Source organism: Cupriavidus taiwanensis (genome assembly GCF_900249755.1).
Taxonomy (GTDB): Bacteria; Pseudomonadota; Gammaproteobacteria; order Burkholderiales; family Burkholderiaceae; genus Cupriavidus; species Cupriavidus taiwanensis_D.
Genome location: NZ_LT976854.1, coordinates 1,971,080 through 2,026,780, shown reverse-complemented (window position 1 = coordinate 2,026,780; position 55,701 = coordinate 1,971,080). Strand labels below are relative to the sequence as shown.

51 protein-coding genes (2 of these 51 only partly in view) are annotated in these 55,701 nt (G+C 70.4%); 36 read left to right on the top strand and 15 right to left on the bottom strand.

The genetic code is table 11. The features are described 5' to 3' along the window. From tssC to CBM2594_RS24590, 22 genes are all read left to right on the top strand, one after another. Window positions 1–1,300, top strand: the 3' portion of a protein-coding gene (tssC, locus tag CBM2594_RS24695) for a type VI secretion system contractile sheath large subunit (protein WP_116359770.1). Its footprint begins 212 nt before the window's first position; 1,300 of the gene's 1,512 nt are visible here — the last part of the coding sequence; its start codon lies off the left edge, out of view; the stop codon is at window positions 1,298–1,300. A gap of 47 nt (window positions 1,301–1,347) precedes the next feature. Beyond that, complete coding sequence (locus CBM2594_RS24690; RefSeq protein ID WP_116359396.1) at window positions 1,348–1,872, top strand: Hcp family type VI secretion system effector; 525 nt, start codon at window positions 1,348–1,350, stop codon at window positions 1,870–1,872. 27 nt (window positions 1,873–1,899) lie between these two features. Next, a complete protein-coding gene (tssE, locus tag CBM2594_RS24685) occupies window positions 1,900–2,355 on the top strand; it encodes a type VI secretion system baseplate subunit TssE (RefSeq protein ID WP_116359395.1) in 456 nt (151 codons plus the stop codon). After that, window positions 2,348–4,147, top strand: coding sequence for a type VI secretion system baseplate subunit TssF (gene tssF / locus CBM2594_RS24680; protein ID WP_116359394.1), 1,800 nt, complete (start codon window positions 2,348–2,350; stop codon window positions 4,145–4,147). Before tssE ends, tssF begins: the two co-directional genes overlap by 8 nt. After that, the gene (tssG, locus tag CBM2594_RS24675; RefSeq protein WP_116359393.1) at window positions 4,102–5,220 is read left to right on the top strand and encodes a type VI secretion system baseplate subunit TssG; all 1,119 of its coding nucleotides are present in this window, start codon (window positions 4,102–4,104) and stop codon (window positions 5,218–5,220) included. The genes tssF and tssG overlap by 46 nt, the downstream gene beginning before the upstream one ends. A gap of 11 nt (window positions 5,221–5,231) precedes the next feature. Further along, entirely contained in the window at window positions 5,232–7,931 is a 2,700-nt protein-coding gene (gene tssH, locus CBM2594_RS24670; protein WP_116359392.1) for a type VI secretion system ATPase TssH, read from the top strand. Window positions 7,932–7,934: 3 nt separating this feature from the next. Next, window positions 7,935–9,836: a type VI secretion system tip protein TssI/VgrG gene (gene tssI, locus CBM2594_RS24665; protein ID WP_116359391.1), complete on the top strand. Its 1,902-nt coding sequence runs from the start codon at window positions 7,935–7,937 to the stop codon at window positions 9,834–9,836. A 12-nt stretch (window positions 9,837–9,848) separates the two neighbouring features. Then, a complete protein-coding gene (locus CBM2594_RS24660) occupies window positions 9,849–10,562 on the top strand; it encodes a toxin-antitoxin system YwqK family antitoxin (RefSeq protein ID WP_232346740.1) in 714 nt (237 codons plus the stop codon). 2 nt (window positions 10,563–10,564) lie between these two features. Then, on the top strand, window positions 10,565–10,951 hold the full coding sequence (locus tag CBM2594_RS24655) for a DUF4280 domain-containing protein (RefSeq protein ID WP_116359390.1): 387 nt from the start codon (window positions 10,565–10,567) through the stop codon (window positions 10,949–10,951). Window positions 10,952–10,970: 19 nt separating this feature from the next. Then, window positions 10,971–11,201, top strand: a complete 231-nt coding sequence (locus tag CBM2594_RS24650; RefSeq protein WP_116359389.1) for a hypothetical protein — start codon at window positions 10,971–10,973, stop codon at window positions 11,199–11,201. A gap of 20 nt (window positions 11,202–11,221) precedes the next feature. Beyond that, complete coding sequence (locus CBM2594_RS24645) at window positions 11,222–12,169, top strand: substrate-binding periplasmic protein (protein WP_232346739.1); 948 nt, start codon at window positions 11,222–11,224, stop codon at window positions 12,167–12,169. Then, window positions 12,166–13,536, top strand: coding sequence for a dicarboxylate/amino acid:cation symporter (locus tag CBM2594_RS24640; RefSeq protein WP_373457609.1), 1,371 nt, complete (start codon window positions 12,166–12,168; stop codon window positions 13,534–13,536). The genes CBM2594_RS24645 and CBM2594_RS24640 overlap by 4 nt, the downstream gene beginning before the upstream one ends. A gap of 30 nt (window positions 13,537–13,566) precedes the next feature. Further along, window positions 13,567–14,268, top strand: a complete 702-nt coding sequence (locus CBM2594_RS24635) for an aspartate/glutamate racemase family protein (RefSeq protein ID WP_116359766.1) — start codon at window positions 13,567–13,569, stop codon at window positions 14,266–14,268. Beyond that, the gene (locus tag CBM2594_RS24630; protein ID WP_116359388.1) at window positions 14,265–15,713 is read left to right on the top strand and encodes a dicarboxylate/amino acid:cation symporter; all 1,449 of its coding nucleotides are present in this window, start codon (window positions 14,265–14,267) and stop codon (window positions 15,711–15,713) included. The genes CBM2594_RS24635 and CBM2594_RS24630 overlap by 4 nt, the downstream gene beginning before the upstream one ends. Next, on the top strand, window positions 15,710–16,207 hold the full coding sequence (locus CBM2594_RS24625) for a hypothetical protein (RefSeq protein ID WP_116359387.1): 498 nt from the start codon (window positions 15,710–15,712) through the stop codon (window positions 16,205–16,207). Before CBM2594_RS24630 ends, CBM2594_RS24625 begins: the two co-directional genes overlap by 4 nt. 45 nt (window positions 16,208–16,252) lie before the next feature. Next, a complete protein-coding gene (gene tssK / locus CBM2594_RS24620; protein WP_116359386.1) occupies window positions 16,253–17,581 on the top strand; it encodes a type VI secretion system baseplate subunit TssK in 1,329 nt (442 codons plus the stop codon). A 29-nt stretch (window positions 17,582–17,610) separates the two neighbouring features. After that, entirely contained in the window at window positions 17,611–18,363 is a 753-nt protein-coding gene (locus CBM2594_RS24615; RefSeq protein ID WP_116359385.1) for a DotU family type IV/VI secretion system protein, read from the top strand. A 37-nt stretch (window positions 18,364–18,400) separates the two neighbouring features. Beyond that, window positions 18,401–22,564: a type VI secretion system protein gene (locus CBM2594_RS24610; RefSeq protein WP_116359384.1), complete on the top strand. Its 4,164-nt coding sequence runs from the start codon at window positions 18,401–18,403 to the stop codon at window positions 22,562–22,564. Next, window positions 22,561–23,658, top strand: a complete 1,098-nt coding sequence (gene tssA, locus CBM2594_RS24605) for a type VI secretion system protein TssA (RefSeq protein WP_232346738.1) — start codon at window positions 22,561–22,563, stop codon at window positions 23,656–23,658. Before CBM2594_RS24610 ends, tssA begins: the two co-directional genes overlap by 4 nt. Before the next feature lie 50 nt (window positions 23,659–23,708). Next, window positions 23,709–25,439, top strand: a complete 1,731-nt coding sequence (locus CBM2594_RS24600; RefSeq protein WP_116359382.1) for a hypothetical protein — start codon at window positions 23,709–23,711, stop codon at window positions 25,437–25,439. 136 nt (window positions 25,440–25,575) lie between these two features. Then, the gene (locus CBM2594_RS24595) at window positions 25,576–26,169 is read left to right on the top strand and encodes a sigma-70 family RNA polymerase sigma factor (RefSeq protein WP_116359381.1); all 594 of its coding nucleotides are present in this window, start codon (window positions 25,576–25,578) and stop codon (window positions 26,167–26,169) included. A gap of 40 nt (window positions 26,170–26,209) precedes the next feature. Then, window positions 26,210–26,425 (top strand): zf-HC2 domain-containing protein, encoded by a 216-nt coding sequence (locus CBM2594_RS24590; RefSeq protein WP_116359380.1) that lies wholly within the window; start codon window positions 26,210–26,212, stop codon window positions 26,423–26,425. A gap of 53 nt (window positions 26,426–26,478) precedes the next feature. Here CBM2594_RS24590 and CBM2594_RS24585 read toward each other — a convergent pair whose 3' ends face one another. Next, window positions 26,479–26,823 (bottom strand): hypothetical protein, encoded by a 345-nt coding sequence (locus CBM2594_RS24585; RefSeq protein WP_116359379.1) that lies wholly within the window; start codon window positions 26,821–26,823, stop codon window positions 26,479–26,481. A 276-nt stretch (window positions 26,824–27,099) separates the two neighbouring features. Here CBM2594_RS24585 and czcI point away from each other — a divergent pair, with 276 nt between their 5' ends. From czcI to CBM2594_RS24565, 4 genes are all read left to right on the top strand, one after another. Continuing rightward, on the top strand, window positions 27,100–27,474 hold the full coding sequence (czcI, locus tag CBM2594_RS24580; RefSeq protein WP_116359378.1) for a cation efflux protein, CzcI family: 375 nt from the start codon (window positions 27,100–27,102) through the stop codon (window positions 27,472–27,474). Between the two features lie 113 nt (window positions 27,475–27,587). Next, on the top strand, window positions 27,588–28,859 hold the full coding sequence (locus CBM2594_RS24575; RefSeq protein WP_116359377.1) for a TolC family protein: 1,272 nt from the start codon (window positions 27,588–27,590) through the stop codon (window positions 28,857–28,859). A gap of 16 nt (window positions 28,860–28,875) precedes the next feature. Continuing rightward, window positions 28,876–30,129, top strand: coding sequence for an efflux RND transporter periplasmic adaptor subunit (locus tag CBM2594_RS24570; protein ID WP_116359376.1), 1,254 nt, complete (start codon window positions 28,876–28,878; stop codon window positions 30,127–30,129). Between the two features lie 13 nt (window positions 30,130–30,142). Further along, on the top strand, window positions 30,143–33,313 hold the full coding sequence (locus CBM2594_RS24565) for a CusA/CzcA family heavy metal efflux RND transporter (protein ID WP_116359375.1): 3,171 nt from the start codon (window positions 30,143–30,145) through the stop codon (window positions 33,311–33,313). Between the two features lie 10 nt (window positions 33,314–33,323). Here the strand turns inward: CBM2594_RS24565 and CBM2594_RS24560 are convergent, their stop codons facing one another. Next, on the bottom strand, window positions 33,324–33,719 hold the full coding sequence (locus tag CBM2594_RS24560) for a hypothetical protein (RefSeq protein WP_116359374.1): 396 nt from the start codon (window positions 33,717–33,719) through the stop codon (window positions 33,324–33,326). A gap of 244 nt (window positions 33,720–33,963) precedes the next feature. On the opposite strand from CBM2594_RS24560, the gene CBM2594_RS24555 reads away from it, so the two are divergent. The 3 genes from CBM2594_RS24555 to CBM2594_RS24545 are packed head-to-tail and all read left to right on the top strand — an operon-like array spanning window position 33,964 to window position 36,257. Continuing rightward, window positions 33,964–35,118 carry a cytochrome P450 gene (locus CBM2594_RS24555; protein ID WP_116359373.1) on the top strand — a complete coding sequence of 385 codons (1,155 nt, stop codon included), beginning with the start codon at window positions 33,964–33,966 and terminating at the stop codon, window positions 35,116–35,118. A gap of 16 nt (window positions 35,119–35,134) precedes the next feature. Then, complete coding sequence (locus CBM2594_RS24550) at window positions 35,135–35,491, top strand: antibiotic biosynthesis monooxygenase family protein (RefSeq protein WP_116359372.1); 357 nt, start codon at window positions 35,135–35,137, stop codon at window positions 35,489–35,491. A gap of 10 nt (window positions 35,492–35,501) precedes the next feature. Beyond that, complete coding sequence (locus CBM2594_RS24545; protein ID WP_116359371.1) at window positions 35,502–36,257, top strand: sulfite exporter TauE/SafE family protein; 756 nt, start codon at window positions 35,502–35,504, stop codon at window positions 36,255–36,257. Between the two features lie 361 nt (window positions 36,258–36,618). Here the strand turns inward: CBM2594_RS24545 and CBM2594_RS24540 are convergent, their stop codons facing one another. Next, window positions 36,619–37,371 (bottom strand): carbonic anhydrase, encoded by a 753-nt coding sequence (locus CBM2594_RS24540; RefSeq protein WP_116359370.1) that lies wholly within the window; start codon window positions 37,369–37,371, stop codon window positions 36,619–36,621. Window positions 37,372–37,659: 288 nt separating this feature from the next. On the opposite strand from CBM2594_RS24540, the gene CBM2594_RS24535 reads away from it, so the two are divergent. After that, window positions 37,660–40,173 carry an esterase-like activity of phytase family protein gene (locus CBM2594_RS24535; RefSeq protein ID WP_116359369.1) on the top strand — a complete coding sequence of 838 codons (2,514 nt, stop codon included), beginning with the start codon at window positions 37,660–37,662 and terminating at the stop codon, window positions 40,171–40,173. 47 nt (window positions 40,174–40,220) lie between these two features. Here the strand turns inward: CBM2594_RS24535 and CBM2594_RS24530 are convergent, their stop codons facing one another. Beyond that, a complete protein-coding gene (locus CBM2594_RS24530) occupies window positions 40,221–40,421 on the bottom strand; it encodes a DUF3606 domain-containing protein (RefSeq protein ID WP_116359368.1) in 201 nt (66 codons plus the stop codon). 130 nt (window positions 40,422–40,551) lie between these two features. Here CBM2594_RS24530 and CBM2594_RS24525 point away from each other — a divergent pair, with 130 nt between their 5' ends. Together CBM2594_RS24525 and CBM2594_RS24520 are read left to right on the top strand one after the other, a co-directional pair. Further along, window positions 40,552–41,649, top strand: a complete 1,098-nt coding sequence (locus CBM2594_RS24525) for an extracellular catalytic domain type 1 short-chain-length polyhydroxyalkanoate depolymerase (protein WP_116359367.1) — start codon at window positions 40,552–40,554, stop codon at window positions 41,647–41,649. Window positions 41,650–41,727: 78 nt separating this feature from the next. After that, window positions 41,728–41,937 (top strand): type II toxin-antitoxin system Phd/YefM family antitoxin, encoded by a 210-nt coding sequence (locus CBM2594_RS24520; protein WP_116359765.1) that lies wholly within the window; start codon window positions 41,728–41,730, stop codon window positions 41,935–41,937. A gap of 13 nt (window positions 41,938–41,950) precedes the next feature. Here CBM2594_RS24520 and CBM2594_RS24515 read toward each other — a convergent pair whose 3' ends face one another. Both CBM2594_RS24515 and CBM2594_RS24510 read right to left on the bottom strand, forming a co-directional pair. Next, the gene (locus CBM2594_RS24515; RefSeq protein ID WP_116359366.1) at window positions 41,951–42,259 is read right to left on the bottom strand and encodes a 2Fe-2S iron-sulfur cluster-binding protein; all 309 of its coding nucleotides are present in this window, start codon (window positions 42,257–42,259) and stop codon (window positions 41,951–41,953) included. Next, entirely contained in the window at window positions 42,252–42,869 is a 618-nt protein-coding gene (locus tag CBM2594_RS24510) for a YigZ family protein (RefSeq protein ID WP_116359365.1), read from the bottom strand. The genes CBM2594_RS24515 and CBM2594_RS24510 overlap by 8 nt, the downstream gene beginning before the upstream one ends. Before the next feature lie 271 nt (window positions 42,870–43,140). On the opposite strand from CBM2594_RS24510, the gene CBM2594_RS24505 reads away from it, so the two are divergent. From CBM2594_RS24505 to CBM2594_RS24495, 3 genes are all read left to right on the top strand, one after another. Next, complete coding sequence (locus CBM2594_RS24505) at window positions 43,141–45,135, top strand: PhoX family protein (RefSeq protein WP_116359364.1); 1,995 nt, start codon at window positions 43,141–43,143, stop codon at window positions 45,133–45,135. 280 nt (window positions 45,136–45,415) lie between these two features. Then, on the top strand, window positions 45,416–46,876 hold the full coding sequence (locus tag CBM2594_RS24500) for an alpha/beta hydrolase family protein (RefSeq protein WP_116359363.1): 1,461 nt from the start codon (window positions 45,416–45,418) through the stop codon (window positions 46,874–46,876). Between the two features lie 90 nt (window positions 46,877–46,966). After that, on the top strand, window positions 46,967–47,584 hold the full coding sequence (locus CBM2594_RS24495; RefSeq protein ID WP_116359362.1) for a DUF938 domain-containing protein: 618 nt from the start codon (window positions 46,967–46,969) through the stop codon (window positions 47,582–47,584). 42 nt (window positions 47,585–47,626) lie between these two features. Here CBM2594_RS24495 and CBM2594_RS24490 read toward each other — a convergent pair whose 3' ends face one another. Further along, window positions 47,627–48,391: a sulfite exporter TauE/SafE family protein gene (locus tag CBM2594_RS24490; protein WP_116359361.1), complete on the bottom strand. Its 765-nt coding sequence runs from the start codon at window positions 48,389–48,391 to the stop codon at window positions 47,627–47,629. Window positions 48,392–48,577: 186 nt separating this feature from the next. Here CBM2594_RS24490 and cysK point away from each other — a divergent pair, with 186 nt between their 5' ends. Further along, window positions 48,578–49,495, top strand: a complete 918-nt coding sequence (gene cysK / locus CBM2594_RS24485) for a cysteine synthase A (protein WP_116359360.1) — start codon at window positions 48,578–48,580, stop codon at window positions 49,493–49,495. A 34-nt stretch (window positions 49,496–49,529) separates the two neighbouring features. On the opposite strand, the gene CBM2594_RS24480 is transcribed toward cysK, so the two are convergent. The 8 genes from CBM2594_RS24480 to fliJ form a co-directional block, all read right to left on the bottom strand. Then, on the bottom strand, window positions 49,530–50,666 hold the full coding sequence (locus tag CBM2594_RS24480; RefSeq protein ID WP_116359359.1) for a BamA/TamA family outer membrane protein: 1,137 nt from the start codon (window positions 50,664–50,666) through the stop codon (window positions 49,530–49,532). Between the two features lie 13 nt (window positions 50,667–50,679). After that, entirely contained in the window at window positions 50,680–51,765 is a 1,086-nt protein-coding gene (locus CBM2594_RS24475; RefSeq protein ID WP_232346737.1) for a hypothetical protein, read from the bottom strand. 167 nt (window positions 51,766–51,932) lie between these two features. Next, on the bottom strand, window positions 51,933–52,421 hold the full coding sequence (locus CBM2594_RS24470; protein WP_116359358.1) for a GFA family protein: 489 nt from the start codon (window positions 52,419–52,421) through the stop codon (window positions 51,933–51,935). A gap of 84 nt (window positions 52,422–52,505) precedes the next feature. Further along, window positions 52,506–53,168, bottom strand: coding sequence for a DNA oxidative demethylase AlkB (gene alkB, locus CBM2594_RS24465; protein ID WP_116359357.1), 663 nt, complete (start codon window positions 53,166–53,168; stop codon window positions 52,506–52,508). Window positions 53,169–53,200: 32 nt separating this feature from the next. After that, window positions 53,201–53,617: a type II toxin-antitoxin system HicB family antitoxin gene (locus CBM2594_RS24460; RefSeq protein ID WP_116359356.1), complete on the bottom strand. Its 417-nt coding sequence runs from the start codon at window positions 53,615–53,617 to the stop codon at window positions 53,201–53,203. Between the two features lie 49 nt (window positions 53,618–53,666). Further along, on the bottom strand, window positions 53,667–53,843 hold the full coding sequence (locus CBM2594_RS24455) for a type II toxin-antitoxin system HicA family toxin (RefSeq protein WP_116359355.1): 177 nt from the start codon (window positions 53,841–53,843) through the stop codon (window positions 53,667–53,669). 174 nt (window positions 53,844–54,017) lie between these two features. After that, complete coding sequence (locus tag CBM2594_RS24450) at window positions 54,018–55,469, bottom strand: flagellar hook-length control protein FliK (RefSeq protein WP_116359354.1); 1,452 nt, start codon at window positions 55,467–55,469, stop codon at window positions 54,018–54,020. Between the two features lie 59 nt (window positions 55,470–55,528). After that, a protein-coding gene (fliJ, locus tag CBM2594_RS24445; RefSeq protein WP_116359353.1) for a flagellar export protein FliJ crosses the window boundary here: on the bottom strand, window positions 55,529–55,701 show its final stretch. It continues 286 nt past the right edge of the window; only the last 173 of its 459 coding nucleotides appear in the window; the start codon falls outside the window, past its right edge; its stop codon occupies window positions 55,529–55,531.

The following is a 55,701-nucleotide window of genomic DNA, read 5'->3' as shown; positions in this document are numbered from 1 at the left end:
CCTGGTGGCAACCATCAACGAACGCGTGGCCGAGATCGACCGGCTGCTGAGCGACCAGCTCAACGCGATCATGCACGATCCCGCGTTCCAGGCGCTCGAGGGCGCATGGACCGGCCTGCACGACATGGTCTACGGCACCGAAACCGGTGCCAGCCTGAAGCTGCGCCTGCTCAACGTGACCAAGGCCGAACTGCTGAAGGACCTGGAAACCGCGGTCGATCACGACATGAGCGTGCTGTTCAAGAAGATCTACGAGGATGAGTACGGCACCTTTGGCGGCCATCCCTACACGCTGCTGATCGGCGACTACAGCTTTGGCCGCCATCCGCAGGACGTGGCGCTGCTGGAGCGGATCTCGAAGGTCGCCGCCGCTGCCCATGCGCCGTTCATCGCCGCCGCCGCGCCGAGCCTGTTCGACCTGCGCTCGTTCACCGAGCTGGGCGTGACGCGCGACCTTGCGAAGGTGTTCGAGAGTGCCGAGCTGGCGCAGTGGCGCAGCTTCCGCGACAGCGAGGATTCGCGCTACGTGTCGCTGGTGCTGCCGTCGTACGCGGCACGCCTGCCCTATGGCGCCCGGACCAATCCCGTGGAGAGTTTCCGTTTTGAAGAAGACGTCGACGGCACCGACCACGGCAAGTACCTGTGGGCCAACTCCGCCTACCAGCTGGGCCTGCGCATCACCGACGCCCACGCCAAGTACAGCTGGGCCACGGCGATCCGCGGCGTAGAAGGGGGCGGCAAGGTCGACGGACTGGTCGCGCACACCTACAAGACCGACGAAGGCGACGTCGCGCTCAAATGCCCGACCGAAGTCACCATTACCGATCGCCGCGAGAAAGAGCTGAACGACCTGGGCTTTATCGCCATCGTCAACGCCAAGGGCTCGAACAGCGCGACCTTCTTCGGCAGCCAGACCGCGAACAAGCCCAAGGTCTACAACAAGGACGAGGCCAACGCCAACGCGCAGCTGTCCGCACGGCTGCCGTACGTGCTGGCGGCCTCGCGCTTCGCGCACTACCTGAAAGTGATCATGCGCGACAAGGTGGGAAGCTTCCAGACGCGCGGCGATGTCGAGCGCTACCTCAACAACTGGATCGCCGACTACGTGCTGCTGAACCCGGCGGCGACACCGGAGGCCAAGTCGCGCTTTCCGCTGAGCGCGGCGCGCGTCGACGTGACCGAGGTGCCCGGCAAGCCCGGCGCCTACCGTGCCACGTGCTTCCTCAAGCCGCATTTCCAGATGGAAGAACTGACCGCATCGATCCGCCTGGTCGCCGACCTGCCGGCCGCGGCCGCGTAGCCGGCCGCTGTTGCCGGACCTAACCGTACAGAGAGAGCACAGACGCCATGGACACCATCATCCTCGATATCCCGGAAATCAAGGGCAGCAACAAGCAGCAGACCGGCCGCGCCGCCGAGCGCATCCAGATCTATTCGTTCTCGCATGGCGTGGCGATGGCCGTGACCAATGATCCCGCCAACTCCAAGCGGACCTCCGGCAAGGCGAATTTCCACAGCATGTCGCTGACCAAGCTGACCGACCAGGCCACGCCGGGCCTGTATGCGGCCTGCGCCGCGGGCCGCTCGCTGGGCGAGGTCAAGCTGGAGATCGGCAGGACCGAGGACGGTGCATTCCGTTCGGAGCTGACCTACACGCTGAGCGACGCCATCGTCGAGTCGATCCAGACCTCTGGTGGCGGCGGCCAGCCGACGGACTCGTTCACGCTCGACTTCACCCGCATCACCACGTTCTTCACCCAGCAGAAGGGCGATGCGCAGAAGGAAGGCACGGCGGCGTTCGGCTGGGACCTGGTGGAGAACGTGGCGTGTGCGGTGTCGGCGCCGCCGGAGCCGCAGAAGAAGGCGGCCTAAGCAAAGCCGCACCGCAGCCGAGCACCTATGTCCGTCATCGTCACCGGGTCGCCGATGCCGCTGTTCGAGCGCCTGTCGGCGCGCGCCGACGGCGCCGCCACGCATTTGCTGCAAGGCGAGCCGCTGCGCCAGTCGGTGGCGCGCGAACTGGCGCGGCTGCTCAATACGCGCTCGCGGCTGACCGAGGCGCAGTTCCTGGCGTCGGACGGGACCGTGCTCGACTATGGCGTGCCGGACTTCTCGTTCCGCTCGTTCCAGTCGGTGCCGGACTGCGACGCGATCGCGGCGCTGGCCGCGCATGCGATCGCGCTGTTCGAGCCGCGCCTGCGCCGTGTGCGCGTGCGCTTTGCCGAACGCGACACGCCGTGGCCGGTGCTGGCGATCGACGGCGAACTGGCGCTGGGCGCCGCGCCCGTGCGCGTGGCCTTCGAGCTTGCCGCGGCGGGCCAGCCGGCCGATCCGCGCTGGAGCGATCATGGCTGAAAGTGTGGCGAACGGCGGCGACGGAGCCGGCCTGGATGACGCGGGCGACGGCGGCATCCTGCCCTACTACAAGCGCGAGCTGGCCTATCTTCGCACCGAGGGCGCCGCGTTTGCCGAGCGCTATCCCAGCGTGGCCGCGCGCATCGCGTGGCATGGCACCGAATCGCCGGACCCGCATACCGAGCGCCTGATCGAGGCCACCGCCTTCCTCGCGGCGCGCGTGCATCGCGACCTGGACCAGGCCTTCCCGCAGCTTGCCGCGGCGCTGCTGGACAACGTGTGCCCGTCGCTGGTACAGCCGGTGCCGTCGATGACGGTGGTGCAGTTCGAGCTGGATGCCGGCCAGGGCAAGGTGACCGCAGGCTACGCGGTGCCGCGCCACACCGGGCTGCATGCGCGCACCGAAAGCGGCGAGGCCTGCCGCTTCCGCACCGCCTGGGACACGACGCTGTGGCCGCTCGCGGTCACGCAGGCCCGGATGACCGAGGACCACGCGCTCAGGCTGACGCTGGAGTGCGCGCCCGGGGTGGATTTTTCCGAACTGGAACTGGGCACGCTGCGCCTGCACCTGCACGGCGACTGGATGGTGACGGTGCCGCTGTACGAGGCGCTGGTCACCAGCGTGGCGGGCGTGCGGGTGGCCCCGCCGAACGCGCCCCAGACCTGGCTGCCGGCCAGCGCGTGGCGCGAGGCCGGCTATGGCGCCGACGAGAACGTGCTGCCGCAGCCGCCGCACGCCCAACCCGCTTACGGGCTGATGCAGGAATACTTCGCCTTTGCGCGCAAGTTCCATTTCTTCGAGCTGGACCTGCCGGCGGGGCGGCTCGGCAACGGCCGCAGCTGCGAGGTGGAGCTGTGCCTGCGGCGCGGCGCGCCCGCGCTGGGCCGCGTGCATGCCGGCATGTTCCGGCTTGGCTGCGTGCCCGCGATCAACCTGTTTGCGCAGACCAGCGAACCCATCGTGCTCGACCACCGCCACTATGAGCACCGGCTGGTGGCCGACCAGCGCCGCGAGGCCATGACCGAGATCCATTCGATCCGCTCGGTGGTGCTGTCGGACCCTGACAGCGAGCGCGCCCTGGCCGTGCCGCCCTTTGCCGCGGCCAGCGGCGATCCGGCCGAGGGCGAACTGTTCTGGCACGCCCGCCGCGAGCCGACGCTGCGCGCCAGCCTGTCCGGCACCGACATGTACCTGAGCTTTGTCGATGCGCGCAACGTGCAGCGGCTGCCGGCGGCAGCGGTGGCGTATGCCAACGTGCTGTGCACCAACCGCCGGCTGGCGGAGCAGGTTCCGGTGGGCGCGCGGCTGGTGCTGGAGGATGTGTCGCAGTACGCGCAGGTGCGCTGCCTCTACGAGCCGACCGCGCAGCGCAACCCGCCCATGGGCAGCGAGACCCTGTGGCAGCTGGTGACGCTGCTGACCCGGCACCATGGCACGCTGGCCAGCGGCGCAACCGGCCGCCACGCCGTGCAGCAGATGCTGCGCCTGTTCGCCGGCGACGGGCAGCGCCAGCAGGAGCAGGTGCGCGGCATCCGCAGCGTGCGCGCGCGCGGCGCGACCGCGCATGTCGGCAGCGAAGCCTGGCGCGGCTACTGCCGCGGCACCGAGGTGGCGGTCGAATTTGATCCCGATGCCTTTGTTGGCGGCTCGCCGCTGCTGCTGGGGGCGGTGCTGGCGCGCTTCTTCGCGCTGTACACCTCGGTCAATTCCTTTGTGCGGCTGGTGGTGCGCCGCGGAGACGAGACATGGAAGCAATGGCCAGCGATGACCGGCAGCCAGCAGCTGCTGTGATCGACCAGCTGGCCGACAATCCGGCTGGCTTCGATTTGTTCCAGGCGATCCGCCTGCTGGAACGTGCCGTGCCGGGCGCGCAGCCGCTCGGCCGCGGCCATGGCATGGGCGAGCCGGTGCGCCTGCGCGGGCTGGTGTCGCTGGCGTTCCAGCCGCGCGATATCGGCCGCCTGCAACGGCCCGGCGAGGGCGGTGAGCGCGGTGAGGGCGGTGAGGGCGGCCGCGACGCGCACCGCTACATGCTGGCGACGCCCGTGATGTCGCTGGCGGGCGCGGGCGGCCCGCTGCCGCTGGCCTATACCGAGTTGCTGCTCGAGCGCCGCGCCGCGCGCGACCCGGCGATGGGCGACCTGCTCGACAGCTTCAACCACCGCTTCCTGTCATTCCTGTATCGCGGCCGCGGCAAGCATGTCCCGGCACTGGGCAGCCAGCGTCCGGCCACCGGCCCGCTGGCTGACTGCCTGGATGCGCTCAGCAACCTGGGCCTGCAGCGCGGGGCGGCAGCGGATGCAGTAGCGGATGAGACTGCCGGCGCTGCACCCGGCACGCCGGCGCCGTGGCTGCGCCACGCGGGCTTGCTGGGTCCGGCGCCGCGTTCGATGGCAGGCCTGCTGGCGCTGCTCGGGGACCGGCTCGGGTTGCGCGTGCGCGGCACGCAATTCATGGGCGGATGGCTGCCGGTCGCGGCAGGCGACGCGGTGCGGCTGGGCGGACGCGGGGCCGTCGCCGGTACCGCGCTCGGCGGCGGCGCGGTGCTGGGGCAGCGCGCGTGGGACCAGGCCGCCGGCATCCGGCTCGACGTGCAGTTGCCCGCGGCCGCGCGCCTGCAGGCGCTGCTGCCCGGCGGCAACGACCACGCGCTGATCGCGGGGCTGGTGCGGGCCTATGCGCCGCAGCCGCTCGCGGTCCGGCTTGCGCTCCATGTCGGCACGCGTGCGCCGGCGCGCCTGGGGCCGGGTGCGCGGCTGGGCTGGACCACCTGGCTTGCCGGCGGCGGGCAGTCCCGGCCGGCGCCGGTCCAGCTGGCGTTGCGCGGCGGTGCGCGCAGCCCGCACTCGCTGTCCTCTCGTTGAGACGCCTGGCCATGGACATCGATATCCGCACGCTGCTGAGCCGCCTCGATCCGGAATGCCGGCATGCCATGGAGCAGGCCGCGCAGCTGTGCGTGCGGCAGACGCACTACAGCGTCGACGTCGAGCACCTGCTGCTGCAATTGCTCGAGGGCGGCGCCGCGGACCTGCAGGCCATCTTCGCGCACTTCGCGCTGTCGCCGGCGCAGGTCGCGGCGCAGCTGCAGAAGGCGGTCGACGGCTTCAAGCGCGGCAACGGCCGCACGCCGGTGCTGTCGCCCAGTTTCTCGCCGCTGTTCCAGGAAGCGTGGCTGCTCAGTTCGATGCTGCTGGGCGAGCAGCAGGTGCGTGCCGGCACGCTGCTGCTGGCGCTGCTGGAAGTGGAAAGCCTGCGCGGCATGCTGCTGGAGTCGGCGCCGGCGTTGCTGTCGATTCCGCGCGCGGCGCTGCGCGAGGCCTTGCCCGCGCTGCTGGGCGCCTCGGCGCCCGGCGCGGCCATGCCCGGCGCGCAAGGCGCCGTGCCGGGCATGCCGCACCGCGTGGCCGGCAGCGGGCAGGCCACGGCGCTGGAGCAGTACACCGTCGACCTGACCGCGCTGGCGCGCGCCGGCGCGATCGATCCCGTGCGCGGGCGCGACAGTGAAATCCGGCAGCTGATCGACGTGCTGCTGCGCCGGCGCCAGAACAACCCCATCCTCACCGGCGAGGCAGGCGTGGGCAAGACCGCGGTGGTCGAAGGCTTTGCCCGGCGCGTGGTCGCCGGCGAGGTGCCGCCGTCGCTGCGCCAGGTTTCGGTGCGCTCGCTGGACCTGGCGCTGCTGCAGGCTGGCGCCGGCGTGAAGGGCGAGTTCGAGAACCGGCTCAAGTCGGTCATTGCCGAGGTGGCGGCTTCGCCGGCGCCGGTGATCCTGTTTATCGACGAAGCCCACCAGCTGATCGGGGCGGGCGGCAGCGAGGGGCAGGGCGATGCCGCCAACCTGCTCAAGCCCGCGCTGGCGCGCGGCGAGCTGCGCACCATTGCCGCCACCACCTGGGCCGAATACAAGAAGTACATCGAGCGCGACCCCGCGCTGGCGCGCCGCTTCCAGATCGTCAAGGTGGACGAGCCGGCCGAGGCCGTGGCCATCGACATGCTGCGCGGCATGGTGCGCCAGCTGGAACGCCACCATGGCGTGGAGATCCTTGACGATGCCGTGCGCGATGCGGTCCGGCTGTCGCACCGCTATGTGTCGGGACGGCAGCTGCCCGACAAGGCCATCAGCGTGCTCGACACCGCCTGCGCGCGCGTGGCCGCGGCGCAGGGCGGCGTGCCCGAGGCCATCGAGGCGCTGGGGCGCAGCATCGAAAGCGCCGAGAACCAGCTGCGCATCCTGCGCCATGAGGCCGCCACCGGCACCGCGCGCGCCGACGAGATCGCCGCGGTCACGCGCGCGCGCGACGAGGCCCGCAGCCAGCACGCCCGCCTCAGCGACAAGCTCGCCACCGAGCAGCGCGCCGTGGCCGAGATCCTGGCGTGTCGCGGCAAGATCGCGGCCTGGCTGGAGAACCAGGACGGCGAAAGCGCTGGGGCGCAAGAGGACGGCGACGACGGCGACGACTGCGCCGACAGCGCCGCGTCGCTCGGCGCCACGCTCGCGCGCCTGGAGAAGGGCCTGGAGGCGGTGCAGAACGATGAGCCGATGGTGCCGGTCTGCGTCGACTCGGCCGCGGTCGCCGAAGTCATCTCGGGCTGGACCGGCGTGCCGGTCGGGCGCATGCTGGCCGACGAACTGCATACCGTGCTGTACCTGCACGACCGGCTGGGCGAGCGCGTGGTGGGCCAGGACGAGGCGCTCGACGCGATTGCGCGCCGCATCCGCACCTTCCGCGCCGACCTGGACGATCCGGGCAAGCCGGTCGGCGTGTTCCTGCTGGTCGGCCCCAGCGGGGTCGGCAAGACCGAGACCGCGCATGCGCTGGCCGACCTGCTCTACGGCGGCGAGCGCAACATGATCACCGTCAACCTGTCGGAGTTCCAGGAGGCCCACAGCGTCTCGGGGCTGAAGGGCGCGCCGCCGGGCTATGTCGGCTACGGGCGCGGCGGCGTGCTGACCGAGGCGGTGCGCCGCCGCCCGTACAGCGTGGTGCTGCTGGATGAAATGGAGAAGGCACACCCGGACGTGCTGGAGCTGTTCTTCCAGGTCTTCGACAAGGGCGTGATGGAAGACGGCGAGGGCGTGCCCATCGATTTCCGCAACACGGTGATCCTGCTGACCTCGAACGCGGCGCAGGACGTGATCACCGAGGCCGTGCGCGGCGGCGGGCGCCCGGCGCCCGAGGCGCTGGTGGCGAAGCTGCGCCCCGCGCTGCTCAGGCAGTTCAGCCCGGCGTTCCTGGCGCGGCTGGTGCTGGTGCCGTACTACCCGCTGGGCGACGCGCAGATCCGCGAGATCGTCGACCTGAAACTGGCCCGGCTGGCGCAGCGCTTCGCGCGCAACCACAACGCACGGCTCACCTGGGACGAGGCGCTGGCGCGCGCCATCACGCAGCGCTGCACCGAGGTCGACAGCGGCGCGCGCAATGTCGACCACATCCTGACCCATGCGGTGCTGCCGGAGCTGGCGCGCCGCGTGCTGGAGCAGTTGTCGATGGACGAGCGCTTCGGCGGCGTGCACCTGTCGCTGGATGCGGCCGGCGGCGTCGCGTTCCGCTTCCTGCCGCAGGAGGGGCGCTGAGCCATGATCCCGAAACTGGCCACGCAGGCCGGCAACTTCGCCACGCTGGCCACGCCCTTCGGCGGCGACGTGCTGCGGCTGGACGGCTTCGCCGGGCGCGAGGCGATCTCCGAGCCATTCCGCTTCAGCCTGCGCATGCGTTCGTCGGACAAGGGGCTGGATGCGGGGCGCATCGTCGGCCAGCGCCTGAGCATCACGCTGCGGCACCCGGACGGCGCGCCGCGGTACCTGAACGGCATCGTCACGCGCTTTGCCCACACCGGCGCGGACCACCAGCACGGCTTCTACAGCGCGGAGCTGGCGCCGCGGCTGTGGCTGCTCACGCTCGGGCGCGACCGCGCCATCTACCAGAACCTGTCCGCGCCGCAGATCATCCGCCGCGTGCTGCAGGCCTTCGACGTCGCGTTCGAGGCGCGCCTTACAGAGACGCGCTATCCGGTGCGCGAATACTGCGTGCAGTACGACGAAAGCCCGTTCAGCTTTATCTCGCGGCTGATGGAGGAAGAGGGCATCTTCTACTTCTTCACCTTTGCCGACGGCGCGCACACCATGGTGCTGGCCGACAGCCCCTCCGCGCATCCGGCTGGCACGCACTGCGCCGACCTGGCGATGGACGGCATGGCGCGCCCGCCGGCCGGCGCGGCGCGCATGCTGGCCTTCGGCATGGCGCGGCAGCTCGGCGCGGCCACGCAGGTGCTGGCCGACTACGACTACCTGCAGGCGCGCACTTCGCAGGGCAGCGCGCCGGCGGGCACGGGAGACCTGGCGCAGCAGTACGTGTTCCCGGGCCGGCACCGCGACGCCGACGACGCCAGCCGCAAGGCCGCCGTGCGCAGCGGCGCGCAGCAGGCCGAGGCCCACACCGGCGTGGGCGAGAGCGCGTGCTGCCACCTGGCCGCGGGCATCCGCTTCACGCTGGCCGGCCACGTCGACCCGGCGCTGGACCGCGCCTACGTGGTGCGCGCGGTCGAGCATGCCTGCAGCGGCGACAGCTATCGCAATACGGTCGCGGTGCTGCCGCTGTCGGTGCCGTTCCGCGCGCCGCTCGCCACGCCCCGGCCGCTGGTGGCCGGCACGCATACCGCCACGGTGGCGGGCTCCGCCGGTGAAGAAATCTGGACCGACGCGCACGGCCGCATCAAGGTGAAGTTCCACTGGGACCGCAGCCCCGGCGCCAACCAGGACAGCTCGTGCTGGGTCCGCGTGGCGCAGGCCGCCGCCGGCGCAGGTTGGGGCCAGCTGTTCCTGCCGCGCGTGGGCCAGGAGGTGGTGGTCAGCTATGTCGACGGCGACCCCGACCGGCCGCTGGTGACCGGCAGCGTCTACAACGGGCAGTCGGGTGTGCCGGTGCCGCTGCCCGCGATGCAGACGCAAAGCGTGATCCGTTCGCGTTCGTCCAAGGGCGGCAGCGCCGGCAACGAGCTGCGCATGGAAGACAAGGCCGGCGCCGAGGAACTGTACCTGCGCGCCCAGCGCGCGATGACGGTGTCGGTGGAAAACACGCTGTCGACCACGGTCGAAGCCGGCGGCGAATCGCATCGCATCAAGTCCGGCGACCTGGCGCTGGAGGTGGCCTCCGGCAACGAGACCCACAAGGTCAGCGGCACGCGCCAGGTCGAGGCCGGCGGCGGCGAGACCCACACCAGCGGCGCGGCGTTCAGCCACGACGTCGCCGGCAACTACAAGCTCACGGTGCAGGGCAACCTGGTAATCGAGGTCGGCGGATCGATTTCGTTCAAGGCCGGCACGTCCCTGCAGTGCGAGGCCGGCACCACGCTCAGCAGCAAGGCCGGCACCACGCTGAGCCACGAAGCGATGATGGTGCGGCAGAAGGCGTCCGCCGCGCAGACGGTGGAAAGCGGCGGCATGCTCGAACTCAAGGGCGCCCTGGTGAAACTGAACTGAGCGGAGCCGACCATGCCTTTGACCGATCCCGCGCTGCCCGATCCGGCCGATCCTGCCGCCGCCATGGCCGAGACCCATGACGGCGACGGCCGGCTGGTGTCGCGCGTGCCGCTGTGCGCGGGCCGGCCGCACGGACGCCTGGAATGCTTTTATCCGGATGGCTCGCTGCGGCTCGATGCTGAGTACGCGCACGGCGAGCTGTCCGGGCTGCTGCGCGCCTATGCCGCCGACGGCAGCGTCGAGTACGAGGCCCACTACGCCGGCGGCCAGCTGCACGGCATCAGCACCACATATCTCGATGGAAGGCTGCAGGCCCGCCAGCAGCACGCCCACGGACAGCTCGAGGGCGAGAGCGTGTGCTACGCGCCGTCCGGCGACGTGACCGCGCGCTGCCTCTACCGGCAGGGCCGGCTCGAGGACGAGGCGGTCTACGCGCACGAGGGCGCGGTGGTGCGCCGCAGCCGCTACCGCGCCGGCCGCCTCGACGGCGAGACCCGCGAGTACGGCGCCGGAGGTGCGCTGGTGCAGGCGCTGCCCTACCGCGCCGGGTTGCTGCACGGGGTCGCGCGCCGCTTCGGCGCCGCGGGCGAGGTGGCGGCGACGCGGGGTTATGCGGCCGGCAAGCCGCGCGAAGACTGGCAACCGGCGGCAGCGGCCGACGATGGCGACGGCACCGAACTGCCCGCGGGCTTTGCGCAGCGCCTCGAGCGCTGGCTGAGGGGTTGAGCATGGCCCTGCAGGTCACCGCCGGCGCGGCCATGCAATGCAGCTTCGGGCTGGCACCGTCCACGCTGGCGGTGCTGCCGCTGGGCCGCGTGCTGGCCGGCACCGGCGCCGCCAGCGTGATGGACCACCTGCCGCTGGTCAACATCCCGCCGTTCGGCCTGTGCCAGTGCGTGGCCAACCCGCAGGTGGCGGCGGCCACCGCGGCGGCGCAGGGTGTGCTGACGCCGATGCCGTGCGTGCCGGTGACGCCGGCACCATGGCTGCCCGGTGCGCCGACGGTGCAGATCGGCGGCGCGCCGGCGCTGCAGCACACCTCCAGGCTGGCGTGCGCATGGGGCGGCGTGATCCAGGTCGTCGCGCCGGCGCAAGCCACCGTGATGACGCCATGACGACGAAATAAGGCAAGCCATGACCTATGTATTTTCGATGAGCCCGCGCATGGTGACCATCGCCGTGACCTGTGCGGTGCTGCTGTGCGCGCTGCTGTTCCTGATGGGGGTGGAGATCGGCACGCGCCTGGCGCGGCCGGCTCCCGATGCGGCGCAGGTTGCGGCGCAAATCGCGGCGGCGCCCGCCACCCAGGGTGCCGTCGCCACGACGGGCCTCGCCGCCGCGGCCCCTGCGCCCGCGACGCCATGAAACATGACCTACGCAAAGCCATGCTTTTGAATCCTGCCTGTCTTTCCCGCCGTGGCGCCGCGCGCGCATGGCGCTGGCTGGCGCGCGCCCTCGCGGGCGCGGCGCTGCTGCTGCCGCTCGCCGGCCATGCGCAGGGCAACTACCTGCCATCGCCGGCGCCCGCGCCCGACAGCGCGCCCGCGCCGGCACCCGTCGCCACGCCGAACGGGCTCGTGCTGATGCCGGACGGACGGCTGATGGCGCCGGAATTCGCCCGCATCGTCAGCCGCGGCGAGCTGGTGGTGGCGGTGCTGAAGGTGGACCAGCCGCCGTTCTTCCAGCAGCGCAATGGCGAGCTGAGCGGCCTCGACATCGACCTCGCCCGCGAGCTGGCGCAGAAGCTCAACGTGCGGGTGCGCTTCAACCGCGACGCCACCACCTTCGACGGCGTGGTGCGGCTGCTGGCGCAGGGGCAGGCCGACGTGGCCATCAGCAAGCTGTCGCGCACGCTGCCGCGCATGCAGATCATCAGCTTCAGCATTCCTTACCTGCGGCTCAATCGCGCGCTGCTGCTCAACCGCGTCAGGTTCGCGCAGATGGCGCGCGGCCGGCCGGTGCCGGAGGTGATCCGCGGCTATGACAGCTCGATCGGCGTGGTCGGCAATTCGTCTTACTCGGAGTACGTGGTGAACAATTTTCCCAAGGCCTATGTGACCGCCTATCCCACCTGGGACGAAGCGCTGAAGGCGCTCAACGACGGCCGCGTCGCCGCGGTCTACCGCGACGAGTTCGAGGTCAAGCGCGTGCTCAAGGCGGACCCGACCGCGGCACTGCGGCTGCGCGTGGTGACGCTGCAGGACCTGGAGGACACGCTGGGCATCGCCGTCAATGTCTCGGCGCCGGCGCTGCTGGGCTTCGTCAACCAGTTCCTCGCCGAGCGGCCCAGACGGCTCGAGGTCGCTGACGTGCTGCAGGCGGCCGCGCGATGAGCACGCCCGCAATCAAGCCCGCAATCAAGCCCGCAACCGAGCCCGCGACCAGGCCGGGCGCAGCCCGGGCACCGCGCACGCCGCCGCTGAAGCTGGACGCGGCCAGGCTCTACGCCATCGCGCTCAACCCGTGGGTGGTGATCGGCAGCCTGGTGCTGGGCGGCGCCACCGGGCTGCTGTGGCCCGGGCTGGCGCGGCACCTGGGCGTGGTCGGCGACATCTACGTGGACCTGCTCAAGATGACCACGCTGCCGTTCATGGTGTCGGCGGTGATCTTCAGCCTGCAGCGGCTGTTCCGCGACGGCGGCGCCTCGCGCCTGATGATCCGCGTGGTGGCGGTGTTCGCCGGCGCGTCGCTGCTGGTGGCGCTGGTGTCGGCGCTGGTGCTGGTGGCGATGCGCCCGGGCAGCGAGCTGTCCGAGGCCACCATGCAGACCTTTGGCGCGATGGTCGGCAACGATGCCAGGTCGGGCGACACGGTGATGAACCTGTACGGCGAGGATATCCCGGAGAAATCGCTGAGCCTGTCCGAGGTGCTGACCAGCCTGATCCCGACCAACATCTTCGCCGCGCTGGCCAATGGCGATGCGCTCAAGGCGCTGGTGTTCGCGCTGATGTTCGGGCTGGCCGTGGGGCGCGTGCCCGAGCGCATCTCGATCGGGCTGAGCCTGTCGCTGGAGACGGTCTACCACGCCTGCCAGAAGCTGATGCACTGGCTCAGCTACCCGCTGCCGCTGATCCTGTTCTGCATGAGCGCGGCGCAGCTGGGCAAGTCCGGGCTGGAGCCGCTGCACGCCATGATGCAGTTCGTGCTGGCGTTCTTCGTCGCGTCGGTGCTGCTGCTGGCGCTGGCGGTGGTGGTGCTGTGGAAGCGCTCCGGCCAGAGCCTGGGCGCCACGCTGGACGCGCTGCGCTCCCCGTTCGCGCTGGCGCTGGCGACGCGCAACAGCGCGGCGTGCATGCCCAGCATGATCGAGTGCCTGGTGGACCGGCTCGGCTTCGCGCGCGTGCGGGTGGAGCTGCTGGTGCCGCTGGCGATCTCGCTGCTGCGCGTCGGGCCGATGGTGTACTACGTCTGCGCCACGCTCTTTATCGCACAGCTGTACGGGCATCCGCTGGGGCTGCTGGATATCGCCACGGTGCTGCTGGCGTCGGTGCTGGCGGGTTTTGCCTCGGCCGGCATGACCGGGCTGGTGATCGTATCGCTGGTGGGCATGACCTGCGCCTACCTGGGCCTGCCGTTCGAGGCGGCCTTCATTCTCTTCCTGGCCGTGGACCCGGTCTGCGACATGCTGCGCACGCTGATCCTGGTGGTCGGCAATACCGCGGCGGTGTCGGTGATCTGCCCGCGTCCGCTCAAACTCTAGGCCGTCATCATGAACAGCGTAAGCACCGGCATGACCATGATCGGGGTGCTGGGCGGCATGGGGCCGCTGGCCACGGTCGATTTCCTCGAGCGCGTGGTGCGCCTTACCGATGCCGCGCGCGACCAGGACCACCTGCCGATGGTGGTGGCGCACCTGCCGCAGACGCCGGACCGCTCGCGCTCGATCCTGGCCGGCGACGCGCTGCCGCTGCCCTACCTGCTGCACGGCATCGAGCTGCTCAACCGCAGCCAGGTCGGGCTGGTGGCGATCCCCTGCAATACCTCGCACCACTGGTATGCCGAGCTGAGCGCGCACAGCGCCGCGCCCATCCTGCATATCGCGCGCACCTGCGTGGCGGCGCTGCCGGCCGACAGCGGCAGCGTCGCGGTGCTGGCCACGCGCGGCGCGCTTGCCGCCGGCATCTACCAGGCGGCGCTGGCCGCGCGCGGGATCGACGCCGTAGTGCCGCCCGAGCCGGTGCAGAAGCAAGTCGATGCCTGCATCCAGGCGGTCAAGGCCGGTGCGCTGGAGCCGGCCGCCGCGGCGCTTGGCAGCGCGCTGGCGCGCATCGCCGCGCTGGGGGTCGGCACCGCCATCATGGGCTGCACCGAAATCCCGGTGGCGGCGCGCGGGCTGGCCGCGGCGCCGCTGCGGCTGGTCGACAGCACCACCGAGCTGGCCCGCGCGACGGTGGCGTTCGCGCTGGCGCGCGGCTGGAACCAGGCCGCATGAAAGCCCTGCACTGGCTCTCGCACAGCGTGCCCGGGCTGCTCGCCTGCCTGGTGGCGGGCGCGCTGGCCGGCACCGTGGCCGCGCCGCTGGGCCGCCTTGCGTGGCTGGCCGGGCAGCTGTACCTGTCGGTGGTCAACATGGCGGCGGTGCCGCTGCTGGTGGTGGCCACCTTCTTCGGCCTGCGCCAGGTGCTGGCGCTGCCGCGCGCGGGCGCGCGCTTTGGCGCGATCGTCGGCACGGCCGCCGCGGTGGTGGCCGCATGCGCGCTGGCGGGCGCGCTGGCGGGGGTGCTGATGGCGCCGGGCGCGGCGCTGCCGGCCGACGCCAGCGCCAGGCTGGGCGCGCTGATCCTCAGCGGCGTGGCCGGCGGCGGCGAGGTGCGCGTGGACCTGCAGGGCGGCGCCGCGCCTGGCGCGGAGCGCGGGCAGGCCACGGATGCGCTCGCCGCGATCATCCCCGACAACTTCTACCGCGCGCTGGCGCACGGCCAGACCCTGGGCGTGCTGACCGGGACGCTGCTGTTCGGGCTGGCCTTCGCGGCGCTGTCGCGCGAGCAGACCAGCATGCTGGGCAATGTGTTCGAAGGCATCTACCGCACCTTCGAGCAGATCATCGCCCACGCCAACCTGCTGATCCCGGTGCTGGCCTTCGGGCTGGCCGCACACCTGGCGATGCATGCGGACCGCGCCGCGATCGGCGCCATGGCCGCGCTGCTGGCGACCTTCCTGGTGCTGTGCCTGCTGCTCAGCGGCGCCGCCGCGGCCGTGATCGCGCGCTGCGCGCGGCTGCCCTTGCTGCAGGTGGTGACCGAGCTGAACCGGGCCATGCTGGTCGGCCTGGCCTCGGGCAGCGCCACCGCGCCGATCCCCCACGCCATCGAGGCCATGAGCGCGCGGCTGGGCTTCCCGCGCGGGCTGGTGGAACTGGTGGTGCCGCTGGGCGCGGTGTTCGTGCGCGGCGGCGCGGCGCTGTACTTCGCGCTGGTGACGGTGTTCGTCGCCAACCTCTATGGGCGCCCCATCACTGCCGGCGAGCTGGCGTGGATCACGCTGGCGGCCGCGCTGGCGGCGTGGCTGTCGGCCGGGCAGGGCGGTATCGGGACCATCGCCTACGCGGGCGTCGCGCTGTCGGCGCTGCAGTTGCCGGCGGAGGCCGCGGCGGTGCTGCTGCTGGCGATCGACCCGGTCTGCGATGGCCCGCGCAATGCACTGAGCCTGGTCTGCACCTGCGCGGTGATCGCGCTGGTGTCGGTGGGCCTGCCGCTGGAGCGCGCGGTCCAGGCGCGGCCAACGGTGCCGGGGGCAGTGGTTCGCGGCGGCGTGACCGGAGCGGCGGCCGCGGTGCGGCTGGTGCTGACGCGCATGCAACTGGCGCTGGCCGGCGCCTGCGCGCTGCTGGCGGCGCTGCTGATCGTGCTGATGGGCATCGGCGTGGGGGCGAAATGACAGCGCATGCACAAGCTCGGATGCGCCTGGCGCTGCGCTGGCTGGCGACGCTGTGGCTGGCGGCGCTGCTGGGAGGCTGCGCCGCGGCCTCGTGGCTGGGCTTCAAGGGCGACAAGGTCAACTGGAAGCAGGTCACGCTGACCGCGGCCGACGATGCCAACGGCAACAGCCCGGTGGCGGTCGACGTGGTGCTGGTCAGCGACGCGGCGCTGCAGGCGCGCCTGGCGGAACTGCCGGCGGCCAAGTGGTTTGCCGGGCGCGGCGATCTCGGCAGCACCTATCCGGGCGCGCTGCGCTACCGCAGCTGGGAACTGGTGCCCGGCCAGCGGCTGGAAATTGCCGCGCAAGCGCTGCAGGGCCCGCGCGTGGCCGCGGCCTTTGTCTTTGCCAACTACCAGGCGCCGGGCGCGCACCGTGCCCGCATCGAGCAGTTCAACGGCACGCTTGCCGTGCAGCTCGACAGCGCCGCCTTTACCGTGCTGGTCACCCAATGAACCTGATTTTCCACGCCACCGCCGTGCCGGCCCCCGGAGCCGCCCATGCCTGAATGCACGCTGCCGGTCGATCGCGTCGAATGGCACGAGGGCATGCTGCTCGCGCCGCAGCATCTGCAGCAGCTTGCGGGCCGCCTGGACTCGCTGGTGGCCTGGCAGACGCTGGCGGCCAGCCCGTTCGGCTGGGGCGTGCGCCGGCTGGAGTTCGATGCCGGGCTGCTGGCCGCGGGGGTGGTGCGCGTGCTGCAGCTCGAAGCCATCATGCCGGACGGCACCGCGGTCTCGTACACGCGCGACGACGCGCGCCAGCCGCCGCTGGAACTGACGCTCGAGCCGTTTGCCGGGGCGCTCGCAGCCGGCATGCTCGACCTGCACCTGACGCTGCCGGTGGTGCCGTCCCAGCGCGGCGACGGTCAGGCCAGGCGCTTCCGCTCCGTGGCCGACGCGCTGGTCGAGGATGAAGTGTCCGAGGCCCCGCCCGCCGAGATCCCGCGGCTGCTGCCTAACCTGGCGCTCGACGCGGGCCCCCGGCCGTCGCCGCGCTTTGTGTCGCTGTGCCTGGGCGCGCTCTACAAGGACAACGAGATCGTGCGGCTGGGCGAGCGCCTGCCGCCGTTGCTGGAGGTGGCGCGCGGCAGCCCGCTGTGGACGGCGGTGGCCACGCTGGTGGCGCAGCTGCGCGGCAAGGCGGCCTTCGTCGCCAGGCAGACCGCAATCCCGTCGTCGCGGGCCGACGACCGCCTGACGCAGCTCGAACTGAAGGACCGCCTGCGCAGCCTGGTCAGTGCGCTGCCGCTGCTGGAAGCGGTGCTGCGCACCCCGCACCTGCACCCGCTGGCGCTGTACCTGGCGCTGGCCTCGGTGCTGGGCCCGCTCAGCCTGCTCAAGCCGGGCGGGCTGCCGCCGGTGCCGGACGACTACGACCACGCCGATCCGATGGCGGTGTTCACGCCGCTGCTGCGCGCGCTGCGCGAGGCGCTGGCCGAGGTCAGCGAGGAATACCGCGAGCACAAGTTCGAGTTCCGCCACGGCGCCTTCGACATCGTGCTGCAGCCGGAATGGATCGGCGAGCGCCTGGTGGTGGGCCTGCGCGGGCAGTCCGAGCGCGACCTGCTGGCCTGGATGGCGGGCGCGGTGCTCGGCTCGCAATCGGTCTACCCGTCGCTGCGCGCGCGGCGCGTGCTGGGCGCGGCGCGCCGCGTGGTCGAGCATGCCGAGGAGCTCGGGGTGCGCTCGGGCTCGGGCTACCTGTTGTTCGAGATCGAGGCCGATCCCGCGCTGGTCCACGCCGGCGAGGCGATGGTGATCGGCAACCCCAATGAAGGCGCGAGCGTGCAGCGGCCGCAGGAAATGCTGCTGTTCGTCAAGGGCTGACGCCGGCCCCACAACCAAGGCACACAGACATGGCGCGGTACCGACCCGAAACCGAAGAAGACGATCTCGCCACCGGGCAGTTCCGGGCGTTCCTGGACGAACTGGTCAAGATGCGCGCGCGCCTGGACGGGCAGCCCGATCTCAGCGGCGAAATCGCGGCGCAAGCCATGAACCGGCACCTGCTGAACCTGCTGGAGGTGCAGACCCTGCAATCGCGCCGCGACAGCTCGCGCTTCGAGATGGAAGACGTGGCCGACGCCCGCTACCTGAAGGCGGTGCTGGCCGACGAGATCCTGCTCAATGCCGACTGGGCCGGCCGCGCCGAGTGGCCGGCGCACCTGCTCGAATCCACGCTGTTCCGCACCAACGTGGCCGGCGACCAGGTCTTTGCCCGCATCGAGCAGCTGCTGCTGGACCGCGAGCCGTCGCGCCGCAACCTGGCGCGGCTGTATTTGTTCGCGCTCGGGCTGGGCTTCCAGGGGCGCTTTCGCGGCGGCGATGCCGGCGAGCGGCTGCGCAGCCTGCGCGAGGAGCTGTATGCGTTCATCTACCAGCGCCGGCCGGACCTGGGCGGGCGCGAGCGCGTGCTCGGCGAGGCGGCCTACGCGCACACGCTGTCTCATATCGCCCCGCGCAAGCTGCCGACGCTGACGCGCTACAGCGTGGTATTCGTGCTGGGCCTGGCCGCGCTGCTGGCGCTGTCGGAGCTTGCCTGGCTGTGGCAATCCTGGCCGGTGCGCGAGGCGCTGCGCGCCGATACGGTGGCGGGGGGCGCGCCATGACGCGGCACCGGCTTGGCCACGCCCGGGAGGCGGGCCCATGCTGACCAGCAACCTGTTCCTGGTCTCGGTCGGCGTGCTGACGCTGGTGGTGCTTGCGGTGCTGGGCGCGGTGCTGTACTTCGCCGCGCAGCGCGCCCGCGCGAAGCCCGCGGCCGAGCGCAAGATCGTACGGCTGCGCACCGATTCGCTGCGCACCGCGTTCCGCCAGGCGATCGAACTGGTCGAAGGCAATATCGCCGCGCGCGCCGAGCGCTACAACATCCCCTGGATCCTGGTGCTGAACGAGGGCGCGGACGCGCGGCCGCTGCCGATCGCGCAGTCCGGCGTGGCCAGCGTGCTGAGCCCCGACGCCGCCAATGCGGCGGCGACGCAGGGCATCTCGTGGCATTTCTTTGATCGCGGCGTGGTCATCGACATCAACGCCGCCTACCTGGGCCTGCCCGACGATGACAGCGAGGAAAAGCCCTGGGACGAATTCCTGGGCCTGTGCCGCGGCTATCGCCCGCAACGGCCGTTCGACAGCGTGGTGGTCACCGTGCCCGCGGCGATGCTGCTGGCCGACGACACCGACGCCCAGCTCGAGCTGGTGCGCCGCGCCAAGCTGGCGCACCGGCGCCTGTGGCTGGCGCAGAACCGCTTTGCCGTGCGCTTCGCGGTCTATGTGGTGGTGATCGGTTGCGAGTCATTGCCGGGGTTTGCCCACTTTGCCCGCGCCTTGCCGGAGCCGATGCGGGCCAGCATGCTGGGCTGGTCGTCGCCGTACGACTTGTCTGCCACCTACCAGTCGGGCTGGGTCGATGCCGCCATGTCCTCGGCGGTGCGCGCGGTTTCGGACAGCGTGGCCGAACTGCTGGCGATGGGCGCGCAGGAGCTGGACCCGTGCCAGTCGCTGCTGCTGCCCGCGCGCATCGACGCCATGCGCGGCCAGCTGACGCGCTATGTCGACGAACTGCTGCGACCCAGCGCCTATCACGAGCCGTTCTACCTGCGCGGGATCTACCTGACCGGCGACAGCGGCGAGCTGGCCGCGCACGCGCCGTCGTTCGCGCTGCCGCGCCAGCGTGAAGCGGAGGCCGCGGCGGAGGTGGAGGTAGAGGAAGCGCAGGCAGCGGCGGCTGTCGCGGCGCCGGCCGCGGCCGACGCGCACGCGCCGCCGGCCGACCTGCTCAACGAGCTGATGCGGCAGCCGGCGTTCCTGCGCGACCTGTTCGAAAAGAAGATCTTCCTCGAGTACGGGCTGACGCGGCCGTCGCGCTCGCAGCAGCTGGCGCGGCCGCTGGTGCACCGTGCGCTGCGCTGGGGCGGCGTTGCCGTGCTGTGCGCGTGGGGCGGGGGACTGGTGGTGGCGACGTGGCAGATGAGCCAGCGCCACGCCGACCTGGTCGCCGCACTGGGCGAGCTGCGCGCCGGCGCGGAGCAGCGCGCGCGGGCCGCGCAGCGCGGCCAGGACCTGCCGCCGGACTGGTACCGGCGCCAGGCGCTGGGGCTGCTTGCGATGCACCAGCGGCTGAGCGCGCAACCGGTGTCGTCGTGGTTCATGCCCGGCTCGTGGGCCGTCGTCGACGACCTCGACGCGCGCGTGCATGAACGCTTCCAGCGCGCCTTCGGCGAGATCGCGCTCGACACCATCGAGCGCGAACTGCTGGCGCGCGTCGACCTGCTGACCGGGGTCGGGCGCGACCCCGCCACCGGGCAGCTGGTTGCCGGCGACAGTTGCCAGGCGCCGCCGGGCGCGCGCGGCGATGTGTTGCCGCCGCGTGGCCTGGCGCTGGAAGACATGCCGGAGATGCGCGCGCTGCAACAATACGTGGCCGCGGTCGGCCAGTTCGACGCGGTGCTGCAGGCGCTGCACCGGCTGGAGACGCCGCAGCAAGGCAACGCCGAGGCGCTGCGGCTGGTGGTGCGCTACGCGCTGGGTGCCGAGCTGCAGGGCGACGTGTCGGCAAGCCTGCCGTACTTCCGGCGCGAGCCCGGCAAGGCGCGCGGCGCGGCCAGCCTGGCCACCGGGGGCAGGGCGCTGACCGCGCTGGTGCCGCCGCTGCGCTGCAGCTTCGACAAGGGCGCGCGCCAGCTTGACGAGCGGCTGTTCCACAACAACCCGCTGCTGGTGGCCGAGCGCGCCGTCAGGAGCAGCCTCGACGGCCTGGACGGCGCGGCCAGCGCCGGCGGCGGCTTCAGCCGCGTGCTGGCCGACTACCGCGGCATTGTCAGCGCGATCGGCACGCAGCAGGAACTGCTGGCCGGCGGCAAGGGCGGCTGGATGCGCCAGCCGCAATTCGCGGCCGGCACGGTGTACGAGCGCACGCTGGCGCTGGCCGCGCAGAACCGCCTGCTGGGGGAGGACGTCGTCGCCAGTGCGCGGGCACGCTCGGAGAGCGGCTTCCAGGCCTTCACCGGCGAACTGGCGCAGCGCTTCAGCGGACCCGACAGCGGCATCGCCTGGCAGGAGAAGGAAGGGCGCTACGCGGTCACGCCCGAGCGGCTGGCGCTGCGCGAGCGGCTTGCCGCGCTGCTGAACCAGCCGTTTATGGCGCCGCCGCGCGACCTGGCGCTGCCGGCCCTGCCGGCGGGAACCTCGGGAACAGCGGTGCTGTGGGACCGCCAGCAGCTGGACCAGGCGCTGGCGCTTGGCGACATGCGCAAGCGCTTCCTGGACGAAGGGCTGGTGGGCTTGCCCGGCGCATGGCGCGACGCCATCGCGCAGAACGTCGACCAGCAGTTCGCGCGGCTGGTGATGGACCAGGTCGCGGCGGCGGCAATCCTGGCGCCGCTGCCTGCCGACGGCGGCAGCGCGGGGTTCGAGGCGGCGCAGCCCCGCATCGCGCGCCTCCGCGCCATGCTGGGCGACATGCACGCCATGGCGCGAGTCGATGACCTGGATGCGCTGGTCTCGCGCGACGCGCTGGCCCGGCTGCGCGCCGTCGACGCGCAGCTGCAGCAGTCGGAGCTGTACGCCATGCGCCAGGGCAGTATCGGCGACGGCGCGCGCGCGCCGCGCTCGCCGGTGCTGACCGCGTTCGGCCTGAATGACGCCGCCGCGCTGGGGCCGTATCTCGACCAGCAGGCCGTGCGCGCGCAGGCGCTGGGGCGCGAGGCGGCGCTGTATCTTGCCGCGCTGTCGCCCGCGGACGCGAACAGCGGCGTGGCCTTACGCTGGCAGGCGCTGAACCGCGACCTGGAGCGCTACCGCCTGAAGAACCCCAACAGCCGGCTGCTGATGCTGGAGCAGTTCGTGCAGGCCGCCGCGGCCGAAACCGGCCAGGGCGTCTGCCTGTCGCGCTTTGCCGCGCGGCCGGCCGGCGGCGACGACTACTTTGCCGCGCTGCATGTGCGCCTGTACGACGGCCTGCTGGCGCGCTGTGCGCAAGGCTATTTTGCCGAGCTGCAGCGGCAATGGGACGGGTTCTCCGCCACCTTCAACGAACGCGTGGCCGGACGCGCACCGTTTGGCGGTGCCACCGCCACGGCGGGCAACGCTGCCAGCACCGGCGAAGCGCGCACGGCCGACTATGCCGAACTCGGCCGCGTGCTCAAGCGCTATGAACCGCTGTCGGCGACGTACCGGGCCTCGCGCGGCGACGGGCCGCTGCGGCATATCGCGTCCGGGGTGCCGGTGCACCAGTTCATCGACAGCTTCGACCAGGTCAGGACATTGCTGGCGCCGCTGTATCCGGCCGAGGAAGGCGCGCCCGCGGGCTACGACGTCAGCGCCGAGTTCCGCGTCAACCGCGGTGCCGAGCTGGCGGGCAACCAGATCATCGACTGGACGCTGGCGATCGGCGCGCACAGCGTGTCGATGCGCGATGCGCCGCGCGCGCTGCACTGGGACTACGGCAGCCCGGTCACGCTGACGCTGCGCCTTGCCAAGGACGCGCCGCTGGCGGCGCTGCCCGATCCCGAACAGCGCACCCTGGCCACCGACGGCAAGGTGCTGACCTGGCGCTTTGCCGACCCGTGGGCGCTGCTGTCGTTCATCGCCGGCCATCGCATTGCCGATCCGGGCGGACGGGCCGACAGCACCGCGCAACTGCTGCGCTTCGATTTCCCGCTGGGCAGCGCCGCGCCGGACCTGAGCGCGGCGCCGCGGCCCGCGCGCGCCCGCGTGTTCCTGCGCCTGACGCTGACGGCACCGGGCAAGAAGCTGCCGTTGCCATGGCCGCAGAGCTTCCCCACCCGTGCTCCCGAATGGACCAACTTATGAACCAGCCCATCCCATGCAGCGGCCTGGATGTGCAGGCACTGCTGGCGCCGGTGCCCGGCGACGATGCCGCGGGTACTTCGCTGCGCTATGACCCGCTGTTTCGCGCCATTGCCGACGCGCGCCGGCACGACGATGAATCGCTGCCGATGCGCGAATGGGAGCGCCCGCTGGTCAGGGCCGACTGGAAGCGCGTGGCCGCCCTCGCCAGCGAGGCGCTGGCCACGCGCAGCAAGGACTTCCAGCTGGCGGCATGGCTGTGCGAGGCGTGGACCCACCTGCATGGCGTCAGCGGCTTTTGCGCCGGCACGCGCTTGCTGGGCGCGCTGGCGGACGCGTACTGGGATGGCGCCTGGCCCCGCATCGACGACGGCGATGCCGACGCGCGCAGCGCGCCGCTCGCCTGGCTCAACGAGACCATGCCGACCGTGCTGGCGCTGCATCTGCCGCTGCTCAGCCTGCCGGACGACGAGCCGGTGCGGCTCACGCTGGACCTGTGGGAGCGCAGCCTGCTGACTGGAGAGGACGACCCCGGCCTGGGCCGCGAGGCGCTGCTGCAGCGCGCGCAGCACGCACCCGACCGCCCGGCGCTGGACACGCTGTGGCGCGGCCTGCATGACGCCAGCGCCGAATGGGCGGCCTTCGATCGTCGCGTCGACACGCTGCTGGGCGCGCAGGCGCCCAGCCTGGCGCGCGTGACCGATACGCTCGCGCGGCTGCAGCGCGCAGTGGCGGCATTGCGCGGTGCGGCGCATGGCGAAGCGGCTGGCGCAGCGACTGCCGCTTTAGAGCCCACCGCCATGGCACCAGTGGCTATCCGCGATGCCGCTGTCACCGAGCCCGAGCCGGCCCCGCCCGACGCGCCGCCGGCGCAAAACGCCCTGCTGGCGCACGGCCGCATCGAAGACCGCGCCCACGCCTACCGGCTGATCCGCGACGTGGCCGACTACCTGGCGCGGCACGAGCCGCACAGCCCCACGCCGCACCTGCTGCGGCGCGCGGTGCGCTGGGGCGAGTTGCCGCTGGCCGACCTGATGCAGGACATCCTGCGCGAGGAAGGGGATATCGGGCGGTATTTCGCGCTGCTGGAGAACTAGCGGTCAGCCGGATTCCTGAAAGAACGTATTGAAAGCCGCAAGGAGCCACCATGCCATTCGACTTCGACTGGGCCGACGTCACCGGTCTCACGCCACGGGGAGAGACGACTGCCAATCCAGTCATCCAGATGACGCTGAACGGCGGGGGAACCGCCTGGCTCAAGGCGGCACCGGGCGGCGCACGCATTGTCTTTGCCGGCAAGGTGATGGAGCGTGTCGGCTTCGAGAACCAGGGCGTGCTTCTGGTCGCACGGCAGGATGCGTCCGGTGTCCTCGACGCTCTGGATGCACGGTTCCCGGCTGCACGCGGTGTCCTGGCGCAGATGCGCGCGAGGGTAGGGCAGGGGGACGATCTGGTCGTGCTGCAGCACGTGGGCGGGAACGGCACTTACCAGGAGCATGTGGACAAAGAGCGTGGGAAGAAGTTCGGAAAGGCGTCGCTCGATGCGAAGGTACTCGGGCATGAGACCGTGCGCCGGGACTTTGCCAGAATGCTGGCGGCAGATCTGTTGCTCGGGAATTTCGATCGGATTTCGCTGCGACCCGGCAGGGGCCAGACGGAATACATGATGCATACCGGGAATTTTGTCTATGACGCTGCCGCTCAACGCTTCTTGCCGATTGACAATGATGTTGTTTCTCCTTCGCTAAAACACCTCGGTTCCGCACCAGGGCAACTCGGAGCCAGGCCCACGCGAGAAGATCTTTACCGCACTGCCATCCTGGGAGGGGAACTGCTAGGCGCAGGCACCGGGTGGAATATCGCGGAGAAGCAGATCTTTCCGGCGCCATACCAGCCGAGCATGTCGGAGTTGCTTGGTACAGAGCTGGAGGCACGAATCGCGCAAATCTTGCTTGAACACGCCGTCAGTAGTGGCGGCGTATCACTCGAGGAGGTATCTGGCGACTACGCCGATACCTTCAGGGATCTGGCAACGGACATTGCACCGCAGGTGCGCGAAACGATGAGGCAACTGGTACAGGAACTGAAATCGCCGACCGGTACATCGGAGTCGCTGCTCAAGACACTGAAGGCGTGCCAGAACGTTGAGGGCATGGACTACTCAGTCTTCAAGGTCAAGAGCCGCTTCGCGCAACTCATGACGATGGAAGAACCGCCAGACACCGCCTCGGGGCTTGCAAACGCACTGGCCTACGGCGCCTATCGCGACTGGAAGGAGGCGCTGCTCGCGCTCGCGGCGCGGCCGGCGCCCGACTACCCGATGCCCGTGGTCCACGTGACGCAGCATGACAAGACCACCAAGGCGAAGCGCTTTGCCAACACGGTCCTCACCAAGGTCAAGGTGGTATCGGAGGACAAGGCCGAAGACAGCGCGCGGGCGCTCGCCAAGACAATGAAGAGCGATTTGCGCAAGGGGCGCTACGACCGCAGCCAGTACGACACGCTCAGGACTGCTTATCTGGCTCTGCGCGGGCGGGGTAGTTTCGATAATCGCGTGGTCAAGGCAACGCTGTTGTCGATCGGCGTTCTGGTGAAGTATGAGCTGACCGAACTGAGCGAACTGTTTGCCTCGATCAATGCACGCAAGCGCGACGATGTCGTTGCGGGGCTGTATGCCAAGGCGCTGGCCAAGATCGGGTTCCAGATCGGCCAGCGATTAATGGCCTACGACACCATTGTGGTGGGCCTCAAGCGACAAGCCCAGCGCGAGGGCGGCCTGGAGGATGCCGACCTGAAGGTGACGGGGCTCGGCCACGGCAATGAACTGGAAACCCTGCTGCAACTGTGCAAAGAGGGTTACGCCGGCTTGAACGGCTAGCCGCGTAGCTGCCGCGCGATGCCATCGGCGGCTGGCTGCGCCTGCGCCATCGCGTTTGCTGCTGCCGGCCGGCGGGCGAAAGCGGCCGGCACAGGTATGATGGCGCATCCGTCCAGGCAACCGCCCCCCATCCCCGATGAGCCTCGACCCCGCCGACCTCCACGCGCTGCGCCCCTACCTGTTGCGCTTCGCGCGCCTGCAGCTGCGCGATGAGGCGGTGGCCGAGGATGCGGTCTCGGAAACGCTGCTGGCGGCGCTCGAGCATCCGGAGCGCTTTGCCGGCCAGTCGGCGCTGCGCACCTACCTGGTCGGCATCCTGAAGCACAAGATCATCGACGCGCTGCGCAGAGGCAAGCGCGAAGTCAGGCTGGCGCTGGCCGCCGACGGCGACGGCCAGCCGCAGTCCGACGACGATGCCTTCGATGCCCTGTTCACGCGCAACGGCCACTACCAGGATCCGCCCACCGACTGGGGCGACCCGGAGCGCGCGTTCGAGCGCCGCGAGTTCTTCGAGATCCTGCAGCTATGCGTGGACCGCCTGCCGCCGCGCGCGGGCCGCATCTTCATGATGCGGGAATGGCTGGAGCTGGACACCGAGGAAATCTGTCAGCATTTGCAGATCAGCGCGACCAATGCCTGGGCCATGTTGTACCGTGCCCGCATGCGCCTGCGCGAATGCCTGGAGCTGCACTGGTTCGGCCAGCGCGGCCGGCCCGGCAAGGCGGGTTGAGCCCTTCCATGCCCACGCAACCGTACCGCCACTGACCTACATGCCGGAAACCCCACCCTCCCGCTCCCCGCGCCGGCTGCTGCCGGACTGCGAAGAGGTCCACCACCTGACCATGAAGAGCCTGGACCTGCCGCTGTCCTGGACGGAGCGGCTGCGCATGCGCTCGCACCTGGCGATCTGCGATGCCTGCACCCGCTTCAGCGCGCAGATGCGCACGCTGCGCGAGGCGATGCACCGGCTGGGGCGCGACGAATGACAGAAGGCCAGCGCTTGCGCTGGCCTTCTCGTCTGGCGTGCGGTGCTGGCCGCTCAGGCGTGCGCACCTTCACCGTAGGGATCGAACTTGCCGGCGCGGCTGCCTTCGGTGAAGGCGTCGAAGCTGCGCGTAGGCGATGCCGACACGCCGCTGCGGTCCAGGCCGGCCACGGTGCGGGCACCGTCGGTGTAGGGATCGGCGTTGCCTGTGCGGGCGCCGTCGGTGAAGGCGTCGTGGCTGCGGAATTCATAACCATACTTGTCGCCCGGCACGGTGCTGCGGAAGCTGTAGCCGTACTTGTCGCCGGGCAGCCTGTCGGCGGCGGTGGCGGCTTGGGCGGCGCCAAGTGCGGCCAGCGTCAGGAGCAGCGCGGAAGCGAGGCGGGTGGTCTTGGTCATGGTGGTTCTCCGTTAGTTCGTTGAATTTGTCAGAAGGCTTTGCGGTGTGTGCGTGCCGTTCATGTACGGAACTATAGGAGTCCATGAGCCGGGTAAGCGGGCGCTTTGCCGGACAAGTTATTCAAAAATTCTGAATATGCAGGGAGGGCAGCAAAGCGCCGATGGCATGACGCAAATGTAATGACCCCGTTGCCGGAATGCCCGCTTCGCCTCGGTTAAACTTGCGACTCGCTGCCGGCGCCCGGATCGTCATGCCGCAGCCAGATCCCACGATTGATGCAACGCCTCTTCCTTGTCTTCCTTGCGCTCGTCCTGCCGCTCCAGTTCGCCTGGGCGGGAGCCGCCGCGTATTGCGGGCATGAGGTTGAGGTGTCGGCCAAGGCGCATTTCGGCCACCATGAACACCGGCACGAGGCCGGCAACGGCAAGCAGGCGCAGCAAGCCGATCCTGCGCCGGACAAGGCCAAGCTGAACCTGGCCGATCCCGACTGCGGCGTCTGCCATATCGCCTCGCTGCCGTTCGCGCGGGCCGATGCGCAGGACGTGCCTGCGCTGCGCCGCGTGGAACTGGCGCCGCCGGTGCCGCAGCCCAGCTTCTCCTCGCACAGCGCACGTGCGCCCGACCGCCCGCAGTGGCCGCGTCTCGCCTAGCCGGCGAGACGACGCTTCCCCGCTTCCCGATCCCCGTTGATCGCATCCTGACGTCATGAGCGCATGACGCCGGGCGTCTCGCCGAATTCCCCCGATTCTTCTGGTGCAATTCGATGCGAAGACTTTTGCTGCCGCTCGGGCTGGCGGCCCTGTTATCCAGCCCTTTCCCCGGCGTTGCGCAGACGCCGCCCGCCGCCGTGGCGCTGCCACCGGCTGCACCACCGGCTGAAGAGCCGCAGCCCGCCGGGACACTGACACTCGACGCCGCACTGGCCTTGGCCGAAGCCGGCAGCTTCACGCTGTCCGCCGCCGGCAAGGAGCTTGACGCCACCGAAGGCGACCTGGTCCAGTCGCGCGTGCTGCCCAATCCGGAACTGGCCGTGTCGATGGAAGACACGCGCAAGGCGTCGCGCTCGACCACCGGCCAGGTCAACCTGCCGATCGAACTGGGCGGCAAGCGCGCCGCCCGCATCGGCCTGGCCGAGCGCGGCCGCGAGCTGGCGCAGGCGGAGCTGGGCAGCACCCGCGCCGAGCTGCGCGCCGCGGTGATCGCGCGCTTCTTCGGCGTGCTGGTGGCGCAGGAGCGCGTCAGGCTGGCCGAGGGTTCGGTCGGCATCGCCAGCCAGGCCGCCGACGCCGCCGGCCGGCGCGTGGCCGCCGGCAAGGTCGCGCCGCTGGAAGCCACGCGCGCCCGGGTGGAGCAGGCCAACGCCGAGCTGGAGCTGGCCGAGGCCACCGGCGCGCTGCAGTCCGCGCGGCAGTCGCTGGCGGCGCTGTGGGGCGATAGCGTGCCGCGCTTTGCGCAGGCCCGGGGCGATCTGGATGCGTTGCCGTCGCGGCCCGCGCCGGCGGCGTTGCAGGCGGCGCTGGAAGACTCGCCGCTGCTCGAAGCCAGCCGCCTGGCGGCGGAGCGCAGCCGTGCCGACGTGGCGGTGCAGCGCAGCCGCCAGTATCCCGACGTGACCGTGAGCCTGGGCGCCAAGCGCGACAACGAGGCCAACCGCAACATGGCGGTGCTCGGCGTGGCGATTCCGCTGCCGCTGTTCGACCGCAACCAGGGCAACCTGTACGCGGCGCTGCGCCGCGCCGACGGCGCGCAGGACGCGCACGCCGCCACGCGCGTGCGCCTGCAGGGCGAACTGAAGCAGGCGTCGACGCAGCTGTCGGTGTCCCGCGCCGCGGCGCAGACGCTGCAGGCTTCGGTGCTGCCCGCCGCCGAGCAGGCCTACGCCGCCGCCTCGCGCGGCTTCGAGGCGGGCAAGTTCAATTTCCTCGACGTGCTGGACGCCCAGCGCACGCTGTTCCAGGCGCGCATCCGCTACCTGGACGTGCTGGCCCGCACCTATGACGCCGCGGCCAGCATCGACCGCATCCTCGGACACTGATACGGAAGCCGCAGACATGGCAATGAGCAAGCAACAACGGGCCGCAGTGGTGGCCATCCTGGTCGCGGGGCTGCTGGGCGGCGCGGCGATCCTGTTCACCGGCAAGGGCGGCGGCGCCAGCGGCGAGGCCGCCCACGGGCATGCCGGGCATGGCGACGAGCACGGGCATGAGCAAGGCAAAGAGGGGGACAAGGCGGGCGCCCCTGCCGCGCAACCGCAAGCCGAAGGCAAGCCGCACGTGATCGCGCTGACGCCGGCGCAAATCGAACAGGCCGGTATCGGCATCGCCACCGCCGCGGCGGCGGCGCTGCGCAGCAGCGTCGATTTCCCCGGCGAGATCCGCTTCAACGACGACCGCACCGCGCACGTGGTGCCGCGCGTCGCGGGCGTGGCGCAGGCGGTGCCGGCCAACCTGGGCCAGGCGGTGCGCAAGGGCGAGGTGCTGGCGCTGATTGCCAGCACCACGGTCTCGGAACAACGCAGCGAACTGCTCGCTGCGCAGAAGCGCGAGGCGCTGGCGCGCGCCACCCATGCGCGCGAGAAGACGCTGTGGCAGGAGAAGATCTCCGCCGAGCAGGACTACCAGCAGGCGCGCACGGCGCTGGAGGAAGCGCAGATCGCGGTGCAGAACGCGCGCCAGAAGCTCACCGCGATCGGCGCCGCCGAAAGCGGCGGGGCCGGCGGCGCGCTGAACCAGTTCGCGCTGCGCGCGCCGTTCGACGGCATCGTGGTCGAGAAGCACCTGTCGCTGGGCGAAGCGGTCAAGGAAGACGCCAGCGTGTTCACGGTGTCGGACCTCAGTTCGGTCTGGGCCGAATTCGTGGTGTCCGCGCGCGACCTGGAGCGGGTGCGCGTGGGCGAGGCGGTCACGGTGCGCTCCAGCGCTTCCGCCGCGCAGGCCGAGGGCAAGGTGTCCTACGTCGGCAGCCTGCTGGGCGAGCAGACCCGCACCGCCAAGGCGCGCGTGACGCTGGCCAATCCGGGCATGGCGTGGCGGCCGGGGCTGTTCGTCACGGTCAGCGTGCTGGGCGCGCCGGTGCAGGTGCCGGTGACGGTGACGGCCGACGCGGTGCAGCAGGTCGATGGCCAGAGCGTGGTGTTCGTCGCGGTGCCGGACGGGTTTGCGGCGCAGCCGGTCCAGACCGGGCGCAGCGACGGCAAGCTGGTCGAGGTGACGCGCGGCCTGCAGGCCGGCGCGCGCTACGCCGCGGCCAACAGCTTCATCCTCAAGTCCGAGCTGGGCAAAGCCAGCGCCGGGCATGAGCATTGAGCGGGAGGCGCGCATGTTCGAACGCCTGATCCGCTTTGCCATCGAGCAACGCTGGCTGGTGCTGCTGGCGGTGCTGGGCATGGCCGCGCTGGGCCTGTACAGCTACACGCGGCTGCCGATCGACGCGGTGCCCGATATCACCAACGTGCAGGTGCAGATCAACACCGCCGCGCCGGGCTATTCGCCGCTGGAGACCGAGCAGCGCATCACCTATCCGGTCGAGACCGTGATGGCGGGCCTGCCCGGGCTGGAGCAGACCCGCTCGCTGTCGCGCTACGGGCTGTCGCAGGTGACGGTGATCTTCCGCGACGGCACCGATATCCACTTTGCGCGCCAGCTGGTCAACCAGCGCATCCAGGAAGCGCGCGACCAGCTGCCCGCCGGCATCACGCCCGCGATGGGCCCGATCTCGACCGGGCTGGGCGAGATCTACCTGTGGACGGTCGAGGCCGACCCCGGCGCGCGCAAGGCCGATGGCACCGCTTACACGCTGTCGGACCTGCGCGAGATCCAGGACTGGGTGATCCGCCCGCAGCTGCGCAACGTGCCCGGCGTGACCGAGGTCAATGCCATCGGCGGCCATGCGCGCGCCTATGTGGTCGCGCCCAGCCTGGAGCGCATGGCGTCGTACGGGTTGTCGCTGGCCGATGTGGTGGGCGCGCTGGAGAAGAACAACGACAACGTCGGCGCCGGCTATATCGAGCGCCGCGGCGAGCAGTACCTGGTGCGCGTGCCGGGGCAGGTGCGCTCGCTTGAAGATATCGGCGACGTGATCGTCGGTACCGCGCAGGGCCAGCCGATCCGCGTGCGCGACGTGGCCACCGTGCAGACCGGCGGCGAACTGCGCACCGGCGCGGCCACCGAGAACGGCCGCGAGGTGGTGCTGGGCACCGTGTTCATGCTGATCGGCGAGAACAGCCGCGCGGTGTCGCAGGCGGTGGACCGCAAGATGGCCGAGATCAACCGCACCCTGCCCAAGGGCGTGCAGGCCGTCACGGTGTACGACCGCACCACGCTGGTCGACAAGGCCATCGCCACGGTCAAGACGAACCTGCTGGAAGGGGCGGTGCTTGTGATCGCCATCCTGTTCCTGTTCCTGGGCAACCTGCGCGCGGCGCTGATCACCGCGCTGGTGATCCCGCTGTCGATGCTGTTCACCTTCACGGGCATGGTGCACTACCGCATCAGCGCCAACCTGATGAGCCTGGGCGCGCTCGACTTCGGCATCATCGTCGACGGCGCGGTGGTGATCGTCGAGAACTGCGTGCGCCGGCTGGCGCATGCGCAGGCGCGCCACGGCCGGCCCCTCACGCGCGGCGAACGCCTGCATGAAGTCTTCGCCGCGGCGCGCGAGGCGCGCCGGCCGCTGCTGTACGGCCAGCTGATCATCATGGTGGTGTACCTGCCGATCTTTGCGCTGACCGGGGTCGAGGGAAAGATGTTCCACCCGATGGCCTTCACCGTGGTGCTGGCGCTGCTGGGGGCGATGGTGTTGTCTGTGACCTTCGTGCCCGCGGCGGTGGCGCTGTTTATCGGCAAGCGCGTGGCCGAGCGCGAGAACCGGCTGATGGCGTGGGCGCGCCGCTGCTACGCGGTGCTGCTGGAGCGCGCGCTGGCCGCGACGCCAGTGGTGCTGACGTTTGCCGGCGTGGCGGTGGCATTGTGCCTGGCCATTGCCACGCGGCTGGGCAGCGAGTTCGTGCCCAGCCTGAACGAGGGCGACCTGGCGATCCAGGCCTTGCGCATCCCCGGCACCAGCCTGACGCAATCGGTGGCGATGCAGCAGCAGCTGGAAACCGCGCTGAAGGCCAGGTTCCCGGAGATCGAGCGCGTCTTTGCGCGCACCGGCACCGCGGAGATCGCTTCCGACCCGATGCCGCCGAATATCTCCGACGGCTACATCATGCTCAAGCCTGTTGCGCAATGGCCCGAGCCCCGCCGCACGCGCGACGAGCTGATCGCCGCGATCCGCGATGAGGTCGGCAAGCTGCCGGGCAACAACTATGAGTTCTCGCAACCGATCCAGCTGCGCTTCAATGAGCTGATTTCCGGCGTGCGCTCGGACGTGGCGGTCAAGGTGTTCGGCGACGACAATGCCGTGCTGGAGCAGACCGCCAATCGCATCGCGGCGGTGCTGCAGGACATCCCCGGCGCGGCCGAGGTGAAGGTCGAACAGACCACCGGCCTGCCGATGCTGACGGTGCAGATCGACCGCAACAAGGCGGCGCGCTACGGCCTGAACCTGAGCGATATCCAGGATGCGGTGGCGATCGGCATCGGCGGCAAGGTGTCTGGCACCTTCTTCAGCGGCGACCGGCGCTTCGACATCGTGGTGCGCCTGCCCGATGCCGTGCGCGAGGACGTGGAAGCGCTGCGGCGGCTGCCGGTGCCGCTGCCGAAGGAGGCCGCCGCGCGCACCAGCTATATCCCGCTGAGCGAAGTCGCCAGCGTGGAGATCGCGCCGGGCCCCAACCAGGTCTCGCGCGAGAACGGCAAGCGCCGCATCGTGGTCAGCGCCAGTGTGCGCGGGCGCGATATCGGCAGCTTCGTGCCCGAGGCCGAGGCCGCCATCCGCGCGCGCGTGCAGATCCCGGCGGGCTACTGGACCAGCTGGGGCGGCACCTTCGAGCAATTGCAGTCCGCCACCGCGCGGCTGCGCGTGGTGGTGCCGCTGGCGCTGGGGCTGGTGTTCGTGCTGCTGTTCGCCATGTTCGGCAACGTCAAGGACGGGCTGCTGGTCTTCACCGGCATTCCGTTCGCGCTGACCGGCGGCATTTTGGCGCTGTGGCTGCGCGGCATTCCGCTGTCGATCTCGGCGGCGGTGGGCTTTATCGCGCTGTGCGGCGTGGCGGTGCTCAACGGGCTGGTGATGCTGTCGTTTATCCGCTCGCTGCGCGAGGAAGGCCATGGACTGGATGCGGCGATCCGCGATGGGGCGTTGACGCGGCTGAGGCCGGTGCTGATGACGGCGCTGGTTGCGTCGCTTGGCTTCGTGCCGATGGCGCTGGCCACCGGCACCGGCGCCGAGGTGCAGCGCCCGCTGGCGACGGTGGTGATCGGCGGCATCCTGTCGTCGACGGCGCTGACCTTGCTGGTGTTGCCGGTGCTGTACCGGCTGGCGCACCGCAACGACGACCCGGCGACGGTGCGAGCCGCAGGACAGATGGCGCGAATGGAGGCGTGACGAGCGCGGCTTACTGCGCGGCGCCGGGCATCGCGCCCGGCGTCAGCACGCTCCATCCCGAGACCCCGCTCGACGTGGTCCGGCGCTGGCTCATCAGCACACCGTTGTGGTCGAACTCGAACAGCACCGTCGAAGCGCGGATCGCGCCGCCGGCAAACAACGGCCCGATGAAGGGAATAAAGCTCTCGGGATGGGGCTGCGAGGCGGCGAACGAATAGACCAGGATGGTCGAGCCGTCGCGCAGCTTGGCGTGCGAGGAAGGCGGGCCAAGCTGCGCGGTGACCTCGTCGAGCGTGGAGAAGCCGGGCAGGAAGTTCGACAAGTGCTCGGGCTTCACGTCGACGCCGGTGGATACGCACGCCGACAACATGATGCCGGCCACAACCAGTGCGTGAACACGCTTCATGTCGTCACCGCCGTACTTGGTATGGCGTGCCCGGCAGCGCGGTGAAGGCCCCGATGCCGGCGGCCGCGCGTGGCGGCCGGCACGCCGTGCTCAAAGCATACAACCAATTGCAGGGCCGCAGCGCCGGCGCCTGCATTCGACCCTTCATCACACCGTGAATCTTCCGGCCCGGCCGCGGCGGCATGATGCCGGTGTGCGCCCGAGATTGCGGCGCAGCCAGCCCTTACATGCGATTCGCGCCGCCATGCCAGAGACCATCACTGCCAGCTTCGCCGGGATCGACCCGCTCAGCGCGGTCACGCACCCCGACCCCTATCCCTACTACCGTGAACTGGCCGCCACCCGGCCCTTCTTCCGTGACGAGCGCCTGGGGCTGTGGGTAGCCGCCGGGCCGCGTGAAGTGGCGGCCGTGCTGGCCCATCCCGCCTGCCGCGTGCGCCCGCCCGCGCAGCCGGTGCCGCCCGCACTGGCCGGCAGCGCCGCCGGTGACCTGTTCGGCCGGCTGATCCGGATGAACGATGGCGCCGCGCATGCGCCGCTCAAGGCCCTGCTGATGCCGATGCTGGCGGCGGTCGATCCGGCCGTCGCGGCGCAGCAGGCCGGGGCGATGGCGCGGGTGCTGGATGAAGGCGAGGCCGGGCGCGTTGCCATGCCGGCCGCGTCGGTCAACCGCTGGCTGTTCGCGTTGCCGGTCCTCGGCGTGGCAGGCGTGCTCGGCCTGCCGGTCGCGCGCGACCCTGGCGGGGCGGTCGGGGTCGCGCAGCAGGTCGCGGCGTTCGCCGCGGCCCAGTCGCCGCTGGCGGACGCGGATGCCGTGCGCGCCGGGGCCGACGCTGCGCAGTGGCTGGGCACATGGCTGGCCGCATCGCTGGCCGGCATGGCTGCGGCGGACGGTCCGCTGCCAGCGCTGCAGCACGCGGCACACGCCGCCGGCATCGCACCGCAGGCCGTTGCCGCCAACATCATCGGCTTGCTGGTCCAGGCCTGCGAAGCGACCGCCGCGCTGGCCGGCAATACGCTGCTGTGGCTGGGCCGCGATCCGGCCGCAGGCGAGATGCCGCTGGCGTCCGTGGTGGCGCGCGTGGCGCAGTACGATCCGCCGGTACAGAACACGCGCCGGTTCCTCGCTGAAGATGCCGGGCTGTGCGGCCACGCGCTCAAGGCCGGCGACGCGGTGCTGGTGCTGCTGGCCGCGGCGTCGTGCAGCGGTGTTGCCGACGATGCGCGCGCGTGGACCTTCGGCCATGGCCGCCATGCATGCCCCGGCGACAAGCTCGCGCAGGCACTGGCCGCCGCCACGGTGGCGGCGCTGTGTGCACGCGGCGCGGAGCCGGCTGCGCTGGCGCGCGCATTCCGCTATCGTCCGTCGCTGAACGCGCGCATTCCCCATTTCCTTTGATCTCGTGGAGACAACCATGATCGCCGTCATCTTCGAAGTCGAGCCCGCGCCGGGCCGGCAGGACAACTACCTGGACATCGCCGCGCACCTGCGCCCGCAGCTCGAGGCCATCGATGGCTTTATCTCGGTGGAGCGCTTCCAGAGCCTGACCAACCCCAACAAGCTGCTGTCGCTGTCGTTCTTCCGCGACGAGGCCGCGGTGATCGCCTGGCGCAATACGCTGGCGCATCGCCAGGCGCAGGCCGCCGGGCGCGGCGGGGTGTTTGCCGGCTACCGGCTGCGCGTGGCACAGGTTCTGCGCGACTACGGCCTCGATGCGCGCGAGCAGGCGCCGGCGGACAGCCGCGCGGTGCACGACCGCGACGCTGGCTGAAGGGGCGGCGATGACGATGGAATCGATCGGCACGCAGGCAGCCTTTATCGGCCTGACCTTCCTGCTGGCGGGCTTCGTCAAGGGCGTGGTAGGGCTGGGCCTGCCCACGGTCGCGGTGGGCATGCTGGGGCTGGTGATGCCGCCCGCGCAGGCCGCGGCGCTGCTGGTGGCGCCGTCGATGGTGACCAACGTGGTGCAGCTGTTCAGCGGCGCGCGCTTCGGCCTGCTGGTGCGGCGCCTGTGGCCGATGCTGGCGGCGATCTGCGCCGGCACCTGGCTGTGCGCGGCACTGGTGCCGGCCGGCATGACCACGCACGCGACTTCCGCGCTGGGCGTGGCGCTGGTGCTGTACGCGCTGGTGGGGCTGGCGGCGGTGAAGCTGACGGTGCCGGCCGGGGCGGAGCGCTGGCTGGGGCCGCTGATGGGCCTGGTCACCGGCGCCATCACCGCGGTCACGGGCGTGTTCGTGATCCCGGCCGTGCCCTACCTGCAGGGGCTGGGGCTGGACAAGGAGAGCCTGGTGCAGGCGCTGGGCTTGTCGTTCACGGTGTCGACCATCGCGCTGGCGGTCAGCCTGGCGCTGGGCGGGGCGCTGCTGCACATGCCGGTGCTGGGCGCGTCGGCGCTGGCGCTGGTGCCTGCGCTCGGCGGCATGTTCCTGGGGCAGTGGCTGCGCCATCGGATCAGTGCGGAGCGGTTTCGCAAGCTGTTTTTTTGTGGGTTGCTGGTGTTGGGTGGAGAGTTGGCGATGCGGGGGTTGGGGTGAGGGGCGTTGAGCCTTGTTGCTTGTGGCGGTTTGCTCCCCTCTCCCGCGCGCGGGAGAGGGCCGGGGGTGAGGGGCCAGCGGTGGCAATAGCGACTGCGTTCACTTCGTATGACGCTCCCCGCCCTCACCCCAACCCTCTCCCGCAAGCGGGAGAGGGAGTACCCAAGCGGGATTTGCAAAGCCCGTGGCACTTCGCCATGCCGCCGGGTTGCTCCCCTCTCCCGCTTGCGGGAGAGGGGCCGGGGGTGAGGGCGGGTGTGTGGCAAGCACGAGGCGTTCGCACTGCGTGAAAGCTCTGGCCCTCACCCCGACCCTCTCCCGCAAGCGGGAGAGGGAGTACCCAAGCGGTATTGGAAATATCTCAGCGGCTTGCCTGCACCGTCCTCCCATTCAACGGCTGCACCGGCCGCGCGTTCATCGGATACAGCTTCCGGAACGCCGCCAGCTGTGCCGGCGACACTTCCACCGGCGTCTTCAGCACCTGCCAGCGCACGTCCTCACTGCATGGCGGCGTCGTCAGCGAACCGGTGAAGGACCAATAGGCCTGCTGCGCCGGCAGCAACGCCGCAACGTCCAGCGGCGCAGGCAGTTCACGCGATTCCCCGGCGTGGGCCGGCAGGCTGGCGAAGACCGGCCTGAGCGCTGCATTCTCGCGGCCGGACTTGAACAGCACGGCCACCACCGCCAGCTTGCCCTCGGCGTTCTGGTGCACCAGGTGCGCCACCAGCGGATAGGTCTTGCCGTTGATCTTCTCTTCGCTGGGCGTGTGGAAGTGGAACTGCAGCAGCTTGTAGGGCACGCCGTCCAGGTCGATCTGTCCCGCCGCCGGCAGGTTGACCTGCACGGTATGGCCGTTGTTGACCACGGTGCCGGGCGCGGCGGCGTAGCCGAAGCCGATCGGCTTCAGGTCGGCGCGCCGGGCCTTGCCGGTGCGGATGTCGATGGGCGACTGGTGCTTGCCCAGCGCGCAGGTCTGGTAGGCCTGGTCGAGTTCGGCCCAGTGGCTGGTGCCGGTGGGGCCGGTGTAGCTCCAGTGCGGGTGGTCATTGCCGGCCCATGCGGCCGGTGCCAGCAAGGCGGCGCAAACCGTGAATAGCGGCAGCTTGGTGTTCATCTGTCAATGCGTCCTCGTGTTGATAAACCCCTTGTGTTCCGACGTGGTGTTATCGATCTGTCCCAGTCTTGAGTGCCGGGTCGGGGCCCGGGCCGGAAATCATGCAGCAAAACTGCGCGCGGGCGAATAAGGCATTGCTGAATTCCGGTCTGCACTGCGCTTAACACCAGTAAGGGCTGCATGCGAGCCGTCGATTGATGCCTGGCGCTCATGCTGTCACGCAAGCGACATCAGGCCGACATATCGGCCTACCACCATGGCGCATTGCCCAACTCCAGGAACCCTGCAATGCGCCTGAGCGTCTTCCCTTCGCGCCGCACGCGCGCGGCACTGGCTACCGCCGCCGTGGCGGCATCGCTGCTGGCGGCATGCGGCGGCGACGATAACGATAACGGTGCCGCCACGCCCGCGGTCACCGCGCCCACGCTGGTGGGCCGCGCCGTGCTGCCCGCCGCCACCTTTGCCAGCGGACCGCAGTCGGGGCGCTATGTCACCGGCGACCTCAACGGGCAGGCCGCGCCGTTCGCTTCGCAGCCGGTGCAGGGCTTTTCGGCGGTGCTGCGCAATCCGGATGGCAGCTTCATGGTGATGGCCGACAACGGCTATGGTTCGCTGGAGAATTCGGCTGACTTCCACCTGCGCGTCTACACCGTGGCGCCCGCGTTCAAGACCGCGGCCGGCGGCGCGGGCAGTGTCGCGGTGCGCAGCTTTATCGAGCTGAAGGATCCGAACCAGCATATCAAGTTCGCAATCGCCAACCAGTTCACCACCGAGCGCGTGCTGACCGGCGCCGATTTCGATATCGAGAGCATGCAGCGCGGCAGCGACGGCACGCTGTGGTTCGGCGACGAGTTCGGCCCGTTCCTGCTGCATACCGATGCCAACGGCGTGCTGCTGGAAGCGCCGATCCCGCTGCCGGACTTCGAGAATCCCGGCAAGGAGATCCGCTCGCCGCAGAACCCGTTCAATGAAGAGGCGACGCCGGTGCGCATCATGAACGCCGTGCGCGCGCATGCCTTCGCGCATGGCGGCACCCGCGCGCCGGTGTTCGCTCCGTACTACGTGCAGCTCAAGTACGACGTCAACGGCGTCAAGTCCAGCCCCGATGCGCACTATGCGCGCGGCGCCAACCCGCAGCCAGGGCTGGTGCCGGCGGCATCCGACACGCTCGACGTGGCCTCGGTCAAGGCCGCCGGCTACAGCGTGGTGACCTGGACCGTCAACGACAGCGCGAAGATGACCGAGCTGCTGAAGGCCGGCGTCAACGGCATCATCTCGGACCGGCCTGACCTGCTCTACGCGGCCGTTGCCGCCCACGATGCCAACGGCGATGGCAAGGCCGGCGACTACCTGACCGCCGATGGCCTGATCGACGCCGCGAAATTCGACGCGCAGGGCCACCGCGGCGCGCGCGACCTGCGCCCGGAGAACACCCTGCCGGCAATGGAAGCCGCGCTGGACAACCTGATGACGACGCTGGAGACCGATGCCGGCATCACGTCCGATGGCATCGCGGTGCTCAAGCACGATCCCTATATCGAATCGGTCAAGTGCCGCCGCGCCGATGGCGCGCCCTACGGCACCGCCGACGAAGTGCTGATCAAGAACCTGACCGCGGCGCAGATCCAGTCCACCTTTATCTGCGACAAGCTGTTCCGCGGCCCCAGCCAGCGCAACGATGCGGCGCTGTCGCCGGTGTCGGCGGCGGTGGCGACGGCCAAGGGCTACGCTAGCCCGTACGTGGTGCCGCGCGTGCAGGACGTGTTCGACCTGGTCAGCGCCTATGTCGCGTACTACAGCACCGGCGCGGGCAGCAGCCATGCGCAGGCGGCACAGCGCGCGAAGAACGCGCAGGCGGTGCGCTTCAATCTCGAGACCAAGCTCAACCCGCGCAGCGACAGGGATGGCAAGGGCAACGTCTACCAGGACCGCACCGTCGGCGCCGAGCAGATGGCCGACACGCTGGCGGGCGTGATCAGTGCCGCCGGCATGGCGCAGCGCGCCGATATCCAGAGCTTCGATTTCCGCACGCTGCTGCGCGTGCAGCAGAAGTTCCCGGCGATCCGCACGGTGTACCTGTTCGGCGATTTCCCGATCTATGGCGACGCGGCCAACAGCGACGACGGCACCAATATGCAGGACGAAGCCGGCGCCAACACGCCGTGGATGGCGGGCCTGTACTGGCCGTACCGCGCCACCGCGACGTCGAACCCGTTGCGCGCGAAGCGCTCGGGCGGCTTCGAGGGCATGGCGATGAGCCCGGACGGCAGGAAACTCTATCCGCTGCTGGAACTGCCGCTGGCGGGCCACGACGGCAAGACGCTGCTGATCTCGGAGTTCGATATCGCCACGCGCCGGTACACCGGTGTGCAATACAAGTACCGGCTCGACGACAAGGGCACCAATATCGGCGACTTCATCCTGTTCAACGCCAGCGAGGGCATCGTCATCGAGCGCGACGGCTCGCAGGGCGACCCGAACGGCTTCAAGAAGCTGTTCCAGGTGACGCTGGGCAAGCCGGGCGACTACGTCGCCAAGTCAGAGCTGGCCAACCTGATGGCGCTGCGCGACCCGTCCGGCATCAGCGCCGGCGGCGCGCCGGGCGACGTGGCGCTGGGGGATCCGTTCGGCATGCCGTTCAACACCATCGAAGACGTGCTGGTGCTGGACCCGACCACGCTGCTGGTGATCGACGACAACAACTTCCCGTTCAGCGTGGGCAGGCATGTCGGCAGCAAGATGCCGGATGACAGCGAGTTCATCCAGATCCGGCTGCCCAGGGCGCTCAACGTGGGCGGCTAGGACGCCAGGCCGGGCCAGGCGCTGGCATCCCCGCCGCGGTGGGGATGTCAGCCGGTGCGCGCGCCCGCGTGCTGCTGTTCCAGCTGCGCGCGCACCGCGGAGATATGATCGCCGGCCTGGTCGACGGCGTTTTCCAGGTCACTGGTGCTGCAGCCGAGTTCCCTGCACCAGTACTGCACTTCGAGCGGATCCGTCAGGTTGATGCGGCCCGGATCCAGGGGCCTGAATTCGCTGGTTACATCGCTCATGCTTGCCTCCGGTTCGTGTCTGGGCGCGACACGGCCCTTGCATTGTAGGCAGCCATCCGGAACGCGTTGGATGCAAGCCGGGCTGCGCCAGCGCATATGATGTGGCGGTTACCCAACCACAGGATGCCGCATGCCCCGTTCCCCCGGCGCGAAGCTCTGGTCCACGCTGAACAAGGCCGCGGCGCGCAATGCGCGCCAGATGCAGCGCGCCGTCAACAAGAACCTGACCAGGCCGATGACCGAGGCCATCGTGCGCAACGCGGTGAAGCAATCCGCTGCAGTTACGGCGGCCACGCAGCGCGCGCTGTCCGGCGTGGTGTCGCCGGTGGCGGCACCGCAAAGCCGCGGCAGCGGGCGCTGGGAAGAGGGCGCCTGGGGCGCGCCGCTGGCGCCGCGGCGCTACCGCATCTTCGTGCCGGCCGGCGCCACCGCCGCGCGCCGCGCGCCGATGCTGGTGCTGCTGCACGGCTGCGGCCAGGATGCCGCCAGCTTTGCCGCGGTCACGCGCGCCGCCGCGGTGGCGCGCGAAACCGGCTGGGTGGTGCTGCTGCCCGAGCAGGCCTCGCAGGCCAACGCGCAGCGCTGCTGGAACTGGTTCCGGCCCGCCGCGCAGGGCGCCGTCGAAGCCGGGCTGCTGCTGGCGCTGGTCGACCAGGCCTGCCGCCGCCATCCGGTGGCGGCGGACCGCGTCAGCGTGCTGGGCCTGTCCGCCGGCGGCGCAATGGCGCTGATGCTGGGGCTGCGCTATCCGTCGCGCTTCGCCGCGGTGGGCTCGCACTCCGGCGCCGTGCCCTGGAGCGCCACCAACGCCGCGCAGGCCGCGCGCGCCATGCGCGGACAGCGCGGGCCCGACGCCAAGGCCATGCAGGCGCTGCGCATCGGCCTGGCGGGACGGCGCCCGCCGCCGTTGCTGCTGCTGCATGGCGATGCCGACCACGTGGTCGACTTCAGCAACGCCACCGCCGCGGCCGGCATGTGGATGCATCTGCAGCCCGAAGGCGCACCGCCGCTGGCCGGGGTGCCGGCGCGGCGCATCCAGCGCGGCGTACGCCGGGCGATCGACGTGTTCGACTGGACCGAAGGCAGGTCGCCCTACCTGCGGCTGGTGCGCGTGGAAGGCCTGGGCCACGCGTGGAGCGGCGGCGCCGGCGGGCATGCGTTTTCGGATCCGGCGGGGCCGGATGGGTTGAAGCTGGCGTTGCGGTTTTTTCTGGCGGTTGGAGGGTAAGGCGGGCTTGACGCCTTAGGGAGATCGCGTTGTCATGCGATGACGCGCGATTTACTGCACTTTCTCTGGTGTCGAGCCATGCGAATCATCGATATTAAAGATGCGAAAAAGCATCTTTCACGACTGGTGGAGGAGGCCGCCAACGGCGATCCCTTCATCATTGCCAAGGCGGGCGTACCGCTGGTGAAGGTAGTCGCATTCACTGCAAGCGCGCAACCAGCGAAACGTCGCCTCGGATTCATGATTCCCCCGACGGCAACGCCCGGCCCGGATAAAAGCGCCGAATAGTCCCTTCGGAGCCTCACCCCAAGCTGACCGGCTCAAACACCACATCACTCGCCGGACAAGCCACGCACGGCAATATCAGCCCCTCGTCCTTCTCGTCCGGACTCAGCCCAGGCCATTCGATCCGGTAACGGATCGTCCCCGCGTGCAGCCGGCTGGCGCAGGCCCGGCAGGTGCCGTTGCGGCACGAATTGGGCAGCGCCACGCCCTCCAGCAACGCCGCCTCCAGCAGGCTCAGCGCCGCCGGCGCGGGGAAGCGCCCAGGGCCCGGCAGCACCTGTGCGGTGAATTCGGCGCTTTCGTCCGAAAGCTCGATGTCAGCCATGGCTGTTGTCCTGCGCCTGCGGAAACTGCGCGCGGCCGTGGGTGGCATCGCGCAGGGCGTCGCGCGCGGCGTCGAGCTGGGTCGCGGGAATGCGCAGCACCAGCGTGGCAAGCGCGCCGTAGCCGGTCTCGGCCAGCGTGCAGCCAGCGGGGGCCTCGTAGTCCAGCCAGCGGCGCACGCGCGGCTCGTCGGCATAGTCGACCGCGACGGCCAGCGTGCCGTAGGCGATGCGCTCGACCCGTTCGGCGCATTTCAGGGCCGCGGCGATGGCATCGGTGTAAGCGCGCACCAACCCGCCGGCCCCCAGCTTGACGCCACCGTAGTAGCGCACCACTGCCGCCAGCACGCCGTCGAGGTCGTGGTGGCGCAGCACTTCCAGGATCGGCCGACCCGCCGTGCCGGAGGGCTCGCCGTCGTCGGACATGCCCGAGGCCCCGCCGGCCAGCAGCGCCCAGCAGACGTGGGTGGCGGTGGGGTGCTCGGCCCGCAGCGCCTGCAGCGCGGCCATGGCGGCTTCGCGGTCGGCAACCGGCAGCGCCAGCGCCAGGAAGCGGCTCTTGCGGATCTCGATCTCGGCGTGGACGGGGCTGGCTAGCGTGTAGGTGGGCAAGGGCAAGCGGTGCGGAACGGGTGCGGAAATCCGCGCCGGCCGGGCCGCGGAAAGCAAGGCGGCAGTGTACCGCAGCGGACCCGGCTGGCCCGAAGCGCGCGTCGGCTTGTGTTGCATCGTCAACTTGGTGTCATAAACGGGGCCTACGATCCGCCCCGGACGTGCGCGATGACGCCCGCCGCCCGCCTGTGCAACAGGTGCCCGGTTCCGCCCCCGGAACCGGCGCAAACATGCCGTGAACCATCCCTTTCCTTTCCCCGGATCGAAAAACATGCTTGAACAACCCAATGCTGGCCGTCGCAAGGCCCTGAAGCTATTGGCCGGCGCGCCCATGCTGCCGCTCGGCCTCGCCTCCACCAGCCTGCTGGCAGGCTGCGGCGGCGGCGATGAAGCCGCCGTGGCGCCGGCACCGGCCCCGGCGCCCGGCCCCGCCGCCACCTTCACCACCGCCGAGTTCGTGCCGATGAGCGCGCCGACGCTGGCCACGCCCGAGGCCATGGCGACCACCACGGTCGGCTCCAGCCTGAAGGTGTCCTTCAGCGACGGCAGCAGCCAGACCTACAAGCTGGCCTACCAGCCCTTCTTCGTCACCGGCGACACACTGCCCGACGGCAAGGGCGGCACCATCCTGGCGGGCGGCTACTACGACATCAACAACCAGCCGATCATCGATACCTCGGTGCCCGGCAAGGAGCGCCAGTTCTTCTCCGACGCGCCGGACGGCAGCTCGCTGCTGACGCTGGCCAACCCCACCGTGCCGGGCGTCAAGGGCAACACGGTGTTCGCGGTGGTGCAGTTCGAATACACCACGCGCAACCAGGGCAATGCCAGCATGTACGGGCTGCTGCCGTCGCCGATCGCGGTGCTGACGCTGGACCAGGATCCGGCCACCGGCAAGCTGACGCCGGTCAAGTACCACAATGTCGACACCTCGGGCGTCAACGGCCTGTGGATCACCTGCGGCGCCAGCCTGTCGCCGTGGAACACGCACCTGTCGAGCGAGGAGTACGAGACCGACCTGATGGACGCCAACGCGGTCACGCAGCTGCAGGGCTACAGCCGCAACCTGTACGGCGACCCGGCGCGCGCCAACGCGTACAACTACGGCCACCTGCCGGAAGTCACGGTGAATCCTGACGGCACCGGCACCATCAAAAAGCACTACTGCCTGGGCCGCATTTCGCACGAGCTGGTGCAGGTCATGCCTGACGAGCGCACCGTGCTGATGGGCGACGATGCCACCAATGGCGGCCTGTTCCTGTTTGTCGCCGACCAGGCGCGCGACCTGTCCGCCGGCACGCTGTACGTGGCCAAGTGGCACCAGACCTCGGGCACCGGCCCGGGCAGTGCCACGCTGTCGTGGATCCGGCTGGGCCACGCCACCAGCGCCGAAATCCGCGCGCTGGTCGACGGCGGCATCCGGCTGGCCGACATCCTGGACGTCAAGACCGCCGACCCGGCCGATGCCAGCTACACCCGCATCCTCTACAACGGCAAGCCCAACTGGGTGAAGCTGGTGCCGGGCATGGAACAGGCCGCGGCGTTCCTGGAAACCCACCGCTATGCCGCGCTGGTCGGCGGCAGCCTGGGCTTTACCAAGATGGAAGGCACCACCGTCAACATCAAGGACAAGAAGGCCTATTCGGCGATGTCGCGCATCGAGTCGAGCATGCTGGCGGGCAACGCCGCCAATGCCGGCGACATCCAGGTGGAAGGCCCGTACTCCGGCGCGGTCTATGAGCTCAACCTGAAGGGCGGCCAGGCCGACAAGACCGGCACGGCGATCCACAGCGAATGGGTGCCGGTCGACATGGCCGCGGTGCCGGCGCTGGTCAGCGAAGACCTGGGCGGCGGCAAGATGAAGCAGCAGGATGCGCTGGGCAACTTCGCCAACCCCGACAAGGTCGCCACGCCCGACAACCTGAAGTTCTCGGAAAAGCTGCGCACGCTGTTCGTCGGCGAGGACAGCAACACCCACGTCAACAACTTCCTGTGGGCGTACAACGTCGACACCGGGGTGCTCAGCCGCGTGCTGTCGTGCCCGGCCGGCGCGGAGTCCACCGGCCTGCATGCGGTCGACGAGATCAACGGCTGGACCTACGTGATGAGCAACTTCCAGCATGTCGGCGACTGGGAATCGCCGCTGCACGACAAGGTGAAGGCGCAGCTCGATCCGCTGGTGCGCGCCAACTACAAGGACCGCTTCGGCGCGGCGGTCGGCTACCTGACCGGCGACCCGACCGGCGTCAGGCTGGCCAGGGCCTGACGCGCGGCTGCGTGCGGCAATGAGGGCGGCGGGCTTCGGCCCGCCGTTTGCATTGGGGCGTGGTCATCGGTATCGCCTTCGGGTTTGCTAACACGCAGCACCGGTTCAGGCGAGCCGGGGCTAACCCGCATCCGTTGCAACGGCCACAGCGCGCCGAGGATTGCCTCCATGCGCCTTGCGCCGCCGTGTCCTACAGTGGTGGGGGCGCCGGCCACGGCACTTGGCCGCCGGCGCGCCATCCGCCAGGACAACAAGATCCGCATAACAAAGGAGACCAGGCATGAAACGAGCTGTCGGGAAAGCCGCGATGCTGTGCCTCGCCGCGACGCTGCTGTACGGTTGCGGCGGCGACGATGACGAGCCGGCGCAGAATCCACCGCCGCAGGCCGAAGAGAAGCGCCCGCAGGACGACCGCACCTTCACCATCGACGCGGCCACGCTGCCGTTCGCCGCGCTGGCCGGCGCGCCCGACGCCGACCGCTGGTGGGGCGTGCAGGACGGCGCCGGCTACCGCATCGAGGTGCCGAAGAACTGGAACGGCCGGCTGGTGATGTATGCCCACGGCTATGCCGGCACCGGCGCGGCCCTGTCGGTCACCATCCCCAGCATCCGCCGGCATCTTCTTGCCAACGGCTACGCCTGGGCCGCGTCCAGCTACGCCAAAAACTACTATGACGTGCGCGCCGGCCTGGAAGACACCAATGCGCTGGCGCTGGCCTTCACGCGCATTGCCGCGCAGAACGGGCGCATGCTGGCGGCGCCGGTGCGCACCTACATCGTCGGCCATTCGATGGGCGGCCATATCTCGGCCGCGGCGGTCGATGACGAGAACATCCAGGCCGCCAACCACAAGGTGCGCTACCACGGCGCGGTGCCGATGTGCGGCGTGCTGGGCGATACCGAGCTGTTCAACTACTTCGGCGCCTACCAGACCGCGGCGCAGCAGCTGGCCGGCTATCCGGTGACGGCGTGGCCGGCGGCCAACTGGGCGCAGATCGGCCCGGCGGTGCGTGCGGCGCTGTTCACCACCTACCCCGGCCAGACCACGGCGCAGGGCGACACCCTCAAGGCGATCGTGCGCAACCTGACCGGCGGGCAGCGGCCGCTGTTCGACTGGGGCTTCGGCGGCCCGGGCGCGCAGCCGCTGCAGGACGCGGTGTGGGGCACCTTCGGCCAGGATGGGTCGGTCAACGGCATCCTGACGCAGAACGTGGTCAACACCACCGGCATCACCTTCCAGCTCGACAACGACCCGGCGCAGTCGGCGGCGGAGCAGTCGTTCAACGCGGGCATCTTCCGCGTGACCGGCAGCGCCGAGGCCAACCGCGCGCGCAGCGACGGCCTGCGCTGGATCCCCCGGACCAACGCGCGCATCAGCGTGCCGGTGGTGACGCTGCATACGCTGGGCGACATGTACGTGCCGTTCAGCATGGAGCAGATCTACAAGCGCCGCGCCGATGCCAACGGCACCGCGCAGTGGCTGGTGCAGCGCGCCATCCGCGGCGTCAGCCATTGCGACTTCACCGTGGCCGAGCAGGCCCGGGCCTTCGACGACATGGTCAACTGGGAGCAGAACGGCGTGAAGCCGGCCGGCGACGAGGTGCTGGACGCCGCCACCGTGGCCAGCCCGGCCTACGGCTGCAAGTTCACCGACAACACGCTGGTGAGCGGCGAGGAAAGCCCGACCACGGCGGCGCTGCGGCCGTCGGTGGCGCAGGCGTTCCCGTGCACGCCGGGCTGACCGGCTGAATGGTGGAAAGGCGCGCGGCACGGTCCGCGCGCCAATTCTGCTACGCTAGGCGCTTCCCCAACGCCCGCTGAGCCTGCCACCATGACCGGCCCGACCCACGATCCCGATGCGCGCCGCATGGCGCCCGCCACCGAGCGCAACCGCGAGCCCATCCTGGCCGTGCTGCGCCAGGTGCTGCCCGCCAGCGGCACGGTGCTGGAAATTGCCAGCGGCACCGGCCAGCACGCCGTGCACTTTGCCGCGGCGCTGCCGGGCCTGACCTGGCAGCCGAGCGATCCGGACGCCGCCGCGCGCGCGTCGATCGCCGCCTGGACCGCGCACGCGGGCCTGACCAATGTGCGCACGCCGCTGGCGCTGGATGTCTGCCGCCAGCCGTGGGGCATCGACGCCGCCGATGCGGTGGTCTGCATCAACATGCTGCATATTGCCCCGTGGGCCGCGGCCGAGGCGCTGTTCGCGGGTGCCGGCAAGCTGCTGGGGCCCGGTGGCGTGCTGTTCCTGTACGGCCCCTATCGCCGCGGCGGCGCGCATACCGCGCCCAGCAACGCCGCCTTCGACGCGCAGCTGCGCGCCACCGACCCGGACTGGGGCGTGCGCGACATGGAAGCGGTGATCGCGCTGGGCGAGGCGCAGGGCCTGCGCTGCGACGAACCGGTGCCGATGCCGGCGAACAACTTCTGTCTGGTGCTGCGCAAGTAAGGCGCCGCGCGCGGTGTCGGGGCGGGGCGGGATGCGCGCGCTTCAGCCGCGCACCAGCATCACCACCGCAGTGGCGATCAAACACACGGCAAACAACGCGCGCAGGCGCCGCTCGGGCATCCGGTGCGCCAACGCCACGCCCCATGAGATGGTCAGCATGCCGCCCAGCGACAGCGGCATGCCGCTGACCCAGTCGACCTGGCCGGCATGGGCATAGGTGGCCAGCGCCACCACCGCGCCCGGCGTTACCAGCGCCAGCGCCAGCCCCTGTGCCGCCGCCTGGCGCAGCCCGAACAGGCCGACCAGCGCCGGCGCGGCCACCACGCCGCCGCCCACGCTGAAGAAGCCCGAGAACACGCCGCCGACCACCCCCACCAGCGGAATCCAGCGCGGCGACACGCGCGCCTGCTGCGCCGTCACCGCGCGCCCCGGCAGCAGCCGCCACAGGAAGTACAGCGCCATGCCGATCATGAACAGCGCAAAGCAGCGCCGCAGCAGCTGCGCGTCCATCGCGGTGGCCGCGCGTGCCGAGAGCCACGTCGCCAGCACCGCCGACAAGCCCAGCACCACCGCCGTGCGCAGCGCAATGTCGGCACGCTTGCGGTATTGCCAGAAGCCGATCAGCACGTTGGGCGCGATCATCACCAGCGCGGTGCCCTGCGCCAGCTGCTGGTCCATGCCGAACAGCAGCCCCAGCGCCGGGATCGCGATCAGCCCGCCGCCGATGCCGAACAGCCCGCCCACCGCGCCCAGCAAACCACCAAGTCCGAAGATCAAAAGGGAGGACAGCAGCAGGTGGTCAGGCATCGGTGCAAGGGGGCAATGCGGGGGATTTCAGGACGGATTCCGGAGAAAGCGGGGGCAAGGCGCGGAGGACTCAATGATACGCGAGCGGCCCGGCGGGGCGCTTTGCACTAAAATCGGCGGGGTCATTCGATCCCGCGCTGCGCGGCCAGCCAGGCTCGCTGCATCGCACCCGTCCCGGAGAACACGATGAAGGTCCAGAACATCCTGCAGACGATCGGCAATACCCCGCATATCCGCATCAACCGGCTGTTCGGCAACGGCCACGAGGTCTGGATCAAATCCGAACGCAGCAACCCCGGGGCTTCGATCAAGGACCGCATCGCGCTGGCGATGGTCGAAGACGCCGAACGCCGCGGCGTGCTCAAGCCCGGCGGCACCATCATCGAGCCCACCTCGGGCAACACCGGCATCGGCCTGGCCATGGTGGCCGCGGTCAAGGGCTACAAGCTGGTGCTGGTGATGCCCGACAGCATGTCGGTGGAGCGCCGCCGGCTGATGCTGGCCTACGGCGCCAGCTTCGACCTGACGCCGCGCGAGAAGGGCATGAAGGGCGCGATCGCGCGCGCCGAGGAGCTGGTTGCCGCCACGCCGGGCGCGTGGATGCCGCAGCAGTTCGAGAACCCCGCCAATGCCGACGTGCACGCGCGCACCACCGCGCAGGAAATCCTGAACGACTTCCCCGAAGGGCTCGACGCGCTGATCACCGGCGTCGGCACCGGCGGCCACCTGACCGGCTGCGCGCGCGTGCTGAAGGACAAGTGGCCGCAGCTGAAGGTGTTCGGGGTCGAGCCGGTGGCCTCGCCGGTGATCTCCGGCGGCGCGCCGGCGCCGCACCCGATCCAGGGCATCGGCGCGGGCTTTATCCCGAAGAACCTCGACACCACGCTGCTCGACGGCGTGATCCAGGTCGACGCCGAGCCCGCGCGCGAGATGGCGCGCCGCTGCGCGCGCGAGGAGGGCATCCTGGTCGGGATCTCGTCGGGCGCCACGCTGGCGGCGATCGCGCAGAAGCTGCCGGACCTGCCCGCCAACGCGCGCGTGCTGGGCTTCAACTACGACACCGGCGAGCGCTACCTGACGGTCGAAGGCTTCCTGCCCGCGTAACAACAGCGTCGCGACGAGCGCCCGGCCCGGGCGCTCAGAACGCTTCGTTGATCTGGAAGTAGACGCCGCGCGTGCTGCGCCCGAAGCCGGCATCGAGCCGCACATTGACGCGCGGCTTGAACTCGAAGCGGTAGCCGATGCCGGCGTTCGGCAGCCAGTGCGCCGACGCCAGCTCGCCCGGCTTGGGCGCAATCGCGCCGGTGCCGGCCCAGAACACCATGCCCTGCCGGCCGGCGATATGCAGCCGGTATTCCACCTGCGCCATGACCACGTTGCGGTCGCGGTACTGCCCCAGGAAATAGCCGCGCATGCGCTTGTTGTCGCCCAGCTGCGACAGCATATTCCAAGGCACGTCGCCCCAGCTGAAGCGCCCGTAAAGGTCGAACGCCAGCACATCGCGCCCGCGCAGGCGGTGGTAGCGGTCATAGGACCATTCCAGCGTCTCGAAATCGGTATTGCTGCCCAGCGCGCGCCGGTACACCGCGGCATTGGCGGCCAGCGCCTGGCCGGAGTAGGGGTTGGGCAGGAAGTCGCGCGTGTCGTACGAGAAATGCGCGGTCACGCCGGCGCTGAACACGTGCGGCCCGTTGGGGTCGGTGGCCAGCGCGCTGGCGGCGCCGCGCTGCAGGCTGTTGGCATCGTCGTTCTGCACCGAGAAGCCGGCGCCGACATAGGTGTTGGGCCGCACCCGCATCAGCATGCGCGGCTGCAGGAAGAACTCGCGCCGGGTATAGCCTTCCTTGTTGGCGTCGTTGCTGGCGCGGTCGTAGCCGATGCCCCAGTACGACGTCGGCATGTTCAGCACCGCGCCGGTCACGACGAAGCGGTAGCTGTCGTCGGCGAAGAAGGTGGTGTTGTCCAGCCCCAGGCCGACGGCACCGCGCGTGGTGACGAAGCCGTGCAGGTTGAGCGTGGAGACCTGCGTGTCGGCCTGCGCATTGGGCGGCTTGTACAGGCCGATCGCCGCCATGCCGAGGCCAAGCCCCATCTCCGGGTTGTAGAACGGCCCCGGCAGCACGCCCCAGTCCATGCCGTGGCTCAGGTCCACCTGGCTGGATGCGCCGAGGCGCGTCAGCAAGCGGTCCATCCAGCCCGGCTCGTCCGCGCGCGCCGGCGCGACCGCGCACAGCAGGGCGAGGGTGGCGGCAAGGCGTCGGTGCAGCGCGGGCATGGTGTGGGCAGCGTCAGAAGCGGAGGAAGCCGGTTGCGATCACATTGTTGCGGTTGTAGCCGTAGCCCACTTCCAGCAGCAGCCCCACGTATTTGTTGACGGTCCAGTTCATGCCCACCGAGCCGCTCCAGGCGCCCGCCACTTTTTCATCGATCTGGTAGTTCAGCCGCTGGGTCTGGTCGCTGCCCGGCACCGGCACGTCGAAATGGCCGGTGATGCTGGCATGGGTGCGGAACCAGGTGGCGCCCACATAGGGCGTGAGCACGCCGAAGCGCCCCAGCCGGAAGTTCCAGCCGACGCGCGGGCCGATATTGAGCGACTTCACGGGCGTGTCCGACATCGAGATGTCGGACACGGTGAACGTCACCGGCAGCGAGAAGAACAGGTCGCCGTAGGCGCCCACCAGCGTAAAGCCGGCGCCGTAGGAATGCCCGCTGTAGCTGGCATGCTGCGTCGGCAGCCGGATCGGCCTGGCGCAATCCGGCCGCGGCCGGCGTCCGCCGCAGCCGACGTCGATGCCGAAGAAGCGCTCCAGCTCGGTCAGCGACGAGAAGCTGATGCCGATGTCGCCGCTGCCGCGTACCGTGCCGAGCATCCCATACACGTTCATGAACGGGAACAGCCACGCGCCGACCTGTACCTGGTTCGAGGTATTGCGGATGCGCGACTGGTCGAAGCGCACGAAATCCGCGCTGCGCAGCGGCGCGCTGCCCGCCGAAATGCTCAGCCCGCTCAGCTGGTAGCGCTGGTGGCCATCGAAATACGAATAGCCGATGTCATAGGGATTGGGCAGGTCATAGCCCTTGTCGATCACGCGCTGCGCGAAGAACGGCAGGGCCCGGTCCCACTGGCGCGGCGCGGCGGGTGCGCCGGCGTCGGGCTGCGCGGGCGGGCCGACATAGCCGCGGTAGGGGCCGGCGGCCGGTAAGGCGCTGGTGGTGGCCGCCGCTTCGCCGCCGTTGCCGGCCACCCACGCCTGCGCGGCCATCGGCGTGCACGCCAGCGCCGCCAGCAAGACCGCTGTGCCGACGGTGCGCCGGCCCTGCGCGGCAATCCGGATGCGGCGTTGCGTGGCTGCCGTGGCGGCACCTGGCGGCATGGCTCTCCCCTGGCTGGTGTGCGTGATCGTTGCCAGAAGATACTGGCGCGCGCCGCGCGAGGCAATGCGCGCGGCGCCCAAACCGTTGCAATGGCGGCGTCGGGAAGAAAGACTAAGATCGCGCGGCGAAAACGTTCATATCGCGCCTGTGCGCTTCAGCGCGACATTCAGCGCGACAGCAGGCCATGCCGCCTGTGCCAGTCGACCAGCGATTCCTCCGGCCACGTGTCGCAATGCACGTGGCCCTTGCCGCGCGGCACGTCGACCCAGGGTGCTACCGAGTCCAGCGAGGCCTCCACCACCTCAGGCGGGCGCGGCAGCGGCGTATCGATGGCCGAGGCATGCGGATACAGCAGTTCAGGCCAGCGCGGATCCCACAGCCACAGCGCGCTGCCGCACTTCACGCAGAAATGCCGCTGCGCCGGCGAGCGCCGCGCGCGCTTGCCGGGCTCGCGCAGCACGGCTTGATAGATGCCCAGGTACTTGCGCCCGCGCACGCGCAGCGTGGCGGCATCGCCGCCGATATTGATGGCATAGCCGCCGCCGCCCGCGGTCTTGCGGCAGATCGAGCAGTGGCAATGCATGTACGGGCAGGGCGAATCGGATTCGAGCGAGAAGTGGACCGCGCCGCAATGGCAGGAGCCGTCGAGATGCATGGGAGTGGCCTTTGCACGGTGGCGTTCAGGACAGTCCATTGACTGTAGAAAACCCCCGGCAAAGTGCCAAGGCCGGGCCGGCGCCTACCGCGCCTTGCGGAACGTCAGGTTGATGCGCAGCGGCCCCAGCAGCGGATGATCGCCATCGGCCAGCGGCGCCACGCCGTGGAACGCCAGCCGCGACGGCCCGCCCCACACCACCACGTCGCCATGCGCCAGCCGTACCCGCTGCGGCTTGTCGGCACGGCGCATGCCGCCGAACAGGAACACCGCCGGCAGCCCCAGCGACACCGAGACGATCGGCGCGGTGAAGTCGAGTTCGTCGCGGTCCTGGTGCAGCGACAGCCGGGTGCCCGGCACATAGCGGTTGATCAGGCAGGCATCCGGCGCAAAGCCGGCAAAGCCGGCCTGCGCCGCCGCGGCGGCGGCGAGCCGGCGGAAACTCCCGGGCATCTCGGGCCACGCCTGTCCGCTCAGCGGATCGACCGGGTCATAGCGATAGCCGCGCCTGTCCGAAACCCAGCCGAACACGCCGCAATTGGTCATCGCCACCTGCATCTTCAGGCCGCCGGGGGTGACCATGTGGCGCCAGGGGGCCAGGGCCACGACTGCCTGCGCGTCGGCGAGCAGCGCTTCGGCATCCGCCCGCGCCACGCCGCGCAGGACGACCGCGCCGTCGGCGAGGGGTTCGGTGGCGGGGGTGGCGGCGCTGTCTTCGGGCAGGTCGTCGAACAGGTCGAATGTCATCGTGAAGAGGATACTGCGGTGGCCTGGCGCGCTCAGGCGACCTTCAGTTCCAGGCGCTTTCCCAGCGCCCGGAACGCGGCCTCGATCGTGTCGATCTTGGTCGCATGATCGAGGTTGACGATGCGCTGGACTTCCTGCTTGCGGGTATGCAGACGGCGTGCCAGCTCCGCCTGCGTTACCCCCTGCGCGATCATCTCGTTGAGCAGCAGCACCTTTGCCGACATGCTTGCCGGCAGCTCGACCAGATGCTGGCCACGTGCGGCCTTCGACGGCAGCGGCACCGGTCGGCCATCCTCGAAGTAAAACTCCATGGCCGTGGCCAGCGCATCGGCTGCCATCTCCCGCGCCTGCTCGACGGTGTCGCCGCTGGTCAGGGCTTCCGGGATATCGGGAAACGAAACCGCAAAGCCATCGCCGTCGGGGACGATGTTGGCGGGAAAACGCAGCATGTTGAAACTCCTTTGGCGACAAGGGCAGGGTAGGTCCAGGCTTGCAAGCTCACGACAGGCCAAGTTGCTTGAGGATCGCCTTACGCAGTCCCTCGCCGATCTCGTGGCTGGGATGCCGCGGCAGGGTGGACTGCCTGCCATTGAGATACACCCTGACATGCTTCGCGCCTTCGATGAAGGTCGCGCCTTGCCCTGCGAGCCATCGCCTGAATTCACTCTGCTTCACCCCGATTCTCCTGCCGCTCAGTGGCATACAGGGTAAGCAAAAATGTTTACGTATTCTAGCAGCAATACGTCCAAACTTGTTGCAGCAAAGTGTCCGGCTATCTGTGCGCGCGGTGCAGACATGACAAGGCCGCCCTTGCGGCGGCCTTCCATGCTGCTCCGCGCGATAGCGCCCTCACGCGAACGTATCAATCTCCCCCTGCGCCAGCACACGCGCCGGCCGCGCCGCTGCACCGCCCGCTGGCACCGGCTCTACCGCCGCCACCGCGGCGCCACCAAAGCCCGCTTGCCCTCGCCCGTGCCCCGGCGCCTGCTGTTGCTGCCCGTTGCCGTTGCCCGCCTGGCTGGCAAAGCCATCGGCGCCCACCGAGGTGTGTCCCAGCTGGATGCCGTTTTCGGACAACGCGGTGCGCAGGTGCGGCAGCGCGGCTTCGACCGCGGCGCGCACGGCCTGGTGGGGCGAGACGAATTGCGCCTGGGCCTGGTCGTTGACCACGTTGAGCACCACCTTCAGCGGGCCCAGGTCGGGCGGGTTCAGCTGCAGTTCGGCGCTTTGCTGGCCTTGCGTGCCCAGGCGGATCATCTGCTGGCCCAGGGCCTGCGGCCACTGGCTGTCGTACAGCGGCGGGGCGACCACGGGGCGGCTGGCGGCAGCGGCGGCTGCCGCCGGGGTGGGCTGGCCGGCGAGCGTGGCAACCATGGCCGGGGTGCCTTCGGGGCTGGCCGACACGGTGTCGCCGGCGCGTGCGGCCTGCACCGCGGCGAATGGGGTGGCCGCAGACCGTGCATCGGGCGTGCCCGTGCTGGCGGCGAGCGCATCGGCGCGATGCTGGCCGAGACCGCTGTCGGGGCGATGCCCCGATCCGCCGGCCGAGGCGCCGGCGTCCTGGCCTGCCAGGTCCGGTTGCCGCAGCGCCAGTGCGTCGCCGGCAACGGACTGCGTCGTGCCGGTTTTGGCATCGGTGCCGGTGCTGCCGCCGGGCTGCAGCGCCGCGCGCTGCGAGGCGATGGTGGCCAGCGTGTCGGCGACCGACGGCTGCGCCGGCCGCGCTTCGGCGCTGGCAGCCTGCATGGCGCCGGGCAAGGTCGTCCCCGCAGCGAGGCCCGCGGTGGCATCCGCATCGGCCTGGGTTTGCGCAGAGGTGCCGGGCGCGCCCGCGAGCGCCGCCTGCAAGGCCGCGGCAGTGCCGGTGTCGGCCATGCCGGCGACCGCGGCGGCCGCGGTGCCTGTCGTCCCGGCTGCCCCCGCTGCCCCGGTCGGGACCGCAGCGGGGTTCGCCGGCGCGGCGGCAGGCAGCATCAGCGCCAACGCGGCCGCGGCTGCGGCGGCATCGGTCGGGGCTGAGGCGGTGTCTTCCTGGTCCTGGTCCTTCTCACTCGGAGCGGGCTTCTTGCTGACAGCGTGCTGCGGCTTGCCGCCGTCCGCCTGCGCGGCGGCCGGCCGGGCAGCGGGCTTGTCGCGTGCCACGGTCTCTTTGGCCGCAGGCGCCGGTGTCGCGGCCTTGTGGCTGTCGCGGGCCTGCGAGAGCGCGTCGCGGAAGCCGCTCGCGGCGGCGTCGGCGCTGGCGCGCCGGGCGCCTTCCACGGCGTTGGCGGCACTGCTGACAATCTGGCTGATATCGATCATGGGGGGATTCGCTACGTGTGGCCTGGCGGCTTGCTGCCGCCCCGGCTTCGTTTCTTCGATCAGGCTTCGCTCAGGCGGCCGGCCGTGGCGCGGGCCAGGCGGGCGGCGTATTCGTCGTTGGCGCGCTGCTCGCGGCGCGTGGCCACCTGCTCCTGCCTGGCGTCGGCGCGCGCGATCAGCGTGTCGAAGGAATTCAGCCGGCGCTTCTGGTGCTGCCAGCGGTTGCGCCCGG

What these genes read in the sequence shown, in the direction of transcription:
- CBM2594_RS24560 (WP_116359374.1), bottom strand. Translation starts at nt 33,719, where the DNA reads ATGAAGCGTGTTCACGCACTGGTTGTGGCCGGCATCATGTTGTCGGCG.
- CBM2594_RS24550 (WP_116359372.1), top strand. Translation starts at nt 35,135, where the DNA reads ATGATCGCCGTCATCTTCGAAGTCGAGCCCGCGCCGGGCCGGCAGGAC.
- czcI (WP_116359378.1), top strand. Translation starts at nt 27,100, where the DNA reads ATGCAACGCCTCTTCCTTGTCTTCCTTGCGCTCGTCCTGCCGCTCCAG.
- CBM2594_RS24600 (WP_116359382.1), top strand. Translation starts at nt 23,709, where the DNA reads ATGCCATTCGACTTCGACTGGGCCGACGTCACCGGTCTCACGCCACGG.
- CBM2594_RS24585 (WP_116359379.1), bottom strand. Translation starts at nt 26,823, where the DNA reads ATGACCAAGACCACCCGCCTCGCTTCCGCGCTGCTCCTGACGCTGGCC.
- CBM2594_RS24525 (WP_116359367.1), top strand. Translation starts at nt 40,552, where the DNA reads ATGCCCCGTTCCCCCGGCGCGAAGCTCTGGTCCACGCTGAACAAGGCC.
- CBM2594_RS24535 (WP_116359369.1), top strand. Translation starts at nt 37,660, where the DNA reads ATGCGCCTGAGCGTCTTCCCTTCGCGCCGCACGCGCGCGGCACTGGCT.
- CBM2594_RS24470 (WP_116359358.1), bottom strand. Translation starts at nt 52,421, where the DNA reads ATGCATCTCGACGGCTCCTGCCATTGCGGCGCGGTCCACTTCTCGCTC.
- CBM2594_RS24645 (WP_232346739.1), top strand. Translation starts at nt 11,222, where the DNA reads ATGCTTTTGAATCCTGCCTGTCTTTCCCGCCGTGGCGCCGCGCGCGCA.
- CBM2594_RS24460 (WP_116359356.1), bottom strand. Translation starts at nt 53,617, where the DNA reads ATGCTGCGTTTTCCCGCCAACATCGTCCCCGACGGCGATGGCTTTGCG.
- CBM2594_RS24540 (WP_116359370.1), bottom strand. Translation starts at nt 37,371, where the DNA reads ATGAACACCAAGCTGCCGCTATTCACGGTTTGCGCCGCCTTGCTGGCA.
- CBM2594_RS24650 (WP_116359389.1), top strand. Translation starts at nt 10,971, where the DNA reads ATGACCTATGTATTTTCGATGAGCCCGCGCATGGTGACCATCGCCGTG.
- CBM2594_RS24505 (WP_116359364.1), top strand. Translation starts at nt 43,141, where the DNA reads ATGCTTGAACAACCCAATGCTGGCCGTCGCAAGGCCCTGAAGCTATTG.
- tssH (WP_116359392.1), top strand. Translation starts at nt 5,232, where the DNA reads ATGGACATCGATATCCGCACGCTGCTGAGCCGCCTCGATCCGGAATGC.
- CBM2594_RS24630 (WP_116359388.1), top strand. Translation starts at nt 14,265, where the DNA reads ATGAAAGCCCTGCACTGGCTCTCGCACAGCGTGCCCGGGCTGCTCGCC.
- tssF (WP_116359394.1), top strand. Translation starts at nt 2,348, where the DNA reads ATGGCTGAAAGTGTGGCGAACGGCGGCGACGGAGCCGGCCTGGATGAC.
- CBM2594_RS24495 (WP_116359362.1), top strand. Translation starts at nt 46,967, where the DNA reads ATGACCGGCCCGACCCACGATCCCGATGCGCGCCGCATGGCGCCCGCC.
- tssI (WP_116359391.1), top strand. Translation starts at nt 7,935, where the DNA reads ATGATCCCGAAACTGGCCACGCAGGCCGGCAACTTCGCCACGCTGGCC.
- CBM2594_RS24655 (WP_116359390.1), top strand. Translation starts at nt 10,565, where the DNA reads ATGGCCCTGCAGGTCACCGCCGGCGCGGCCATGCAATGCAGCTTCGGG.
- CBM2594_RS24475 (WP_232346737.1), bottom strand. Translation starts at nt 51,765, where the DNA reads ATGCCGCCAGGTGCCGCCACGGCAGCCACGCAACGCCGCATCCGGATT.
- CBM2594_RS24555 (WP_116359373.1), top strand. Translation starts at nt 33,964, where the DNA reads ATGCCAGAGACCATCACTGCCAGCTTCGCCGGGATCGACCCGCTCAGC.
- CBM2594_RS24515 (WP_116359366.1), bottom strand. Translation starts at nt 42,259, where the DNA reads ATGGCTGACATCGAGCTTTCGGACGAAAGCGCCGAATTCACCGCACAG.
- CBM2594_RS24530 (WP_116359368.1), bottom strand. Translation starts at nt 40,421, where the DNA reads ATGAGCGATGTAACCAGCGAATTCAGGCCCCTGGATCCGGGCCGCATC.
- CBM2594_RS24625 (WP_116359387.1), top strand. Translation starts at nt 15,710, where the DNA reads ATGACAGCGCATGCACAAGCTCGGATGCGCCTGGCGCTGCGCTGGCTG.
- CBM2594_RS24520 (WP_116359765.1), top strand. Translation starts at nt 41,728, where the DNA reads ATGCGAATCATCGATATTAAAGATGCGAAAAAGCATCTTTCACGACTG.
- tssK (WP_116359386.1), top strand. Translation starts at nt 16,253, where the DNA reads ATGCCTGAATGCACGCTGCCGGTCGATCGCGTCGAATGGCACGAGGGC.
- CBM2594_RS24570 (WP_116359376.1), top strand. Translation starts at nt 28,876, where the DNA reads ATGGCAATGAGCAAGCAACAACGGGCCGCAGTGGTGGCCATCCTGGTC.
- CBM2594_RS24450 (WP_116359354.1), bottom strand. Translation starts at nt 55,469, where the DNA reads ATGATCGATATCAGCCAGATTGTCAGCAGTGCCGCCAACGCCGTGGAA.
- tssE (WP_116359395.1), top strand. Translation starts at nt 1,900, where the DNA reads ATGTCCGTCATCGTCACCGGGTCGCCGATGCCGCTGTTCGAGCGCCTG.
- CBM2594_RS24480 (WP_116359359.1), bottom strand. Translation starts at nt 50,666, where the DNA reads ATGCCCGCGCTGCACCGACGCCTTGCCGCCACCCTCGCCCTGCTGTGC.
- CBM2594_RS24595 (WP_116359381.1), top strand. Translation starts at nt 25,576, where the DNA reads ATGAGCCTCGACCCCGCCGACCTCCACGCGCTGCGCCCCTACCTGTTG.
- alkB (WP_116359357.1), bottom strand. Translation starts at nt 53,168, where the DNA reads ATGACATTCGACCTGTTCGACGACCTGCCCGAAGACAGCGCCGCCACC.
- tssA (WP_232346738.1), top strand. Translation starts at nt 22,561, where the DNA reads ATGAACCAGCCCATCCCATGCAGCGGCCTGGATGTGCAGGCACTGCTG.
- CBM2594_RS24590 (WP_116359380.1), top strand. Translation starts at nt 26,210, where the DNA reads ATGCCGGAAACCCCACCCTCCCGCTCCCCGCGCCGGCTGCTGCCGGAC.
- CBM2594_RS24610 (WP_116359384.1), top strand. Translation starts at nt 18,401, where the DNA reads ATGCTGACCAGCAACCTGTTCCTGGTCTCGGTCGGCGTGCTGACGCTG.
- CBM2594_RS24640 (WP_373457609.1), top strand. Translation starts at nt 12,166, where the DNA reads ATGAGCACGCCCGCAATCAAGCCCGCAATCAAGCCCGCAACCGAGCCC.
- CBM2594_RS24565 (WP_116359375.1), top strand. Translation starts at nt 30,143, where the DNA reads ATGTTCGAACGCCTGATCCGCTTTGCCATCGAGCAACGCTGGCTGGTG.
- CBM2594_RS24500 (WP_116359363.1), top strand. Translation starts at nt 45,416, where the DNA reads ATGAAACGAGCTGTCGGGAAAGCCGCGATGCTGTGCCTCGCCGCGACG.
- CBM2594_RS24545 (WP_116359371.1), top strand. Translation starts at nt 35,502, where the DNA reads ATGACGATGGAATCGATCGGCACGCAGGCAGCCTTTATCGGCCTGACC.
- CBM2594_RS24615 (WP_116359385.1), top strand. Translation starts at nt 17,611, where the DNA reads ATGGCGCGGTACCGACCCGAAACCGAAGAAGACGATCTCGCCACCGGG.
- CBM2594_RS24660 (WP_232346740.1), top strand. Translation starts at nt 9,849, where the DNA reads ATGCCTTTGACCGATCCCGCGCTGCCCGATCCGGCCGATCCTGCCGCC.
- tssG (WP_116359393.1), top strand. Translation starts at nt 4,102, where the DNA reads ATGGAAGCAATGGCCAGCGATGACCGGCAGCCAGCAGCTGCTGTGATC.
- CBM2594_RS24690 (WP_116359396.1), top strand. Translation starts at nt 1,348, where the DNA reads ATGGACACCATCATCCTCGATATCCCGGAAATCAAGGGCAGCAACAAG.
- cysK (WP_116359360.1), top strand. Translation starts at nt 48,578, where the DNA reads ATGAAGGTCCAGAACATCCTGCAGACGATCGGCAATACCCCGCATATC.
- CBM2594_RS24490 (WP_116359361.1), bottom strand. Translation starts at nt 48,391, where the DNA reads ATGCCTGACCACCTGCTGCTGTCCTCCCTTTTGATCTTCGGACTTGGT.
- CBM2594_RS24635 (WP_116359766.1), top strand. Translation starts at nt 13,567, where the DNA reads ATGACCATGATCGGGGTGCTGGGCGGCATGGGGCCGCTGGCCACGGTC.
- CBM2594_RS24575 (WP_116359377.1), top strand. Translation starts at nt 27,588, where the DNA reads ATGCGAAGACTTTTGCTGCCGCTCGGGCTGGCGGCCCTGTTATCCAGC.